The sequence below is a fragment of the Levilactobacillus muriae genome (assembly GCF_045862015.1).
Lineage (GTDB): Bacteria > Bacillota > Bacilli > Lactobacillales > Lactobacillaceae > Levilactobacillus > Levilactobacillus muriae.
Window position 1 is genome coordinate 1 of record NZ_BAAFRU010000009.1, and the last position, 57,671, is coordinate 57,671.

The following is a 57,671-nucleotide window of genomic DNA, read 5'->3' on the forward strand; positions in this document are numbered from 1 at the left end:
GGCATACACCTTATAAATTTAGTCTAGCAGTCTCACTTTAATTTTCAAATCTTTCTTAGTGAGGTACTGTTTAGTGTACACGAAATTTTGAAATATATTTATTTACAGAGCTTGACTAAACGTAGGATAGAGCCTGGGGCAAAACCTCAGACTCTTTTTGACTCTCCAAAGCTATATTGCTGAAACGTGCGACAGAAGGCAGCTGACTCCGCTTAAAACTGATAGCCGAACAATCCAAACACGGGATTATCCGGCTATCAGCCTTAATGCTCGTCAGCTAACCGCCTTTTCTCCCACTCTCTTAATTTAGTCCCAAATCATATCACTTGGCTAATCACCAATATCTAATCCCAGTGCCGCCGCAAAGGTCACCGCCTGGAGCGCATCAATCCTGCATCCCCGCACCAATCCAGGGGTGAAGACCAGCGCTTCAATATCACTGGTTCGTAGATCGACCAATTTCAGCTGACTTTCCGTAAAGTCAGCGCGAACCAGCTCGCAGCGATTGAAACTTAGCCGCCGCTTGACCGTCACCATCTGAAAGCTCGCCTCATTCAGCCGTGTCTCGCTGAAGTCACAACCAGTCAGGACGGCCTCCGCAAAATTAGCGTAATCTGCCTGAGTGTCATTGACCGCCACGTCCTTGAGTCGGGCCGCGGTAAAGTCACTTCCCAGCAGCTGACACCCGTTGAACTGACAGCGATACAGGTAACTCTCTTGGAATTGACAATTCAAAAATTGGCAGCCCTGAAACTGACAGTCCAGCCACTCACTATTTTTAAAATCCGTCTGCTGAAACGTACACTTCTCGAAGCCAATCTCTTCTAGTCGAATATCTTGATTGGAATAGGTCAGCTCGCAGTTCACGTACTGGTTACCGGCCGCCAGCACATCTAGCGAGAGGGTCTTACCCGTTACAGTTGCCATATGTTTGTCTCCCTTAGTCGTTTATTAACTCTAGAATACCACGAAAAAGTCCCGCCACGGCAATTGTCCGCAACGGGACAGAATTTGTTTCACATGAAACATTAGCGCAATTGATTTTGCCGCCGCATCCCCCAGACATTAGGAAGAATGACTGCCCCGATAATCACCAGAACCCCAGCAATCTGAAGCCAGTCGACCTTTTCCCCTAAAACGAAAAAGGCAATCGTGATTGACGCCGGTAATTCCAGCGAAGACAGGATCGGACCAATTCCCAATTCCAGGTACTGCATGAAGATCGAGTAAGCCACCAATGGGAAAACCATCGAGAAGATGGCGATCCAGAAGGCCCACTTCACCGTATCAAAGGTCACGGGCGCTGAAATAATCTGTGGCCCCCAGACGACCGAGATCAGGAGAAATGCCCCAATACACAGTAGCCACGTTTTACTCAAGGGATCCAAGTTGTTTCCCAGCATCGCGGTGAATTGAATCGTACAAGCGTAAGCGCACGCCGCCAAAAAGGCCAGGAATAAGCCCCACAACGACAACGGCTGGGTAATCGGAAAGAGTCCCGCGGCCAATACCGTCCCGATTAGAACCAGGACAATGCTGACGACCTGTAGCCGCGTTGGCCGGCGTTTATGCAGGATGCTTCCCAACAAGACCGATAGCCACACAGCTTGCATCAACATGACCGCCGCGGCCGCAACCGGAATTAATTTCAATGACTGAATATAGAAGGTATTGGTAAATCCAGAAGCCGTCCCGGCTGCCATAACCGCCAGCAATTGTTTCCAGTTGGTGTGCTGGTAACGTAGCCAGCGATGGCGCGCCACGTGAATAATCCCCAGGATGATCACAGCACTCAGAAATGACCAGAATAATAACGGTCCGTTGACCACACCCTCGCTACGCGCAATCTTCATCAGGGTTGCTGGAACCCCAAAGCTGATGGCTCCCAGCGCCACAAAGAATGGTGCTATTTTTCGCAAAAATTTCACTCCATTTCATAAATCTCACCATTCCATTATACGCTTTGCCTGTCGGACTTGCCCGTCTCAACCTGACCGCACATTAATTACGCCACAATGCTATCGTTTCGGTGATGGTAGAAGAATGCCAACGTTCCTCCACTAAAGACTACGGCAATGCCAGCTAGTATCCAGGAAATACCTGCAATCGAGCCGCCCAAAGAAATCGTGTGACGTAACCCGGCCATCGCAATCGTCATGGGTAAATACGGATGGACTGCACGGTAGAGTGGGTTGGTCAGTGCAATGGGATAGGTACCGCCCGAACAACCAATCTGAAAGATCATGAAGATCAGCATTAGCCAGGCGCCGGTAAGCCCCAACCACAGACGGAAGCACGTCACCAGACTGAAGAAGGCCAGGACGATCAGTAGCGAGAGTAGATAAGTCTTTCCCGGCTGGAGCGGCCGTAACCCGTTGATATTTCGAACTGCAAGCCACATTGCTGAGGCGGCTAGCATCACGAAGATCCAGAGCATCCCCATCTTATCTAACCAAGCCAACGCGAAGTTTCGGTATTTTCCATGGCGTTTGCCTGCATCGTAAATAATATTCAGTGTGATACAACCAACAAAGAGTGAAATTGCCATAAAGTAAGGCGCCATACCAGTCCCATTATTGGCGACCGACGTGACATTGTGCTGAACCAACTTGATTGGTGCCGCCAACGCCTGCAATTGGTGCGGCCGCTTCGTTTGCTGTGCCAACTGCTGGCCACTGCGCGTCAATCCCTGAATGATTGCTTCATTCGGGCCACTGGTCGCCGTTGCTGAAACACCGGCTGCGCTGGCCTGGGCTACCTGCTGTAACTGGCTAGCCGTAGTGACCAGACCTTTCCCCGACCGCACCGTTTGTCGCTGAATCACATCAAATTCAGTTTGAATCACCGACTGATTGAGTTGCGACTGCAGCTTTTCCATGGCGGTGCTTCCCATCTTGGCAGCCACAGTACTCTGTCCGGCATCCGTCTGGTAGATTACCCGCAACGTCTTCGGATGACTGGCCAAGTGGCTTAATTGTTGCGACGACTTTTTGGGAATCGTTAACGTTAAATACATTTTCCCCGCACGCAGTTCCCGCCGTGCCTGCTGGGCAGTCATCCGGTGAAATTGTAATGACTTACTGCGAGTGAGCTGCCGCGTAATCGTCCGGCCCCAATGCATCGTTGCCGTCGCCTGATCCTGATCGACCACCGCCATTGGTAATCGATGAATCTCCTGATACGGGTTCCAAACAGAAGCAAGTAAAATCGCCGCATACGCTAACGGAATCACCAGAATACCTAATAGAATACGCCAAACTGTTGGATGCTGCTTGACGTAAGACCATTCGTGAAAGTTCATGATCTCTCCCCCTTTTCTCAAATGAGTGAACGAATCATTCATTCGAATTGCCCCCAGTCTAATCACTCACGTGTAAAAGTCATTTTAAAGTGGTTCAAACGGTGGCGTTCACTTGTTGAGATAACGAAGGGCCTTACTGGTAACTCCGGCGTAACATTTCCCGTACAACTGTGATCATCCGGTCATCTTCGCCCTGTGCCGCCTCCATCTCGAAGCTATCATAGCGTTTGTGCGCGCACCACCAGAAGACCAGATCAACCACGATTACACCGTTACGCTGCGGATCCGGAATCTCTGGAAGTGCCCGTCCGATAAATGCCCCCACCTGTTGATACAACGACTGGCGTTGCTGGCGGTAGAGTGCCGTCAGCGCAGGATTAACCATGGGATTGTGCTCCAAGATCAAGAAATATTGACCATAGCGTTCAAATGCCTGAAATAACGCCGTCAATAGGTCATCAAAACTCGCTACCGTGTGGCCAGTCAGTTGTCGATTCCAATCAGCATAAGCCGCCTGCGTCCGATTGACCAGCTCGCGCGGATCAACTGGCGCTAGTGGATACGTCTTCATCATCACTGGCGCTGTCGGCAGGGTCGTTAAGAACACATAGTCCAAGAGTGCCGCCTTACTGGTAAACAGTCGGTAGAGTGTCCCCACTGCCAACTGCGAACGTTGCGCAATCATCTGCATCTGCGTCTCGTGATAGCCCGGTTGAATGAATAATTCACTCGCCGCCGCATAAATTCTTTGTAACTTTTCTTCATCGGTCATCCCATTACCCCCTTTTCCTCTATTAAACTCACAGTTCCTTGGAAGCGCCGCTTAAATCCCTCCGAAAACACCATCTGCGTTGGTGAGCTTACCAACCACTAATGTTTCATGTGAAACACCCTCAAACCGCTGCTAGTAATTTCGAGTGAGCTAGGGTATAACTGATGTAGCGCTTACATCGCGTTTTATAACCGTACGCTACAGAAAGGAGGCCGTCCACTTGGCCCTTGACCAGCTCTACCTAGAAGCTTTGGCTGTCCCTGCCGCCATCTTTAAAACCGTCCGGCATCGGCCGAAGACTATCTTCAAGCAAGGGAAGATTTTAACGTCGGCGTACACCACGCTATTCTACGAGATTCCCGACCATGCGGCTACACTCACCGTCTTTCGGCATAGCCAGAATCTCTTCTCAATCTGCCTGGTCCATGACGACTTCACCTACATTGTGGGGCCCATCCTAGTCACCGACATCACGGCCCACGACCCCGCCAACACCGAAGCTCGTACAATTTACCTTCCACAGGTTTTAAGTACATACGCCATCACGCGCGACCAGTGTTTGAAACAAATTCTCGCGTTAGCACAGATCATTCATTTGCCGGTAACCGCCGAAGCCGTAACGACCGCCTTCGAACAGGCCCTGCGTTCCGACCAGTTCAATGACAAACTGATTTTAGTCAACTTCGATGACGAGGGTGCTCACGTCAGCTATGCCTATGAGAAGGCGTTAAAGACCGCGGTCGAGCTGGGTAAACCCTCGATGGTCCACGACGCCTTCGTCGGTCTGGTTAATTCCGGTCGAATTGGGATTCTTGCGGACGGTAGTAACCTTCGAAACATTAAGAACTGGGGCATTATCAGCACTTCGGTCACACTTCGGGCAGCCATTCATGCCGGGATGGACTTCGACCAAGCCTACTCCCTCAACGACCACTACGTCCGCACCCTGGAGACACTGACGACCTACGACGATGTCATGAGCGGCATCGAAACAATGATCAAGGACATGGCCCAGCGTGTTCATCAGCTCAAGAGTGTCCACCTCTCTGCCCCGGTGCGCCGGGCCTACCAGATCATTATGAACAGCCCAGAATGTAACATCACCGTCACACAGCTGGCCAATCAATTGGGACTATCCCCACACTACCTGTCCACCCTTTTTACCGCGGAAATCGGGGTTCCCATCTCTCGCTTTAAGATTCTGGTCAAGCTCAATCGTGCTGTCGAAATCCTGCAAACGACTAACCTGCCACTCTCAGAGATCGCCGCAATTTTAAATTTTACCGATCAAGCTTATCTGACGCGCGAGTTCAAGAAATTCGTCGGTGTGTCACCTAATAAGGCCCGCAATAATCCCCATCTCACGGATGACTGGCATCTGTATAATTTCACAAATATCAACATTGGATAATTAATAACTATTAGAAGAGACAGCTTTCCTATTTGGAAAGTTGTCTCTTTGTCTTTTAGCCTTAGTGCCGACATTTCCAGCCATCATGTCTTTGATTGGTCGCAGTTTATCCGTAACCCATTCCCCTGTAATTAGTGGAACTGTAGAACTATTTGCGATTTATTATTAATAATTTAAAAAAGCAGTCGATCAAGAAGGTTTGATCGACCGCCCATTTTATTTTAGTTGACTCTTCATTAACTCGGTTGATACATCGCGGCGACTTCCTTTGCCGTTGGGTAGGACTTCTGTGTCCCCCGCCGTGTTACCGTAATCGCGGCGTATTCATTGGCGTGCTGCAAAGCCTTCGGCACAGTCTCACCCTGCGCATAGTAGTGCGCAAACGCCCCAATGAAGGAATCACCTGCACCGGTGGTGTCGACCGCAGCAACTTTAACCGCATCAATCAACCGACTCGTCGTAGCACTGACCCACAGCACGCCACGGGATCCGATCGTGACCAGCACATTCTTCACGCCCATATCGACCAGGCGCTGTGCTGCCCGCGAGATTTCATCCATGGATTCCGTTGGTAAGCCAGTCAACGTCGCCAATTCCGTTTCGTTTGGTGAGAAGAAGTCTACCCGCCGCACGTGTTCCATGTCCAGTTGTTTATTGGCTGGCGCCGGGTTCAAAAGGACCGGCACGCCATGACGATTGGCCAAATCAATCGCATGGTAGTTGGTTTCCAGCGGGATTTCCTGCTGCAACACAATCAGTTTGGTATTTTGAATCATTTCGAGATGCTCATCCAAAACGGCCGGTGTTAACTCGTTATTGGCTCCCTTGACGATGAGAATGCGGTTGTCAGCCGTTGGGTCCACGAAGATCGGTGCAGCGCCACTGCTCTTATGACCGATACCAACGCCAGACACATCAATGTTTGCGGCTTTGAAATTGGCTAGCTGTTGTTCTCCGAAGCTGTCGTTACCGACCATCGAGATAAAGCTCACCTGTGACCCCAACCGAGCGGCGGCCACGGCTTGGTTCGCACCCTTACCGCCAAATCCCATCGAGAAGTCATCGGCCTCAACGGTTTCGCCCGCTACTGGCATGCGCTTAATATACGTCATGAGGTCAATCATGTTTGACCCAATTACTAACACGTCACTTTTTTTCATACCTGGACACCTCTTTATTTCTAAACTAACACAAAACGCCTTTCGTGTAAACGCTTTCAAATGAATTCGCAAATGCGTAAAGGGTGTGAATAAGTAGTCGTGATGGTGATTATTATCCGCTCCTATTTTCTGAAAGGCCTGCCTACGAGACAAAACGTAAGAAACGAGTTGCCTAGACCAATTGACTAAGTCAGCGATTATCAGTATCATTGGAGGAGTTGTGCACTTTTAAAAGAATAGAAGGCCGTTTAATGTCAAAGCAAATTAAGCACGCGTTATTTATCATGGTATTTGGCACTTTCTTCGGCATCCTGTGTTCCACCCTGATGAACGTGGCACTGCCAACGTTCATGACCGTGTTTCACGTCAACTCATCCACCGTTCAATGGATCAGCAACGGTTATATGCTCGTGAGTGCGATGATGATTCCCGTCAGCGCCTACCTGATAAAAAAGTTTACATTTCGTAGACTGTTCATTCTATTTTCCGTTATCTTTCTGCTAGGAACGCTATTGGGCAGCCTGGCACAGAGTTTCTGGATGTTGATTCTCGGCCGAATGATTCAGGCGACCGGGTCTGGGGTCATGATGCCGCTAGTCAATATTCTGGCAATTCGCTACGCCGCTCCCACTAAGAAGGGGGCCGTAATGGGAATTGTCGGACTAGCCTTTAACTTTTCTCCCATTATAGGACCGACCTTGTCCGGGGTTATCTTGACCTACCTGTCGTGGCGATACCTGTTCATCCTAGTCCTCCCCTTCATCCTGCTGGACCTCATCTTGGCCTACTTCCTATTACCAAGTGTGCCCACAAATGAATCGCCAACTTTGGATCGCTGGGGCCTGTTTCTCGTTAGTTTCGGCGCATTAGGCCTATTATGGAGCTTCTCAAATGTGGGACAGTACTCGCTGATTTCCCCATTTGTCATCGTGCCTTTTATCTTAGGCGTCATCCTGACGACCATTTTCATCTGGCAACAACTACATAGTACGAATCCCTTGATTAATCCCAAAATTTTCACAAGTGTCCAGTTTACGACAGCCACCAGCCTCAACGCACTCATCGTGGCGACCATGTATGGCAACACGATTCTTCTGCCCCTTCTGATTCAGTCGATCATGCATCAAAGTCCGATTATATCCGGAATTGCGCTGTTACCTGGGGCCTGTCTAACAGGAATCATGTCGCCAATCAGCGGTCGCCTCTACGACCGTTACCCTGTGCGACGCATTGTTACCGCAGGCCTGCTAATCGACTGCTTCGGGACCATTATGCAGGCATTCATTGACGTCAATGCTTCGGTTGTCATGTTGACGATTGGCCAGACAATTCGGCAATTGGGGTTAGTTCTCATTCTGATCCCGATTCAAACCCACGCACTGACCCACCTTCCCAACCGTTTGGTGGCGGACGGAGTTGCCACGTTTAACACGCTCCGTCAGATTTCCGGATCGTTCGGCACTGCCATTATTATCGCCACGATCAACCTGGCCACCAAGTCCTTCACGTCCCATCCCAACGCCCCACAGATGGGGATTCAGGCTGGTTTCACCATGTGTCTTCTGTTCTTAATCATCGCCCTTGGTGTGTCGGTCAAACTCATGACGATTCGCGAACGCAATTAAGGTTGACTTCCAAGAGTCGCCGTGCGATACTATCCAATGGTGCCAAACCAAGGTGGGGGTACGCGATCGGTGCGCAAGCATTCAGAAGGTCGCCGCACCTCACCACTGCCATCCCGAGTAGAACGCGGGATGGCTTTTTTGTATAAGAGAGTGGAGCAAGCCGTTTAGATTCTGAGCATTAGGGAAATAAGGGCTTCTGTTCGGCTACGCCGGACAGGAGTCCTTATTTTGCTAAGCGGAAGAATCTGGTTTGCGGAACTCGTTTCAGCCAGAGTGTGAGCGAGGGCGGTTAGCCCCTGAGCATTAACGTCATTAAGTGCCAGCTTGGCGGAGCCGAGCCGGTGCTTATTGGGGTTAAGCGGAGGGGGCTGCCCGAGGGAACGCGTTTCAGAAGCCGCATATTTCCGGACATAAAGGCGAGAGACTGTTTAGCGCCCTAAACAAAAATAACCATTAACACCCTATGCCGGACAGGAGTTCCTTATTTTTCTAAGCGGAAGAGTCTGGCTTGCGGAACGCGTTTCAGCCAGAGTGTGAGCGAGGGCGGTTAGCCCCTGAGCATTAACGTCATTAAGTGCCCGCTCGGTGGAACCGAGCCGGTGCTTAATGGGGTTAAGCGGAGGGGGCTACCCGAAGGAACGCGTTTCCGAGGCCGCAAGTTTCCGAATATAAAGGCGAGAGACCGTTTAGCGACCTAAACAAGAGTAATTCCTAACACCCTACGCCTCATCCTCAGGCTTATAATCCGCCCAATCCGGTTGCGGTGTACCCGTAGCCTCGGCCTGCTTAATCGCTGAATAAAACGCCACCTTCTGCGTAATATGCCGATGATATTTCTCAAGCTTGGCTAACTGGCGGGCCACATCAACTTCATGTGCATTTAGAATATCTAGGATCTTATCCAAATCGGCGCCAGATTCTTGGTAGCTCAGAAGCGCCTGCAACTCACTCATACGCATCCCGGAATTCTTGAAACAGACAATACTATTTAATTTCTCAAGATTTTCTTCATTATAAACACGATGATTCCCCTTCTGTTGAACATTGGGAATCAGTCCCAAGCGCTCGTAGTAGCGGAGCGTCGATGGCGCTAAATCATACTGTTTAGCAACTTCTGAAATCGTTAATTCTGTCATCTCATATCAATCCTCATCTTTTACTGAAAATACTTTACTTGAAGCGCACTTCAAGTGCTATGCTTGAAACAATCAGAAGGGCAGGTTAACAATCATGGAATTTAGAACATTAGGCAAGACCGGTTTTAACATTAGCGAGGTTTCACTGGGTACCTGGCAACTCGGCGGTAAGTGGGGGCAACCTTTCAGCGATAAGGATGCTATGGATACTCTGGAAGCCGCTTATGACCACGGTGTTAACTTCTTCGATACCGCCGATGGTTATCAGGATGGCCTGAGTGAAAAGGTCATTGGCCAATTCATCAAACGTCATCCTGATGTGCACTACTCAACCAAGGTCGGCAGAAAAGAAATGCCCCTTTCTGAGGAACACTTCAGTCCAAAATTCATTAGAAGATATGTCGAAGAATCTCTCAAAAACATGCAAGTCGACTCTCTCGATCAAGTCCTGCTGCACTGTCCACCAATGAGCGTTTACTACCAGCCAGAAACGTTCAAGACCTTGGACGACCTCAAAAAAGAGGGTAAAATCGCCAACTATGGGGTCAGCGTTGAACGCGTTGAAGAAGCAATCAAGTCCCTGGACTACGACATCTCCAGCGTTGAAATCATCTTTAACATGTTCCGCTTACGCCCATCTAAGCTGTTCTTTGACTTAGCTAAAAAAGCCAACGTCGGCATCTTAGCCCGGGTACCTTTAGCCAGTGGTCTGTTAACGGGTAAGTTCTCCGCAGATACGCACTTTGATCCTAAAGATCATCGGATGGCTAACCGGAACGGTCAACTCTTCAGCAAGGGTGAGACCTTCTCCGGTGTTGATTACCTCACCGGGGTCAAGGCCGCTAATGAATTAAAGGAACGCTTGGGTACGGACAATTTGGCCGCCACCGCCTTACGTTTCATCCTGATGTTTGACGCCGTTTCGGCCGTTATTCCTGGTGCCAGCACCCCTAATCAAATCGAACGAAATACGAGTGCTGCTGAAGTAAAGCCACTGACGAATGATCAAATGGCCATCGTCACGGATGTTTACGACAAGTACATCAAGGATCCAATTGAATACATGTGGTAAATCCACATTTAATGAGCCTGGGATAAAACCCAGGCTCTTTTAGCATCTTCAAGTCCAGATTGCTGAAATGTGTGTCAACAACCAGCTGAATGTTTCATGTGAAACACCCTAAACAAGATAGTCCGCCGAGTGCCGCTCACGCTTCTGGGTCTTGCGAAACGCACTCGGTGTCATCCCCGACCATTGTTTGAACTGCTTGCTGAAACTGGCCTGACTGCTAAATTTCATCTGAAGGGCAATCGCTTCAATCGAGTTCTCGCCAATCTCCAAAAGGCCCTTTGCCCGGCTAAATTGGCGTTCTTTGGCATATTCAGTCGGCGTGACACCATAGATTTTTTTGAATATCCGATGGCCGTATGTGGTGCTAATGTTGCGGTGCGCACACACGGCTTGGAAGGTCCGCCGAGTAGTGTCTTCAGCAAACAACCCGCTAGCCAATTTTTGAGCCAAGATAACCTCACGTTCTGGATATTCCTGTTCGGTGGTCACTACCGGCTGAGATTTGGACAGGGCAATCATGAAGTCTAGAAAGAAAATCTCTAACCGGAATTTCCGCTCCGTTACCTGAACATTGGCCTCTTCCAGGACCACGATTGATTGAATCAGCTTGCGGGCAGCCTGACTGACGACCGCGCTTGCCGGAATCACCACGTTGCCTAGATTTTTAATGATTCGCGTCTTCAGATTCAAGTCACCCACATTAAAGTGAAAACAGAAAAACTGTAACCGATCACCACTAAAATTAAAGCTTTCATGCGGTGTTTCTGGCGTGATGATCACCGATTCACCGGCCGAAATCACCCGGCGACTAGCACCCATAAACATGGTAACGCTCCCCTGCATGACGGCAATCAACTCAAATAATTGATGTTGTTCGCGCGGATAATGCCAGCTAGGGAAATTCCGTTGGAAATGGCCCCCATACAGGTAGATATTCGATTCGATCGTTTGAAAAAGCTGTTGCTGCGCCATGCCCTCATCCTTTCTCGACTGAAATCGTTACACGTCAAGCCTACCAGCTAATTTACTTGGCGGCAATCCCTTTTAGTTTCCATTTGAGAAAATTGAGGGTGGTAATTGCCATAGACGAATTCGCTGTAAGCGGTTACCATGAGAGGGTAAGGGCGCTGAACGACTGGGGTTTTCTCCCTAGTTGCGATTAACTTCACAACAATCAAGTCTTATTGGAGGCAGTTTAGTTATGAGAAAATTTAAAAACGAATTTTGGACCACAACTTCCGGTGATCTGACCCAACGGCGCGATCCGTTAGCCACGCCAGATTATCAAACCGATATTGCGGATGCCAAGAAGATCGTGATCGATCCCACCGACAAGCATCAAGATTGGAAAGGTGCCGGAGCCGCTATTACCGATTCCGCTGCCCACCTGCTGTGGCAGGACATGGACGCCAAGCAACGTCACGATCTGTTGACTGAGCTCTTCGATCCCGCACAAGGTGGCTTCTCTAGTGTCCGAGTCCCCTTAGGTTCTTGTGACTTCCAAAGCCAGGACTACTACACCTATGACGATATGCCATACGGCGAACACGACAACAAGTTGGAACACTTCTCCATTGGCGAAGGTGAACCCGGCGCACCAGAGGCTACCAAGGACCTGAAGAACATCGTGCCCGTGCTCCAAGAAATCTTGACAATTAACCCTGCCCTGAAGATCATTGCGTCGCCTTGGTCCGGCCCGGCCTGGATGAAGAATACCGGTCATCTGACCCACGGCGGTCACTTACGCTTCGGCGAATTCACCGGCAACGGCTATACCGAAGAGAACCGCTTCGAGTACATCTACGCCCAATACTTCATTCGCTACATTGAAGAATATAAAAAATTAGGAATTCCCATTTACGGCCTGACGATTCAAAACGAACCGTCAAACGCCGCCCACTGGCCAGCCATGATCTGGACGGTACCTGAATTGGCTAGCTTCGGCTACAAGTATCTCCGGCCTGCACTGAACCGGGCCTTTCCTGATACCAAACTGTACCTGCTGGACGACAGTTTCCACGCTTTGACCAAACCAATCGAAGAAGAAGTGACACCTGCCGAGGCCGCTGCCTTTGACGGTCTGGCCGTCCACACCTACTCTGGGCCATTTGAAAACATGTACCACGCCAACCGGACCTACCCCAACTGGGATGTCGTCATGACCGAACGGCGTTGCATGATGACCGATGATCCCGAGGAAAGTGCCCACATCATGTTTGGAATCATTGGTAATTGGCTGGTTCACAACGGCTTGAACATGATCACGCTATGGAACCTCGCATTGGATGAACGAGGCTTACCAAATGCCGCTGACTCGACTGGTCGTGAAGGGGTCGTTACCATCGACCACACTACCGGGAAAGTCCAACGGAACCTCGAATACTTCATGCTCAGAAACTTCGGGCAAGATGTGCCAACCGGTTCTAAGGTCATCGGTTCGACCAACTACACCAAGGATGGTTATACTGGCAGTCTCGGCTCCGTCGCCTTCTTGGGAACCAACGGCGACATTGTTGCCCACCTCTACAACCCAACGGGCACACCAATTAAGGCAGCCGTGACGATTGATGGCGATGGCAACAACTGGCAAGTCGCAACTGTACCGGCTTATGGGACGGTTACGCTACACAAGTCGGACGACGCCATCAACACGACGACTATCCCTACCGACGATGAATTTGCCCTGAATCCGAGCCCGGCTAACCACGATGACGTGGCACCTGGCCAAAGTGAAGGCAGCCAACTCGTTTAGTGAATCAACAACTTAACACCTAATTTTGGAAGAGCTTGAGTGTCAACTTGAGCTCTTTTGTGATGGCAAAATTTATATTACCTGTCTCACCAGCTTAAGTAGTTGCGATGACGCACCGCCGTTTTCACATCCAGCGACATCATTCATCCCCAACGGTGGCCCACCTATGCTATGCTTAGAGCCTAATCCCACCGAAAGAAGACGACGTTGCCATGAAAATCATCATCGCTCCCGCTAAAAAGATGGTCATCGATACCGACACCTTCACTTACGACGGCCGCCCGCAATATCTGGCCGCCACACGACAGATACTAGCCCAATTGCGTCAACTCACCTATCCACAAGCCAAGGTCCTCTGGCATTGTAGCGATAAGCTGGCACATACCAACTACGATTGGCTACAGCAGCTTGACCTGAACCGTCAGCTCACGCCGGCACTACTAGCCTTTAGTGGGATTCAATATCAATACATGGCCCCCGACCTTTTCACTGCGCCGGCTCTGGATTACGTGCGCGATAACCTGCGGATTCTCTCCGGCTTTTACGGGATTCTTCGACCGTTCGACGGCATCGTTCCCTATCGTCTGGAAATGCAATCCAGACTGGCTGTGGCGGGAACGCCCAATCTTTACACCTTCTGGGGCGACCGCCTCTACCACGCACTGACGCCGACACCAGAACCTATCATTAATCTCGCCTCACAGGAATATGCCAAAACAATTACGCCATATCTCGCACCACAACAGGCCATGGTCACCGTCACTTTTGGCAGTCTCGTCGACGATCAGGTGAAGACCAAGGCGACTCTCGCCAAGATGGCCCGCGGCGCCATGGTGCGGTACCTAGCGGAACACCAAGCGACCACGGTTCGCGACGTGACACAGTTTGACCACCCCGACTGGACCTATTCAGCGGTGCGGTCGACTTCAACAAACATTGTCTTCATTTACCAGAAATAGACTAGACACGACATGGACGCCAGACTGGCGTTCTTTTTTTACCCGCAAAAGTCGCCCAAGAAGCCCTGTAGTCCGCGCATGTTCAACGCCAGGAGCCGCTGCTTGAACGCCGGTAACGAAATATCCAACTGTCCGGTAATGTACAGTCGAAATAGCGTCAGGGTGCTGTCAATCAAGAAGTTGACCCCAATCTGTGCGTCCATGGCACTCAACTGATAATCCTGCTGGAAGCTCGCCGTCAAACCGGCCGCCACGCGTCGTTTGACACGCCGTGACAGAAAACTGTAATCGTCCGACGTCAAGATAAACGTGTAAAATTTCGGGGCCTTTTCAAAGAAATCATCTAGCCGCTCGAACCATACGCCTGAGTTATGCAAAGGGTCGTGATCCGCTGGCGCCTGAAGTAGCAAGCCCAGGAGCTGATCGGCAATCTCAGCGGTAAAACTGTCCGCCAAGTCATCGATCGACTCAAAGTGTAGGTAAAACGTCTTGCGATTAATGTTAGCCTCCGCCGTTAGTTGTTGCACCGTAATCTCACGAAAACGATACTGTTGGGCCAGCTTACGAAAAGCCTTCCGTAGCGCTTGGTTGGTTCGTACAACTCGTCGATCCGTCATCAAATCCCTCCAGTTAGACCCCAGATGTGGCAAAAGTGCGGTTTAATCCTCAAACTAAGCCGTTCTGTTGTGGACGGTCTATCATGAGACGTTTATGCTTTGGCCACACATGAGGTTTATTTTGACCCTAGCGTACCACATCAAAGGGGGAGTCACCGATGATTCGAGCCGAATGGCGTTATTTAATCAAACACAAGTTACTATTGATCGTATTGGCAGTAATCATGTTGATCCCATCAATTTATGCCGTCACATTTCTTAAGTCCATGTGGGACCCGTATGGCAAGCTGAATGACTTGCCGATTGCTGTCGTCAATCAGGATCACGCCGTGCATTATCAGGGAAAGACACTCGCAGCTGGACAAAATTTAACGACTAACCTCAGGCACTCGACGGCCATGAAATTCATCCCCGTCAGTCACGAGGCAACTGCCAAGCACGGGCTTAAAAACGGCACCTATTACATGGTCATCACGATTCCCAAAAACTTTTCGCACGACGCGACGACTCTGATGCAGGCAACACCTCACCAGATGATCCTGCATGATGAAACGAGTGCCGGTCACAGTTTTATTGCGGCGAAGTTGACTGCCACAGCCGCAAAATCCGCCGCACAGTCGGTTAGCGATACCGTTACTCAAAGTTACGCCAAGACTATGTTTGCGACAATCAAACAACTTGGTACTGGGTTAACAACCGCTGGCAAGGGTAGTCATCAGCTAGCAACGGGCGGACAGCAACTTACCAAGGCCGATCAGAAGATTGCGACGGGACTAAACACTCTCGCCGCCAGCACGGTGAGCTTAAGAAATGGCGAAAACACGATCACCACTAAGCTCAATCAATACGTCAGCGGCGTACAACAAGCGCACAGCGGCAGCCAACAACTCACTACCGGCCTGGATCACCTGCTCAGCAAGTCCAACACCCTGATAACCGCCGTCCAGCAACTGGCAAGTGGGAGTCGGCGGGTCGCCAGCGGTGTAAATGCCTACACCCAAGGCACCACCCAACTGGCGACTGCAGCCGGAAAACTCGATGACGGGAGCCAAACTGTCAACAGCGGGACGCAGCGATATGTCGCCGGTGTTGCTACAACCAATACCGGTGCGCAAACACTCAGCCGAAAGATCACGAGTTTAGCGACCTCAACTCGACAATTAAGCAGTCACACCTCTCAGTTGGCCGTGGGTAGCCAGCAATTAACTAGCAACTTTACAAAGCTAGTAACCGGCAGTACCGCTCTCACCAGCGGCCTCAAGCAACTGCAAGCCGGGCTGAAATCTTCTCAGAGTCAACAACAGCAGCTTAAGCAAGCTGTCACACAACTCGCAGTTAACCAGCAAACTAACAGCGCGGTGACGCAAGACGCCGCTAAACTCCAGACAGCCCTCGATACCCTGAATAGCGATAACCGTCGTCAGAACACCGCGCTACAGAGCAAGCTTGCGGCAACTGCGGACGCTCAGGGATTGACTGGCGCTCAAAAAGCGGCAATGCTTAAAGCCGCCAGCGACAGCACCACTACCACCAGCGACACCAGCACAGCCCAATCAGCCGCCAAGCAACTGAGTCACGACTTAGCTGACCTCAAGGCATCCAACGCGACCGTTTCCGGCCTCCAGAACACCCTCACCAAGGCCGTGAGCGCCCAAACTAACCTAACCACCGGTTTAACCGCTCTAACGACTAACGCCGCAACCTTAACCAGCAGTATCCAACAAGCCAACCGGGCCCTAATACAACTCAACACGGGGATCGGTACACTGGCTACCTCGACACCTACACTGACCAGTGGCACAACCCAACTGGCCAAAGGCGCCGCACAACTCGCGTCGGGAACGCATGAGCTCACGACTAAGGGGCAGCAGCTCACTCAGGGAACTGGCCAGCTCGTCACTGGTAGTCGACAGCTCGCATCAGGTGGCCAACGGCTCGTTGCCAAGACCCCTAGTTTGACGACGGGCGTGACCGCCCTCACAACCGGCCTCACTAGCTTGAATCGGCAGACTCCGCAACTCCAAGTGGGCGTTAGTCAACTTGCGAGCGGCGCTGACACACTGAACACCGGACTGGCCACACTGGTCGCTAACGGTCCGAAGCTGACAGCCGCGATGATCAGCGCTACAGCTGGTTCAGATGCTCTTCATTCTGGCACTAATCAGCTCGCAACCGGTGCTGCACAGACCGTATCCGGTGCAGCCAAGGTTCAGTCTGGAAATGCCAAATTAGCAACAACGCTCCATCGTGCTGGTCGCCGTGCCGCCGTTCATCCCTCTCAGCTGACCTACAAGCAGTTTGCTCACCCCGCGACCACAGCACACAGCGATCCCGACAGCGCCCCGAATAATGGGACGGGAATGGCGCCGTACATGATGTCCGTCTCCCTATTTGTGGGCGCATTGGCCTTCAATCTGATGTTTGACATGTACACGCCCCGAAAGTATCCTCGGAGCGGCTGGGGCTGGTGGCTCGGTAAGGCTTCAATCATGACCGCTTTTGTGTTCGGTGAAGCCCTCTTTATGACAGGTCTACTGGCAACAATCGATGGTCTAGCGCCAATTCATCCGTGGGCAACGTTTACGATGTTGCTAGCCACCGGTGGCGCCTTCATGAGTATCGTCTATTGGCTCAACCTAGTACTAGGCAAGCCCGGTGCCTTCTTCAGCATGGTTCTGCTAGTCCTCCAACTGGGCGGTTCGGCGGGAACTTACCCTTTGCAACTGACCAACAATTTCTTCCGTGCGATCCATCCATGGCTACCGATGAGTTACTCGGTCGACGGTCTACGCGAAACGTTGATGATTGGTAATTCCGCAATCCCGGAAATGTTGGTCCTGTGCGCCGTCGTCCTAGTCTTCTCCGGAATGGGTATCCTGTTCTATGCGCGCCGACACAGTCGTATCAATGAAATGGATATTCCGGAACTTTGATTGCAAACGTAAAGCCTACTGGGGCCCATCCTGGTAGGCTTTTATGCGATAAAGTTCGTTAGTCACTGTGCGGTTCTGTCGTGATCTCCTCGACACGCTTCAGGGTACTTGTCCCGAAGTCTTCCGCTTGAAGTTAAATTTGCCTTACACTATTACTAATGTAAAAATCCCAGAATTTGTCGCAGCTTTTTCCCCGATTTAAGAAACTCTTTAACATTTTTGGGGATACCCCCGATGTTTCACATGAAACATTGTACAAAAAAGGCAGCCTCCCACTCACTGGAAAACTGCCTGGTTGTTGCTAAATTAGTTAAGAAACAACCGCAACTCCGGTGCGTTTAACAGGCACCGTATTGGTCAGATTATCCATCACAGGACAGGTATTCTCCGCAAAGTCCATGAACTCATGACACTTCTGCTTGGACTCATCGGTATTCAAGTGAACGGCAACGCCAATTCGATCCATGCCTGGTCGTTTGGCATCCCCAGACTTAGTCCCCTCCACCGTGTAGTAAAAGTCGCGGTAAGTAAAGTCTTGTTGCTTGTTGAAAGAGGCCATCACGATGGCTTCACACGCGCCTAACGCCTGTAGAATTGCCTCGTGAGAACTTACAGCTGCAGTTGAATCTGGCGCTAGCTTGACCTTAAAGTCCCGCACAGCGGCTTGATATTCATTCGGTTGATCCATACTGGTTACTTGGACTTTGAACGTTTCCATTGCCATGTTGAAGGCCTCCTTTAGACGATTTCGACTTGGTCTAGCACTACTGTGACCCCATGGCTGAGCATGTCTTCAATGGGGCAATTGGCTGCCACGAGGTCAGCAAAGGCCCCACACGCGGCCTGGGATTCGGTCGTCTTGAACTGTAAATTATAGCGAATTTCTTGGAACCCATTTCGGATATCTGGATCGCCCATAAATCCGGCTGCATCCAAATCGCCTTCTAAGTTGACCGTCATTTGCTCATAAGTGAACTTGTTTTTAGATGCTAATTTTGCTGCGGTCTCCTGTAAGGAAGTCCCCAGCGAACTCAGAACCAGCTCAACCGGGTTCATCCCTGTGTTGGTTCCACCCAAGCTCTCAGGCTCGTCGATGGTAGTGTGTACGCCACGGGAATGGACGTCAACTTGTAGACTGGATAAAGTCTTTCTGGCTGTTGCGTTATATCTTTCCATTGGTGTAGCCCCCTATTCCATGATCTGTAAAGCGCTTACATCCTCAGTATAACGAATCGTTGAGCAAAGTCAATAGTTAGCTAACTATCTATTTTGAAAGGAATAATGGTATAATAAAATCATAATTTCCCGAGGGTGGTGACTGACAATGACAACATCTCAATTCGATTTAGACAGCTGCATCATGTGCATTACATCCCGTAGCAGCAAGCTATTCGCCAGCAAATTTAACGACGCATTGGCCCCCATGGGTATCAATCGTAGCGCCTGGATGGCCCTCTACTACATCGACCAACACCAGCAAATTCGACAGCGAGACCTCGCCGAACTCGTCGGAATCACCGGTCCTAGCATGGTCAAGGTTGTCAATCAGCTGAGCACGGCTGATTTGATTACGGTTGCTGTCAGCGCACAGGATCACCGCGCCCGCTTGCTGGCACTAACGCCAGCTGGCACAGCACTTTTGACCAAGAGTATTCCCCTAGCCGAGGCGTTTCGCACTCAAGTCACAGCCGGAATTCCCCAAGCCGACCTCGATACCCTCGACCGGGTCATGGAACAGATGATGGCTAATGCCAATGACCTTTAATCGCGCAAATAACCCGCGTCAACTGACCACAATGGCCAGTTGACGCGGGTTTTCTTTAATCCTTTTTAGAAAGCCATCCGGTCAAACGATCCAGATAGGCCGGGGTCTCTTCGATGAAAGCCATGTGCCGGCTGTGGGCGAAGAGCGTCCACTCGGCGTGTGGCAGGTGATCCACCATGGTCTTAGCCACCAATGGGGTGCAGAGATCGTTGACACCACTAGTCACCAGCGTTGGTAGGTCCAGTTGTGCCAATTTATCGGTATACTCGTAGCTCTTGAGAGTGCCCGTTGGAAAATATTCATTCGGCCCCCAAGCGGTCGTATACGCAGCCGTCCCACTACGTTTGGGTCGGCGTAAAAATTCAGGTGATGCCGTCGTGATAGGGCCCGCGGCGTGGCGTGTCATGAAGTGCTGATTCGCCGTCAGGTAGGCTGGGGTCGTAAAGTCCCCACTTGCCTCGGCCTCAGCGATTGCTGCTTGGTCGTCCGGCACCATGAAGCCGATCATGCGATGTTGTTCCTGTTCCCACAACTTTGCGGAGGATAACGTACTGGCCAGAATCAAGCTTTGGACGCCCTGAGTCTGGTAGTCACACAGGTAAATGATAGCTAGCATACCCCCCCAAGACTGTCCCAGCAGGTGCACCCGATCTAACCCCAGGTACTCACGCAACGCCTGTAATTCGGCAATCCAAGTAGCCGCCTGCCAGAGACCGGGCTCATCCGGCATATCAGATTGGCCACAACCGAGCTGATCGTACATCACAACTGGACGCCCGGTACGTTCCGTTAGTGCATCGAATGCTTCAAAGTAATTGTGCGTTGACCCAGGACCACCGTGAAGGAGCAATAATGGTGTTAGCCCCGAGCTGAGGTCACCGACGACACGATAATACGTGCGATACTTTTGAAATGGCATATAACCTTCTGTAATTTGCATGAAAACACCTCACTTAGTCGTTAAGTCCCTATTGTGCGACGGACGGTATCCAGAATGGATCGGTCCGTTGCACGACAGTCATAAAAAAATCCTTGTTCCGCAAATGATCTGCAAAAACCTCACGGATAATCACGGCACCCATTTCTAGTCTCATCAAGAGCGCCGAAGCCATAGCCATCTGTTTGAACTTCTGCGTAATCTGACGTCCTTCGGCTACAAAAATCTCCCGAAGCAATGCACTCATCGTATCACTGTTATCTGGCGGCATAAAGTCACTTCAATAAATTCACTACATAAACTCCCACAACTATTAGATTTGCTTGTCTAATAATTGTGGGAGCTTTCATGACGTTTAACCTCTTTATGTGGACACCTTATAACCCGATTATTCTTTAGCATTTCACTAATTTCAAACCGACTTCAAAATTTTAATCAAGTATATAACCCAGCCAACGGTTACACCAATAAAGAGTGCATTTATATTGAGAAACAAGCATACGATAGCGGCTATTAACCAAATTGTTGATGAAATTATAATTTTTTTAGTTTTCATTCTAGTTCTTCTTTGTGCATCTCCTCAGTGCCGTCCTGCTTCCGTTCCGGAAAGAAACGGAACATGATGCGATTAAAGATGTCGGACGCATACCCAATCACAAAAATTCCTAACAGCATTGACCCGTAGAGCTGGATCACGAAGAGCGACCAGTTATGCACGGCCACATTCGTGATAATCAGCATTGTGGTTCCCCAAGCAATCAGCCATGCGGGAACAATCGTGAATTTTAGAATCGTCCCTTGTAGGAACAGAGCTAGAAAGGTCAGCAGGCCAAACATGATGGCACTAGGCCAGAGTGGCGCAATACTTGGCACCTGCAACAGTCGAAAGGCAACGAGACCCCAGATGATGCCGAGGGCAAAACTAGCTAGAATGTTCCAAAGCTTATCCTTGGGAAACCCAGCGCCGAAGAAATAGGAAACGGCGATAAAGGCCGCAGCCCCCATCCACAGCGACAGACCACCCATGATCAGGCTGTAGACCAGCGTGAAGAGTCCCACCCCGATGGCGTCAAACCAGACTTTTTTACTTATTTTCATGAAGTTACTCCTTAATCGTTAAAGCGTTTGCATAATTTGTGTAATTGTCAGTTTACAGGATTGCTGACGGAAGGGCAAGCGTTTTGGGTAAAACGTTATAACTCATGCCGCTGCACGCCTTATTGGCACCACCCTTTTGTTATTAATAATAATTAGTAACAAAGAGACCAGGTAACTCGCTGTCCGCGAATTACCTGGTCTCTTGGCCTTTTAGCCGGTTATATAATCCAGAATCCGATACATGGCTTGCTGATTTTCAGACGGTACAGCTGTGGTCAGAATATCCGCTGCGGGCTCCAAGTGAAACTGAAGCCCCACCACTCGGTGATTTAAGACATAACCTTGATTGATGACCCGATCGCTTGAAAATAGCAGCTGCGCCGTGGTAGGGATGGCAAACATTTCTTCATGCCAATGCAACACATTGAGCTGTTTAGGGAGTCCTGGAATCACGGTCGTCTGCCGATACACCGGTACCCAGCCAACCTCCTTAGCTGGGGCCTTAGTCACCGGATATCCCAACGTTTTGGTAATTTGCTGCGCACCAAAACAGACTCCTAGTATTGGCACATTCTGGCTCAGTAACTCGTGAATCAACTGTCGTTCCTGTTTGATCCACGGTAAGTCGTCATTGGGACTCATCGGTCCACCTAGAATTACCAGAAAGTCCGTTTCATCGGCCGTTGGCAGCTGACCGAACTGGTAGGGATGATAAACGTAAAGATCATGTCCTTGACGCTGTGCCCAGGCTGCAATGACCCCTGGTCCCTCATTGGGGGTGTGCTGTAAGACATTTATTCGCATAAAAATTCTCCTTCATCGACGGCAATGTTGGTAAAGGGATCGCCTGCAAGTCCCCAAGATACGGTTAAGTATAGCACTTCATGGTGACCATCGTTGTTTCACATGAAACATTCACGCACATAGAAAAGCCACCGTAGCAAGCTTGCCCACGGTGGCGATAACTTTATTTATTCTGGTTGGTCTGCGGAAATTGATAGATCGCGTTCTGCCTTGAATTCAGCTAATGACTTTTCGTATTTAGCGATAGCCATATCGGATGCAAACTTGCCCAGTGGTAAGTGCAGTGGCAAGTCAGCTGCATGATTGGTAACTTGGTCGTAAATGATGGCTGCGGCCTTGTCAGGGTCACCTGGTTCGTGGTGTGCACCAGTGGCACTCCCTTCGATATTGTCCGCAAATTTCTTGTAAGCGGCAATCTTAGGTTCAGCCTTTTGAGAAGAACGACCTGCCCAGTCAGTCCGGAAGCCACTTGGTTCAATTAACATGAACTTGATCCCTTGGTCAGCAACTTCTTGTGCTAGGGAATCCGTGATCCCTTCAACAGCATGCTTAGTCCCGTGGTAGAAGGACAGTGTTGGGAATGAGGCCAGACCGGCGATCGAAGAGAAGTTCACGATGATACCGGACTTTTGCGCCCGCATCGTTGGCAATACAGCACGCGTCATGTCGACCAAGCCCCAGACATTAACGTCAAACATGTAACGAACGGCGTCCCGATCGCTTTCCTCGAAAGTCCCAAAGTAACCTAACCCGGCGTTATTAATGAGCACGTCGAGACTGCCAAATTTATCCGTAGTGGCTTTGACGGCCGTCGCAATACCATCGCGGTTCGTCACATCCAAGGTCTGCTTTAAGATTTGGCCATGATCGTATTGATCCAAATAACCTAGTTGATCGGTGTGACGGGCGGTGGCCACCAAGTTCACGTCATCCTTTTGTGCCAAATAAATCGCTAGAGACTTTCCAAAACCCGTTGAAGTTCCCGTAATCAGCCATGTCTTTGTCAAAATCACTCACGCTCCTAAATTTTTAATGACCCTAGCCTACACCTTAGGGCCGGTGTAAGGTCAAGTCATTACCTCCGATTCAAGAAAAAACAGGACGTCTCTTCAAAATTTACGCAGGTCGACAGGTCGTGATTGCATCCACCAAGCAGGCGTCCCACATACGGTGTCGTTCGCAACAAAAAGGAGCTTGGGACAAAACCCCAAACTCCGTCTTTTGTTCCACTCTCGTCAAAATTTTCCTTTAGCACAGCATTAATAAAGACTGCCACTCTCCTGACCAACGACTTGAGCAGATAGCTTATTGGCTTGGCCAATCGCGTCTCTTAACGATTGACCAGCCATTAGACTCGCAATCAAGCCACCGCAATGCGTATCACCAGCACCAATCGTATTGACGACCGACACCTGCTCAGCTGCCAGTGTTTCTTCCGTCTGGCCATCGTAGTAGTACGTGCCTTTACCACCTAGAGTAATGATAACTGGACTGTGCGTTAAGTTAAAGATTTTTCGCGCCTTTGCCGTCAGGGTATCCCCGGCAGGCATCACTTGCGCGATTTCGTCTTCATTGCAATGGACCATGACATGATCCCTTAAAATCCCCTTCAGAACATCTGGCGTTATCTGGCCAATTCGAGGAGACGTATCAAAGAGGACATAGGCATTTAACGCCTTGTACTTCAATGCATCTAAAATAATCTTCGCTGACTGAGCATTCTCCAACTCATAGCCACTAATATAAATGTAGGCGTAATCCGTCATATTGATGCGATCAAACCAAGTGCTTTCCCATTGCTGTTCGATGCCATCAATCGTTAAGAAACTGCGCTCACCGTCCGGCTCGACTAACGATAAATCCCAGCCATTATCAGCACCGTTTACCGGTAGACTTAAAGGAATATGCTTACTGGTCAGATGATTTCTGACACGGTCAGCGTACTGCCCGACCCCGACTGGTACAAATAGATTCGCAGCCTGACTCGAATGCCGAATAGCGCCGTACACATTAAATGCCGAACCCCCAACGTGGTACGATTGGAGCTCTCCCGTAACATCCCCACCCGAAAATGGCAGGCGAGGAACGTTGACAACGACATCAACAAACGCTGCACCGAGGACTAAAGCTTTACTCATGAGTGAACCTCCTCAGTAACTTTGGGCCGACCGATAGCTTTAACCACAAACATACAGACGATCGCAACGATTGCCGAGATAAAAACACCCAAGCTATTGTTTCTAAAGATGCCATGGGCAAGTGGCCCATTCCAAATGGCATTATTCGTAAACATGAAACCTGTTGCCGTCGCAATTACCCAAGAGATAATGCCACCCCAATTATAATGCGTGTTTGAATCCGGTTTCATTAAATTCAATTCATAACCATCATTTCTAAACATCGCACTGTCACACAGGAAGATAGCTACCCAACTTGCCAAGCAAATCCCCAAGAAGTTCAAGAAGAGTTCGAAGTTTGAAAGAAAGTTACCGGAAATAAACAGAACGTAAACTGGAATCAAAATCACGATTGCCCCGTGAATCCCCAAGGATGTCTTCTGAGAGACTTGAATCCCCATAGTAGCTAGATTAATTCGCGCTGATCGTAGTGAAACGATACATTGGGGAATTAATCCGCCGGCGGCAACCAGGAAGTAAATCACCCCAATCCAGCTGGGCAGTGCCGAATACATCACGCCAAAGGGATTCCCAGTCGTTGCCAAGGATGGCTCAATCGTGCTGAGTAAGATGCCCCCCGCCATCAAGATGAACAGCGGTGCAGCGCCACCCATTGCCGTTCCCCAGAAAGTCGCGGATGGCCGCGTCGACGGCTTAACGTAGGCCCCCCAGTCGGCGGCTGCCATTGACCAGGAAATTCCGGAACCAGCAGCAACGATACTAACTGCCGGTAAGAAACCGCTGACCCAGCTCCCACTAGGTAAATTAAATGCAGCGTGCCAATCGGCCTTCATCAAGAAGAGACTTAAGATAACGACAGTCAAGGCCCCAAATATGTAGCTCAACCAAGTTTGAATCTTAGCAAGTGTGGCTTCCTTCAACAGTCCCGACAGAATTACCAGTCCGCCAAAGATAACTAACGCGACAGCTCGCGTAAAAGTGTTCGTTGGGATATTGAGAACCCCATACATAGAGATTAAGAGCATCGTCCCCGTGATCACGTTGACGGATAGCCAACCAACCATATTGACCCACGCAATGGTATTGGGAATTTTATTGCCATGAGTCCCATACGCAGCGCGACTTAATTTAAACGTCGTAATCCCTTCGCGCTGGCCAATCATGGCCACCCAACCTGGGACTAAGAACGACAAGGCCCCGAGCAAGGCGGCAAAGATCGCTTGAACAAAGGATAGGTGATAGGAAACAATCATTGCGCCGTAAACAAATCCCATAATACCAATGTTAGCGGCGAACCAATTATAGAATATTTTCCCCGGTGTCAACGTTTTATCGGCATCAGAAATTTTTACGATTTCATCGTTCATGATGACAGCCCTCCAAAGACTAGTGCGTCTTAAAATTCAGAATTTGATCAGCGTATGCCGTAATATTATGTTGTGGATTCTCTTCATCAATCGTCTGAATCCAAGTTGGATCAATCGACTTCAACCCATTCTTTGCCCCACAAATTGCCGTTGCCATGGCACCGATGGTATCCGTGTCGCCACCAAGATTGGCGCACATCAACGCACACTTTTTAACATCCCGCGCGTAGTAGGCGATTGCTAACGCAGCTGGAATACTTTCAGAAATCATGGTTCCCGTTCCGACTACTTCATAGATTGCCCGGCTAAACTTAGTCTCATCATCCTTAAACTCGTGAGCCAGCCGAACCCCTAATACTAACCGTTCATGAGTCTTGGCAGCCCAAGTTGCGCTCCCCAACTGATAACCTAAATCATTTGCATTGAGGGCGTATGTCACAACATCGTCCCAAGAATAATCTGCCATTGCGGCCGTAACAGCGCCAGCAATCATGCTAGCCCCACTGACAGCCACGTCGCTAGAATGCGTAATTCGACTAACCTCGTAGACCATTTGAACCAATTCATTGATTTGGTCCGGCGTAAACAATGTTCCTACGGGCGCAATTCGCATACCCGCACCGTTAGTCAAGGCCGTTGCCGTGATAGGTGCCGGGTCTTGACCTTCTTTGATGGCCTTCAGAGCTGCCTTACTGCTGGGGCCTAAAATGTTATTCTCCCAAGCCCCCACAGCGTCGGCCCAAGCCATAACGTGCTTCACCAAGTTTTTTTGATCGGGTTGCCAATTCGTTTCAATTAGGGAATCTAAAATAGCGAGTGCTTGATTGGTATCGTCCGTGTATTGTCCTTTAGTAAAGTTCAACGCAATATCGTTATTCTTTGGACCATCTAAAAACTTCGTAATCAAACCACCAAACTGCTGGCGAATTTTTTCAATTGGCCACAACTCGGAAGGCATACCCATTGCATCGCCGATCGCTTGACCATAAATGGTTCCTAAGACTTTATCTTTGCTTCTCTTCATCGAATGACGTCCCTTTCTCCTAAACCCCAACAACAAATTTAAAATTAGATTGATTACTGTAAATAACTTTGATCGTTTCTACCAACTCATTTTCACTCGTTCTTACCTGCCCGGTAACCTGTAACAATGGCTGGTTAGCCGCCACTTCCAGTAACTTAGCTTGTTCAGCCGTCGGTATGATTGGCGACACGAGGAGGTTAGCCGTTGCCGGATAAACTTTAAAGTCAGTTCTTAACGTTTGATACAAGGATTGTGTGGCAAAATCGTAGTGATCCAACCCTGGAAACGATTCAAGGTTGAGATGTGATTCATCCAAAGTCAGTTGAATTGTATGGTCACCCGACTTGATTCCCCGCAACCGTTGTAAAACGAGTTCTTGATCATCTAGAATCTCTTTCTTGAGCACCTTTGTGATGGGCTCTGCCCCAATTTGTAGCGCGTAATCTGAAAACCCTTTAAAATTAAACATATCAATTTTAGGATTTTTCAGTTTAACAAAGCTTCCTTTTCCCTGGACACGATCGATCATCTGTAAATCTTCCAAATCCTTCAAAGCCTTTTGAATCGTGGATCGCGTGACATCATAGTGCTCTGCATATTCAGATTCAGAAGGCAATTTATCTCCGGTTGCTCTGTTTTTTAAAATATCACTTTGAATATCCGCAACAATCTGTGCCCGGACACTCTGATTGCGTTTACGTTTATCAATGGCCATTTTTATCATTTCCTTTATTCGACTACTTGAGTACTCAAGTACATAATATGCTATCTTTTTAAAATGTCAAGCGCTTACAACACCCTTAATTCTGGCTCTACCGTTCTGACGGCAACTAAAAAGCAGGTTACCATCACCATATTTACTGGCAAATCAGTAGCCTGCTAACACTAATACATTCAAACCCTAACGGCAAAATTTATTTTAATTTCGCCAAAGCCTCTGCCGTATACACATAATCCACGTGTGCCATCCCCGGCACATCATCCCAGTGGACCGGATAGCCTGCGCCATGCGCACAGAAGACGGACCCCGGCGTATTCTCCAGGTCCCCCACAGGATCATAGGCTTGTGCAGTCACGACTTCTGCAGCATTGTGGCAAGGCCGGTAGCCATCGATTAAACACTCCAGCTGCCCCTGACCATGCGTGTAGGCGTTAACCTCCTGAATGTAACCCTGCATTTCAGCCACCGGCGCCGTTCCCATCAGGATACTCATCCCATCCCCCGTTGCCGTGGGTGCCGTCGCGTCAGGCGTTTCAAAGCTCCCATGCATGCGTTGAATATCCGTCATGGCACGGCCGACTTGGTCTTGACCAATTTCCAATCGGAAACGATACCACGGTTCTAATAACACCGTCTGGTTCTGCGCCTTTGCCATCATCAAGCCTTGACGGACGGCGCGCCAGGTTGCTTCACGGAAATCACCACCAACTGAATGAACGATGCTTGCACGGCCACTGATCAATGTCATTTTCACATCCGTTAATGGTGATCCCGTTAACACACCCAAGTGTTCCTTAGCCTGTAGACTGGTTAGCACCTGATGTTGCCAGTTCTTACCCAAGACTTCCAGGTCGCAGTTCGCCGCAAATGTCACACCACTGCCCCGCGGGGCGGGTTCCATCAACAAGTGAACCTCGGCATAGTGCCGTAACGGTTCAAAATGCCCCACACCTTCTACCGCTTGTGTTAGCGTCTCCTTATAAAGGATACTACCCTCGCCAAATCCAACATCAAGGTTAAAGCGTTCGTGCAAAATTTGCTGGAGAACCTCTAATTGTACGGCCCCCATAATTTGGACGCGTATTTCTTGAAGGTGACTGGACCACGCCACGTGAAGCTGAGGGTCCTCGTCTTCCAGTTGCTGTAAAATCGTCAAGCACTCGTGAATGTCGTGGTCCTGGGGATCGAGCGTATAGTTCAGTACCGGTTGAATTTCCGGCGACCGCCCCGCGGCCTGTTCTCCTAGTCCTTGACCTGGATGCGTTCCGGTCAGATTAGGAATTGCGCATACCTCGCCTGCCGTGACCGTTTGCTTGATGGTAAACTTTGCGCCGTTATACACCCGGAGTTGGTTGACCTTCTGTGCGTCTAAGATAACCGCCTTATTGGCCAAAACGCCACCAGTAACACGGACCCACGTTAACCGTTCACCTTTGTCATCATGCGAAATTTTGAAAACCTTCGCACCAAATTCAACTTGGGATTCGGGCTCACGTGTCCACTGTTCCATCCCCGCCAGTAGGTCGTCAATGCCCGCTAATTTTAAGGCCGCACCAAAGTAACAGGGAAACACCTCACGCCGCTGAATCATTTGCCGCACGGTATCATCCGCCACGGTACCTGTATCCAAGAAGGCCTCGAGACTGTCATCATTTTGCATGGCAATATCTTCATACGCATCGGCCGGAATCGTCCCGTCCGTCGTACCGGAATCGTTAAAGGCAATACAGCCGGCAGAGAACACCTGCTGAAGTTGCGCCAACACACGATCCCGGTCAGCGGTATCGGCATCCATTTTATTCACAAATATAAAGGTTGGCACTTGGTAGTGGTCCAGTAATCGCCACAAGGTTCGTGTATAGCCCTGAATGCCATCGGTAGCTGAAACCACCAGAATGGCATAGTCTAAGACGCTGAGAACCTGTTCCGTCTGTGAGGCAAAGTCCACGTGTCCTGGGGTGTCCAATAGTGTTAGGTCAAGATCGCCGTATCGCAGACTGGCCTGATGGGAAAAGATGGTAATCCCTCGTTGTTTCTCAAGGTCATCGGGGTCGAGAAAAGCGTCGCCATTATCGACGCGACCTAACTGCCGTAATGCCCCAGAACGGTATAGCATCCCCTCAGAAAGGGTGGTCTTTCCGGCATCAACGTGGGCAACGATACCCGTTACGATGTGCTTCATGGTTGCATGGCTCCTTTTTAGTTTCTGATTAAGATCTCTGTCTAAATAGCTCAGTAACAGCACTGCATCACTAAAGCTCGTCATTCTTAATCATTATACTATCCGACCGCTGATTCACGAAATTTCGCGAACCAGGCGATGCTAAGGGTCAGCAACTTTGCGACGCATAGCCTGTCGTTGTTTCACATGAAACATCATCCGTTACGGTGCCGTCACAAAGGTCCAATCTAATTGCGAGGTGTACTTCCCCGGTAGAAAATTCGCGGTCGCCACCTTAACCTTCAAATCTTCCCCGTGACGCACACCAAGCGATGGAACGGACACACCATTGGCAACCGATACCACCGTCTGATCTACACTAGTCAACAATAAGGGGGCCTGCCCCAAACCTGCATCATAACTCAGGCCAGCCGCTAAATTCGTCTGACCATTGCTAAATGGTGCTTCCTGTCGCAAGTCGATTGTTGTCGCTGCTTTATCACGTCGATTGTCGGTCACGTCCAGAAGGTTCCCATCCCCGGCAGCAATCCCGGAAATCTCCTGTCCCAGATTAGTTGTGGTAATTGCACCAAAATTCACGTCATTCGCTACCACATGAAGCTTACCATCGGTGAATTGCAGTGTCAGTGGCAATCCCGAGTAGGTACTGATTTTATTGTGCTGAGCATCTTCACCACTTAAATCTCCCCACGTCGTCATTGTCCGATTGGCTGTCTGATTCGACGTAAACGTCACCCGAAACGTATGCGTTTTAGTTTTTGAAAAATCAACACCGGTGACCAAGACCTTCATGCTGTCACCACTGGTGTATTTCCCATACTGTACCTCTCGACCATCGACATCAACGGTCGGTTGAACACCAGCTGGCAGTGTAATTAAGAACTCGCCATCCGTCAATTGGGAATAGGGATTATCGTCCTTAAAACTACCAGACACCTGACAAATATCGCCACTAAGGACGTTGGTGAGCGCACTCGCCGTATTGCCTGTGTTATCAGTCAGGTCTTTCACTTGGTTAGTCACCGTCACTTTAGGCGTTGCATCAGGAATTACCGTCAATTGGGATTGATTCGTCGTCACATTCTGCATACTACCATCCGGTGACTTGACCGTAACGATCGCATAATATTTTGTTTGGTTATCAGCCATACTGGTTGCGGCCGTCGTGTAGCTCAGTTCATTCCCGCGAGCCACGACTGTATCTTTCCCGTCAATGATGCGATGCCAAGCCACTCCCGATGGTGCTTCGGCAAAACTGCCTTGGACGCTGAAAGTTGCCGTCTGACCTTCGGCTATGCGCTGTTTGGCCACCAGACCACCACCAATCTCAATCGGGACTTGATCCGTCTCGGTAGATTCATCATCATTCGTCAGTGTTCCCGTGATAGTTACCGTTCCTGATTGACCAGTCGTATTTGCCTTCACTTCTCCAGTGACTTCGTTCACCGTCGCTAACTGATCATCAGAGCTCGTCCAACTCAGCTCCCCAGTCGCGCTGGTCGGTGTCGGTGTGCCGTGAACGTACGTCACCATGGCTGTCCCCTGGTTGTTGTAGAGATAGTTCTGATCACTAGTCACCTTCAGTCCGGTCGCCGGAATTGGCTGTGGAAATGTGGTTAATGCCGCGACCCGTGAAAAATAAGTCGGCGTCACAAACATAATTGGCATCCCAACATAGTACTGAAAGGACTGCTGATAATAAACAGTGCCTACCTGAGTCGGTGTAACTGTAAGATCGGCCTTTTGCCCCGCGTCCGCCTTACTCCACGTTTTACCATCATTAATGGACTGATACCACTGAAAGTGGTCCCCCGCAAAGGGAATCAGAATGTCCACCATTGAATGGGCCGTCGCTGTCGTCAACATGACACTCCGATTCACCGACGTGTAGCGGTCATCTGGCTGGAGGTTAAATCCCGTGTTGAGATAAAGGCCAAACCCACCCAATGGTGCCCCACTGGGCGAACCCTTGCCTGGAATGCCAGTCGCCGCCTGCGCAATATTCACATGTCGTTGGAAACTCCCTTGCGCCATCAATCCAGTGATGAATCCCAGTGTCAAGACCACCAACACGTGTAACCACCATTTCCCCGCCATGATGCAGTCCTTCTTCCATAATCCTTTCCGTAATCATTACATATTCGTTGTCTCACTTTTTACCGGATTAGAAGTTAATAAAGTTCACTAACAAACTGTTGTGAAATCAGTCCATTCTAGCCGAAAGTGACCGGTTCTTATTTCAAAAGGTACTTACACTTTGATAGTAAGCCAATTACTTTTCATGTGATTACACCTTACGTCAATTTTCCTAGCCGCATTATCTGCCATCAGTATACAGGTAATGCCACCTGAATACCATCGAATACATAAATTATTTCTACTATATTCAATTATAAATATTTTTATACCCATTCATCGTCTAAAAAAGCTAGAGAACACTGCTATAGCAGCATTTCTCTAGCTTCAAATTGACACTTTTGTTAAGCCGGACAAGTATCCTGTGGTAACTTCAATAACTGTGGCTTGCTGAAGTAATACCCCTGCTTCAACTTAATCCCTAGTTGCTTACTCAGTCGATTGTCAGCATGATCTTCGATGCCCTCCAACACCATTCGCAAACCGTACTCTGCACTAATAGCGCGCCAGAAGCGAATCTTTTGCTGAATGTGAGGATCTTTGAACTCACGGTTGAAGTTTTGCAGCGCGAATTTGATCTCGGAAACGAGTGGCAACAACTCCTGAATATCTCTAAAGTAATTGTCCCCCGTCCCGACATCATCCAACGAAATCTGCATACCCATATTGATAAAAGTCTTCAACTGTGGCAATAGATCAGCGATCGTATACTGTTGGGGGCCGTCATCCTCGGTCAGTTCAACGACAAGTTTCGTCGGGTAAAGTTGTTCCTGGCTTTTGATGATTGCCTTGGCAATGGTCGTAGTCATCAGCTGTTCGCGATTGACATTGACCGATAAATAGCGCACTTTTAGCGAGAGTACTTTTGTCGTTGCAACCAACAGATCGGCCGTGATTTGCGGATCAATCGCCGAAAATGATTCCGGTAAGCGCCAACCCTCTGGTGTCATCTGTTTCATTAAAAGTTCATAGCCAAAGATCGTCTTCGTATCGGTGTCAATCTGTGGCTGAACAAAGTAACGGTAGACTGGTTCCAAAAAAGCACCCCCCTAAATAAAATATTTACGTGAACTATATCCTAAGTATACTATAATAAAGTTAAAGTGGTGTTACAAAAAGAAAGGATTGATGACATTGAAAGCTGTCGTCATTGGGTGTACCCACGCGGGTATTGCCGCTGTTAAACAAATTTTAAAAAATTATCCGAACGCCGAGATCACCGTTTACGAGCGTCAGTCAACCATTTCCTATCTCTCTTGTGCAACCTATCTACATATCGAGGGCACAGTAAAATCGCTAGATGACGCCCGTTATGTTGAGCCTGACGACTTTGCCGACGAGGGCGTGACCATGCAGATTAACCACGATGTCATCCGGATCAACGCTTCCGAACATACATTACTCGTCCAGAACATGGCAACCAAGGCCATGGCAACCGATACCTATGACAAACTAATCATGGCGACCGGCTCACTGACCGCAATTCCAGCGATTCCGGGCGTTGAAAATCCCAAGGTTCTTCTCTGCAAAACTTACAATCAGGCGCATAGTTTATGTGATTATAGCACCAATCAGAAGCGTGTGGCAATTATTGGTGGCGGCTATGTCGGTATCGAGCTAGCCGAGGGTTATGCCAATACTGGCCACGAGGTCCTGCTCATCCAGCAACCCACGCATTTACTCGACCAGTACGTCGAACCAGAAATATCCCAAGTAGTCGCCAGACTTTTGAAGGCGCATGGCGTCCATGTGCTACGACATACCCGGGTGACGGCCTTTGAGGATACCGATGAAGGCAAACTGTCTCTCGCTACTGAAGCGGGTAAATTTGAAGTCGATATGGCGGCCATCAGTGCTGGCATTATTCCGCAAACGGATCTGTTGCATGGCCAGGTCAAAATGGCGCCCAATGGCGCAATTCTGACCGACGACTACATGCACACCTCCAACCCCGATATCCTAGCGGCGGGCGACGCGTCTGTCAGTCACGATAATCAGACAAAGGCGCCGGGCTATGCACCATTGGTTTCCCACGCTATTCGGCAAGGAACTTTAGCGGGAATCAATACCTTTGAACGTCGGTTACGGACGATAGGCACACAGAATACCACAGGGGTCCTGATCTTTGACCACACGCTGGCCCGCGCTGGCTTGACAATGACACAGACGAAGGCAGCTCATTTGAACGCGGCCCACGTCCTTTACGCTGGGCCCTATCGGCCAAAATTCATGCCAGAACACTACCCCGTGATGGTCGATTTAGTTTACGACAAGAATACCCGAAAAATTCTCGGCATTCAGCTTCTCTGTCAACACGATATCTCCCAGGCAGCCAACGTGGTCTCGGCCCTTATGCAAAATGGCGGAACGATCGACCAAATGGCCATGCTAGATATGCTGTTCTCGCCAAACTTCAGTGAACCCTTCAACTACCTGAACAAGGCGGCACAAATGGCTGTGGATCAAGAGAATGGGTACATGCGCACTTAGTTTAACAAGGAGGGCTTCTCCATGATTACCTATCACACTTTAACGACCGCCAGTCCCCTTTGGTCCCAGGCGACGACTCAAGTTGCGGCCATCGACTGGCCCGCGGGACCCCATCTGGCAAAACGCATGCGGACGCCGGCAGTCTGGCAGTCCTTCGAACGTGTCATCTACGCAACGGCGGGCGACCAACTAGCAGGATTCTGTGCACTATTGGCGGAAGACATCGTACCCAATACGACCTACTCCCCATTTGTCAGCTCAGTCTACGTCGCTCCAGACTACCGTCATCAAGGTCTCAGTCTCAGACTGGTCCAGCAGGCGGAAAAGGCCGCTGAGGAATCTGATATCGACGGTCTCTACATCGTGACCCGTCATGTGGGGCTGTACGAGCATCTGAACTACGCTTTAGTGGATCGGCGTGAAGATCAGTTTGGCCGGCTGAATCACGTGTTGTATAAAGCCTTTACGTAAGTTAAAAGGTGTCTGGAAAAATTTCCAGGCACCTTTTTGATCTTCAGATTGGAATTGTTGCGCTGTGCGCCAAATTGCTGCTGGTTCCACGCGTTTAGGTTAGCCTGGTTAGAAGGATCTAGTCAGCGTTACACAGTCTGCGTCAGAATGTACTGCTTGCCGTAGGGGCCGAACCGACGACGACCAGTGTCCGTATAGCCCGATTTTTCGTAAAGTTTTTGGGCGGGAAAATTTCCGTGATCAACAGCCAAGACTAAGGTAGTGGCTGCTGGGAAACGTTGGCGCACAAATTCAGGTAATCGCTGAAGAACCTCGGTAGCGACTCCTCGACCACGCTGCGTTTCTGAAATGGAGAGCGAACGAATCAGGATGGCAGTCGCCGGATCGGCGCCCACTTCCCGAACATCCTCGTTTTTGATAAGGACCAAAAACCCAACTAGTTCGGTATCCTCTAGAATCATGAGCGGTAGTCGGTCAGGATTACCAATAGCGATGGTTAACGCCATTTGTGGCGTGGCCGTAAAGGTCGGATCACTCAGGGGATAGGTGGCGATGCGGTCACGATCCTGCTGCGTGTCCTGATAAACTGTGAGGGTTAACATAGCAACACTCCCTTAAAATTAATTCGTTAATATCTCTAAGGTACTACGATATCTTTAACACGACACAATATAAAACGCGTAATCTGAAAAAAATCGAAGTCCTCCTCGGATTGCGCGTTGCTGGTAATGGCTATTCGATTGGTGAAACCGTTAGCTATTCAAATTCTTCGTAAACATTCGGATCTTGACCAGCGACTACCCGACCCTCTACTTTAGTTAAGGCCGCAATTTGGGTCATTTCATCGGCCGTTAATTGAAAATCAAAAATATCTAGATTGGTCCGTTGATGGGCGATATTATGCGTCCGTGGTAACGGAACCACGCCACGTTGATGGTGCCAACGTAAAATAATCTGCACGACATTCTTCTGGTATTTGGTAGCCAGTTTCTGAATCAAAGGTTCCTTGATAACCGAACTTCCCCGGCCAAGTGGGCTCCAAGCCTCCGTCAAAATTCCCCGTTCGCGATTAGCGGTGACCATGCGCTCCTGATTCCAGTAAGGATGAACCTCAATCTGGTTAACCGAAGGCGTCACGCCAGTCTCTTGAATAATCCGGTCTAGATGTTCTGGCTCGAAATTAGAAACACCGATCGACCGAATGAGTCCCCGTTTTTGGGCATCGATCATCGCCTGCCAAGCCTCCACGTATAAGTCCTGTTTAGGCAATGGCCAGTGAATCAAAAAGAGATCAAAGTAATCCAAGCCCATCCGATATAACGATTCCTGAATTGCCGTCGTTGCATCGGCATACCGATGATATTTACCCGGCAATTTAGACGTCACGACTAGCTCAGCACGGGGGACTCCTGAACGGCGAATTGCCTCGCCAACGGCACCTTCATTATCATAGCTCGTCGAACTGTCGATGCTGCGATAGCCATCATTGATGGCAATTTGAAACTGATTAACTGCGGCCCCGCCACGAACGCGGGCGGTCCCCAAGGTAATTGCTGGTAGCTCCCAGCCATCATTCAATGTGAAACTTGGAATTGTCATGATTGGCCTCCTATATTCTCAGAAAGTTAACGTTGCGTTACTAAATATGGCAATGTGAAGCGCTTACATAGTTTACCACTTTCATTACACAAACACTCTAAATTTGCATCAAATATTTGTTTTTCCATACAACAGTCTGGATTAACGATTAATTTTACCGCACGTATTAGGCTGGTTACGTCTCGGAAGCGAAAATCGTTGTTTTCCTAGACATTGTGCGGCCCTGAATGATCACTTACAGCAAGACACAGCGTAACCTCTTAGTCCGTAATTCTAGCCCATATGCGCATAAAAAAACCAGCAGGAAATGTTTCACATGAAACATTTCCTGCTGGCATCCTTATTATTCAAATTTTTCATCCAGTTGGACAAAGGCCGTGTGCCCCAAGCCACCACCGACCTGCATGACGCTGCCACCATGACGTAGTTTTCCCAGGTCGACCGGACGGAAATTTAGTGGCCTAACCAGTGATGCAAAGGCCTTCTTGGCATCTTGGTCATCGCCCGCATAAAATAGTACGCGCCGACCGGGGCCGTCAACCTTACCCGTCATTAATTCATGTGGCAAGGTGTTAAAGGACTTGATGACACGAGCATTCTTAGCGGCCGCCGCAATCACTTCGCTCCCAGTCAATGGCCGGGTATCGATCTTTTTAAAGTCGGCGGTAAATTGATTAGTTACATCGACAATGATTCGCTGCTGGTAATCAGCGACCTGCTGGAGAACATCGGGAGCAACGCCAAATGGCACCGCAATAATCACGAGTGGCTGTCGGAGCGCATCGGCCACTTCACCAAAGACAACGTTCGCAGCGAACTCATCACGGCGCGTAGCCAGACTAGTGGCACCACGCGAATGGCTGAGAATGATCTCATTGTCGTCCCCGCGACTAACCGTCTGTGTCAGAATAGTACCAACCGTCCCAGACCCCACAACACCAATTTTCATATGATTCACCCTTTCGAAAGACTTCTAGCATAAGTGTACGCGGACCGTGACAGAATGCGAAGTTATTTGATCGACAGTCCACGATCGGCTAGTTACAAGGTAGACTACCCGGCAATCCACACTTGAGTCGCCAGTCAGCTTTCGTATACTAAAGCTATTAAGGAGGGGAACATCTATGAATCACAGACAAATCAAAGCTTTCATCACACTCTTAGCTGCTTCTGCTGGCTTATTAGGACTTGCAAATACATCCGCTAGTGCCAAGACAGTTTGGTTGTCCGTAAACCATGATGCAACCATTCGGACAGCACCAAAATCCATACGTGGCACCTGGTATGGCTATCAATCAATTTACGACAAGCACCCAAGTAAGCTCGTCGTTAACAAGAAGTCCTTCACAGTTACCACGTCCAACCACCAGAAGCATACCCTGAAATTTGCAAAATCTTGGAAAACGGCCTATGAGGTGAAGAACTTACCCAACGTTGATTTGCGAAAATCCAGCCATGGCTGGACTTATTTTGCAGTCATTCTTAAACCCAGCTGGGACCTGAGTAATTCTCAGTTTTACTACAGTCAAGTCTTGCCCGTTAAGTACGGTAAGCAACGTACTTTGGCCTACGTACAAGGCGTTAGCGAGAGTAAAACTAAAGTACCATTATTGACGAAGAAAAAGATCAATCACCCTGTTTTCAAGTCAACGAAACATATGACCGTTATTAATTATTATGGTGACACGTAACGCAGTGACTGATCTTATACTTTAGATACCTTGAAATTTTCTGAAAAGCTATGGACTTATCCGTCAATTCTGACAGAACAAATCTATTGCTTTTTGACCCGCGTAGTTTACTACTGATGCAGAGCTTTGCCTATCATAATTTCAAAAAATATCTTAAAATGGGCATTATAAGGAGATGTTCATCTTGCAGGGTAGTCCAGAGCTCATCGTTTCTGAAGTCATTCAAAATACGCAAAAAATTTATATTCCAATTTATCAACGTCGCTATAGTTGGGGAAGAGAACAGGCTCAGCGCTTAATCGATGACATGCAAACGGCACATAACCGTGGCCTGAAACAATACTTCATCGGAAGCCTAATCTTAGATACCACACAAACTGGAATTTCCGAAGTCGCCGTTATTGATGGCCAACAACGCCTAACAACCATTTCATTATTCCTAATTGCTATACGGGATGTCCTGGTTGACAGCGATCCTGAAACAAGCAAAATGATTACAGATAGATATTTAATTGATATTTATGACCATTCTTCCTTACACCACAATCGTCTAAAACCCGTACCTGGCGATGAAGACCAATACATAGATGTTCTAATACACGGAGAGGCTGCCAAGACATCATTATTTAAATCCAATTATGACTTCTTTAAAGACCTCATTAATGGTAGTCGTCTATCCGTTAATGAGTGGTTCACCTTACTACGGACACAGCTTCAGACAATGGTCATTACAGTTCAGCCTGGTGATGATGCCCAATTGATTTTTGAAAGCTTAAATTCTACCGGTCTGAGTTTAACCGAATCTGATAAAATTCGAAATTATTTACTGATGAGTCTATCCAATGAGAAACAATTAGAAGCTTTCGAAGTCTGGCAAGAAATTGAAAAGATCGTTCATCCTGAAAATGTTTCTAACTTTTATCGTCACTATCTGACCTCATTGGCTCGATCGTCTAAGCCTGTCAAAAAGGGCAGAATTTACACTGAGTATCGACTATATATTGGCTTAAGGTCAGGATTTGATCGCTATACCGAACTAAAAAAAGAAAAAGATATTGCCCTAATCTATGCCCAGATTCAGTTTCCAAATGATTACGACTTCGATGACCTTCATACCAAGCAACTATTGAATCGCTTGTCTCAATTAAGACTGGACGTTATGATGCCTTACCTCCTCCAGGTATTTACTAAGTACCATGAACAAGTGATAACTCTAAATTCTCTAAATAAAGTCTTAGCTGTTCTGCTATCATATCTCGCACGTCGCTTATTTGTTGGCATGCCCAGTACAGGTCTCAACAACTTCTTTTCATCCTTAGATCGACAGGTCACTCGTCTAAGTCAAAATCGACAGGTTGATTACGATACTGCCTTAAAGGTTTTCCTCACCCACACTGCCAAGGAAAACAAAATTTTCCCCAATAATGAGGACGTTTATCAGGCTTTAGTCACTAAAGATTATTACCATATCCGTACCGAGTCCTTTTGGTTTATCATGAACGAACTTAATAACCTTCATGGTGAACCACAGGACCTTTTCACACAGTCCGAAAATGGAAGTTATTCCATCGAACATATTATGCCACAAACGCTCAGTACTGCCTGGCAAAAAAGTCTGGGTCCTAATTGGCATGATATTCAGCTAACTTGGCTCAACCGACTGGCTAATCTAACCTTAACGGGGTTCAATTCACAAATGAGTAATCATCCCTTTCTAGAAAAAAGAGACGCGCCCGACGGTTATCGCATGTCTGGTATTAAGCTTAATCAAGACCTGGCTAATGTCTCAACTTGGAACACAACTACATTAGCACAACGTCAAAAGAATCTATATGACCGGATTCTAGCAGTCTGGCCGATTCCTCAAGTTCCAGATTTGGCGATTAAAAATACCGATTGGGTCAGCCTAGAAGACACCGACCCTACTGGAAAAAAGCCGATCGCTTTTAAATTCCATCAGCAATCCAGTCAACCACTTAAAAGCTGGAAAGAGCTATATCTCGCAGTTGCTAATCTCCTCTGGTTAAACAATCCAGCCGCTTTCTTCCAAATGGCTAACGACGATCATGACTGGTTAATCAAATACACTTCGGAGGTTGGTACAGAAGATTATCGAGAATTGTCTGGTGCTGACGAAAGCCAATCCATTAGTATCTTTAACGGTAACACATCAGCTTCCGAGCGTAAGAAATATATGCAACGCATCCTCAATTCTAGTGATGATTCGCTAGATAATATTGAAATCAGACTAGCCCAACCACGTGAGTAACATTCCGCACTTCTGCCAAACATAAAATCCCATTCATCCTATCCTCAAAAAAAGCATCCGCTCAATGACAGCAGTCATTGGACGGATGCTTTTCAACTATCAGTGATTCTGTCGCTTCATTTCGGGTTAATCTTTCTTCCGATTTCTGACCTGTTTGACGCCGAGTAACGTTCCCACCATCACAAGTAAAGCCGTTCCCCACCAAGCAGATGTTTGATGCTCATTGGTCTGTGATAACTGAGTTGTCTGTGCTGGCGTTATGTTGGGATCACCCCCACACCTGTGGGGAATACCGCGGCCGATGTGCCAGTGATCTACTTCGGTGAGGATCACCCCCACACCTGTGGGGAATACCTGACATGAATGTGGATTACGGCACGCTACATAGGATCACCCCCACACCTGTGGGGAATACGTGCGGATGATCAACGGGATGCACCGTGAGACGGGATCACCCCCACACCTGTGGGGAATACAGCTTACCAAGCGAAATAAGGCCAGTGCCAAGGGGATCACCCCCACACCTGTGGGGAATACTGGATAAACGTCCAGCCTCTCATGAAGCATTGAGGATCACCCCCACACCTGTGGGGAATACGCTCCCATCACTACTGATGTTATAGCGACCATAGGATCACCCCCACACCTGTGGGGAATACACTAAGAAAACCCCGTCAGACCGGCCTTTAAAAATCGCCAAAGTCCTGTTTTCAATCGGTTTGCTTCTTAAGCATACATCAGTGCCACCTCAGCCACAATCAAATAATTCCGCAATGTCACGGGTAGCTATCCAGTCAATTCCCCCATCATAATTTCAAGAATAGCCAGCACCCCACCGGTAAACTGCTATAATAACAATAGCTTTTTCCGCGGACAGCAACTGCTTCACCCACGCGGAATCAATTAATGCATAAGGAGTTCCAGAATGAATAAAATTCTAAAAGCACAATTCTTCGTCGATGACCTTTCAGACGATCAAAAGACTGTAATCACAAATATTAACAACTATATTAAACAAGGATTGACCGGCGATACGTCCTCTGTTGCCATCATTCAAGGCGCTGCCGGAACCGGTAAGTCAGTGGTTCTGATGGAGCTCGTGCGTCAGTACATGACCGACAGCCGCTACAAGACCTCTCTGGTGGTTAATCATCCCGAATTGTATAAAGCTTATCAGGACCTCGCGGAATCGATTCCCAACATGAAGGTCAATTCGATCCGCCGACCAACCTCACTAATCAACTACGCGCAAAAGAATCATAAAAAATACGATATCATTTTCGTCGATGAAGCTCATCTTCTCTATTCCAAGTCAGAGCCGTATGCGCACTATCGCGGGCAAAACCAACTCACCGACTTGATGAATCTAGCCAAGGTCGTCGTAGTCGTCTATGACTTTGACCAAGTCTTCCAGTCCAAGATGTACTGGGACAAGAACCTCCTCTTCAAGACGATTGGCTCTCATCCCTATAAGATGTTTGATATGAACTTCCAATATCGGATGGTCGCCAGCGACGAACAGGTTGCCTGGATGGACGACTTAACCGCCGAAAAGCCACTGAAAGCCTTCCCGGAAAACAGTGACTTCAAGTTTAAGATGTTTGATACCGCCGGCGAGTTGTTCGAAAATATTAAAAAGCGAAATAAGGAAGTCGGCATGAGTCGGGTCGTTGCGACCTCTGGTTTCCCTCGGATTGACGGTCGCCACAACGTTGAGATGGATACGTTCAATCTGCCTTGGGATGAGTGGGATCCCCAACGAACGCACTGGGCCAAACGTGAAGGCTCTATCACCCAGGTGGGGACAATCTACACTCTTCAAGGCTTTGACTTGAACTATGTCGGCATGATCATCGGCCCCTCCTTCGGCTACGACAAGGCTACCGACACGATGACCATCATCCCCGAGAAGTATTCGCACAAGGAAATCTTCAAGAAGCGTAAGGATATGAAATTCACTCAGGATGAATACAAGACATTCATCGCCAACGTCTTGAATGTTCTGATGAAACGCGGGAAATACGGGCTGTACCTGACCGCCTACGATGACGCCTTACGGCAACGGTTGATGGAACTCGCAACCGAAAAAGAATAGTCCCAATATGTATGTTGCTTGTAATCAACGAAACTTGATTACAAGCAACATTTTTTTAAAGACCGCCTAGCCATCTGGACGACTAAAGTTTGGAGAATAACACCGGTTTTAACTGATATACCAGTTAAAAAGAGATTATCCCCTTCATTGCCTATTTATCTTGAATATATGTATGCTTTTTCACTTTATTGTGGATTTTCGTTTTAAATGGTAAGATGTATGCGCTTACTAATATATCTGTTTTGTCTTTTTTTCTTAGGAGGGATTTACTTGGCAGCTGATTTACTCGCACTTTTTTGGGTGCTTCTCGGAATTTTACTTTTAGTTTTCCTCATCGTCAAAACAAAAGTACATAATATTATTGCCCTACTTGTCTCAGGATTATTCATTGCCTTCGCTGAAGGGTTACCCATGGTCAAGATCGCTACGACCATTGAAAATGGGATTGGTAGTGTCATGTCATCCTTGCTACTGATCGTTATTTTCGGGGCAATCATTGGAAAAATGATGACGGAGTCAGGTGCTTCTCAACAAATTGCGGATACGATTGTAAACGCAATGGGGCCCAAGCTCCTGCCCTACGCCCTCTTACTTATTGGGACGATCTTTGGGATGTCCATGTTCTACGAAGTGGCCTTTCTCATTACCATGCCCTTAGTGATTAACATTGCCAAAGAGGCTAAGGTTCCTTATATGAAGTTGGTCATTCCAACCATTACCGGAGCCACCATGGGACATAGTATCTTTCCACCGCAACCCGGCCCAATGGCCCTAGTGACTGCATTTCATGCCGATATTGCTCAGGTCTACATGCTGGGATTTATCGTCATTGTCCCCACGATTATTTGCTCTGGGGTCCTCATCCAACACTTTATCCCAGGACTAGCTGACATGCCGCTGGGCAATGTGATGAAACCGGCGCCTAAAAAGGCTGCCGCGGACATTCCCAGCTTTAGAACCAGCATCATTATCCCCTTGTTACCTGCCATTATCATTATTTGTGCCTCTCTAGCCAAAACATTGTCAACCGCCAACAGTTGGACCTTTAGGTTTGCCAGTTTCATCGGTAGTGCTGAGATTAGTATGCTCATCACGGTTATTGTCGCCATGCTCCTGTTTGGTTACCGCCGTGGGATGTCTGGTAAACAGATCTCAGATCATATGACCAGTGCCATTGCTGGGATTTCCAACGTCCTCATGGTCATCGCTGCTGGTGGTGTGATGAAGGAAGTTATTATCGACAGTGGTATCGGAAATAAAATTGTTGATCTGGTGGGTCACACCAATATTTCACCTCTAATTCTCGCTTGGATTATCACAGTCCTCATTCGCCTCATGACAGGCCAAGGTGCCGTTTCTGCTATCACCGCTGCAGGGATCGTGGCCCCAATGGTCGTAGCTTTCCACGTGAACCCTGCCCTGATGATGTTGGCGTGTGCCTGTGGGAGTAATACCACTACCCTGATGTATGACGGTGGTTTCTTACTCTACCAACAATCATTTGGTATTTCTTTAAAAGACACGTTTAAAACCTGGGGGCTACTGGAATTTGTGAACTCGTTCGTTGGTCTACTGATGGTCCTGTTAATTAGCGTATTTGTGCATTAGGCATTCGCCACAAAGTCAGATTTAACGAAGTTCACGTTAACCCGTCTAACTGGCCTGCTCATTTCCATATCTCTCAAAATAACGGCAGCGGCTATTCACTAAGAATAGTCACTGTCGTTATTTTCGGAAATCACCCAATGATCAATGAAGAACTGTCATCTTCTCCACTCAAGGACTGGAACACCGATGTTTCACATGAAACAATTACTAGGCTACCCTTGCAGGAATCCCATAACCACTAGAATGAGGCCGGTCGAATCAAAGTTTACGATTCAAACCCGTCCATTCTGGCACTTCTATATATGCGTGATCAGCCTTAGCTTACCAACGCTTCAAAGATTACTTTTCAATCACCCTTGTTTTATTACTCATCACGAAGCTACCATGTGTAACATACTCTATACCGGAAAAGGAGGGGAATCTTGACTCAAAGAACACCCTCATTAATATCTTCTCCGCAATATCTTCTCCGCAATATCGCAAGTCCTTGTATGCACAGTCACTTCAAGCCCAACACCAAAAAATACGGCGATACCCTCACTGGGGCACCGCCGTATGCTTTATCCACTTCTTTGTTCGGTAACTGATGGTCTCGGGTTAGTCTTCTAGCTTACGCTTGCACAGGTGACACCGATTGAAGTTTTCCCTGCACCACTAACCGCTTCGGTTCACCCCGTTTAGCTGAAGCACAGGTCACCAAGGTCACTAGCTTTTTGCCGGGAACATCCTCGATAACGTCGACTCGATGTCGATCGACCACTTGGACTTGCGTCACCTTATACCGATACATGTGCTGCTTATCCGTCAGGTAAATGCTGTTCCCCTGGCGAACGCCTTTGAGGGGAGAAAACAAGAGACGTTTAGCTGACATATAGTGCCCAGCCAGCGCGTAATTGCCTTGGCCCATCCGCTGGTCTGCCTTGAGCGTTCCCGCCCCGCGGACCAGCACGGCATTATTGACACCGATGCCAATCGGTAAGTCCAATCCCACGGCGGGAACCCGCAGTTGACCAACTGCGCCGTAGTCACTGTTACCCACCAATTCGCGTAAGCCATAGCCCCCAACCGTGACCGGATTCAACTGAGCAGTCTTCGCATAGTTGAACTGATCCGACTTATCCTGTGCTGACCGCGTCGCCTGCTGCACACTCTCGACTGTCATTTCTCGTTTAGCTGTATCGCCCAGCCAAGTCACTGAGTGGTTTTGCGTCAGTCCCAGCAGAACCAGTCCACTACCGATGAGAAACATCACCAGCACCCAGAGGAAGCTTGTTTTTAAACGTCGCTTACGTGCTGTCATTTTGCTTCCTCCTTTGCCCGGCGATAGCGGCGGTAGCCACCCCAGATTCCACCAGCTATGAGTAGTCCCACTAGCACCAACAGTCCAATCTTGTACCAATCCCATACAAACTTCCCTTGAGGGATCGTCTGCGTTTCATTGGGAATCAGCTGGCCCGTGACCAACAGTCGGTGCGTATTGATCATATACGGCGTGCAAGTCATCAGTGTTACCTGATTCTTCGCTGCCGAGCGTGTAACGGGTTGGCGGGTCGCCGCCTTCACCGTCCGAATCGCAGTCACCTTGTAGGTCATCAATCCATAAGCATTCTTCAGGTAGAACCGGTCATTGTGCTGGAGTCGTGGCAGGTCTGTGAAGAGTTGCGCGCCAGGTAAGCCTCGATGAGCTGTTATGAGACTGTGCTGGTTGCTTTTACCCTGGGGGATGTCCGTCCCGCGAACCACCCCCGCGTACTTCTGTAGGACCTGTTCACTAGTTCCGGCAAATATTGGCAGTTCCACGTTGATCTTTGGAATCGCCACCAGCGCTACCGGTGTCGTCTCAACAAAGCCTTTGGTCTCTTCCTTGAATGGATCCTGAATCGCTGCCTCATTACTTACTTCCTGCCGCTGTAAGGCCTTTTGAAGTGCCTGGCGTTGTCTGGTACTCGCTGTCCGCAACTGCTGCTTATACGCCTTCAGGACCCCCTGCTGGCGCCAACCAGTAACCGCGTTGCTCGCAGCCGGGTAGCCTATCAGTCCCAGCCCTAAACAAAACAGTAGGATGATGAGCCATTTACGCATGTCGGGGTCCTCCCTTCTCTAAGTGTCTGGACAGCCTGTCAGGTTCTTCTTAATTCTCTTGCTGGCGTTGCCGGTAGTACAGGTAGCCTGCGCCACCCATCAGGAGACTCCCGATGAGGAGGAACAACCAGATACCCATCCCTCCGGTAATTGGCAACGCATAGCGTTCGTTTTCGATCGTCACGATGCCTGTTTTCTCGTTGATTTCGAATTCAGTCGCTTCCTTTAGCAGAGCATAACCTGCTGGCGCTTGCGTTTCGATCAGGTTGTAGGTCGCCTTGCCATCACGTTGGTCATACACGTAAGGCACACCCGTGAAATTAAAGGTCCCATCTTTTCCAGATGTGAGTTCCGTAGCATCGGCTTTATCGGTAACCCATTTCACAAAATTGTTATCTTGGAAAACTGCCCAGAAAATTTTGCCTGTATGGTCAACCTTTTGAACCTTAAACTTAGCACCAGCCAAGACCTTTTCCTTATTCTGCGCATCCACCTTCTTGAATTCAGCACCACCTAGGATCAGATAGTTCAAGATGCCAATTCGCGTGCCGTCAATCTTGAAGTAATCGGCACTTGGCTTCATGATTTTCGGATCGACATTTCCGTTCTTATCGACGGTAAACGTTAAGGAAATCTTGCCATCGTTAACATTGTCTTGGTTATACCACGGATACGCCGCAATTGAAGTTTCCGTTAACACGTATTCCTTTCCAGCCACCAGGTTACCAAACGTGATATCCCCATTTTTATCGGTCTCCAGTGGTATCGTTTTGCCCTCGCCATCTGCACGTTTCAGCTCGAACTTAATGCCTTCTAACGCGACGTGCTGCTCACTAGTCGGGGCTTCAGGATTGATCCCGACCTTGTGAATCTCAGGGTCAACGTCCCGTGCAACAACGTTCTTGGGGTACAGGTGAATGGTGTCCTTGTCACCCAGAGGTAGGCCGATGATCATCGGTGCCGACAAGCCTGTCAGATACTCAGTCTTTGCTTCGGTTTCCATGATAAGGTAAAACCCTTTGTTCTTCAGCTTCGAAAATGTTAAGAGCCCACTGTTGTCCGTTAATTTTTCCTCTGAAACGGGTACTAGGTTGTGTGCCGCCACGAAGGCCGCTTGTGCCTTGAGGATCTCTTCCGGATCAGTCTTTTCACCCGTGATCTTTGCAATCAACTGGTCTCGTTTCTTTTCGAATGTCGCGCTATCCGTCTGACCGCTGATCACACCTTCTTCTTCAAGCAGATCCGTCAGATCATAGACGCTATAGGCAATGTCACCAAAGGTGCTGGCATTATAGGGGGTCATCCCCTCCAGGAGTGGTACTTCATCCCCGGTGTTTTGAATCGTCTGCGTTGTTTGGTTATCTAGCTTATGCAATTTCATCGTGACCTTGTCTGGCGCTGAGTCGCTAGCATGGGCGGTCAGTTGCCCCCCTAATGCTAAGCCACAAACGGCGAAGGCGGCGAGTGCGAGTTGTCGTAATTTTGTGAATTTCATGGGTTATCCTCCTCTAGGGTGAGTGCGCCAAATGGCGAGAGACGATAGGGTCAGTATGAGCCCTAATACAATGAACCAGACGATCCCCTGTCCCCCAGTTACAGGTAGACTATACGGGACATTCTCAATCTGATCTGGCTTGTTCGGTTCTTGGTCCGAGATGGTAAAGTCGTGGGGATCACCAATGGTATATCCATCTGGTGCTTTGGTCTCGATCAGTTGGTACTGGCCGTGGGGAAGGCCTGTTACCGCAAAGGCACCAGCCGCGTTCCCCGTCAGTTGCGTTGCCCGATCACGCTGATCCACCACGCCCGTTAACTGGCCGCTAGCATCAAACGTCAGGTACTGGCCATCTGCATTTTTGATGATAAACTCAGCACCGGCAAGGGACTTTTGGGTGGTCCCATCAATCTTTTCGAACAGGTAGTTTCCCCGCTCAACTTCATTGGTCACGGTGATGACTTGCTTCTGAGCATCATCTGAAATGCTGACCTGCGCCGCATCCCCCGTCACTTCCCAGCGTTTATTCGCTGCGTTATACGCTAGCGTAAAGGGGTCACGTGCTGTGTATCCTGCGGGAACTTCTTCACTGATCGTGTAGGTCTGACTCCGGTCCAAATCACTCAGAACGAATTCACCATCCTGATTCGTCGTCTTTTCGATGCGAATGCCGCCGGTACTATCGACAATCGTGAAGGTGACCTTTCCCAGCGGTACATTGGCGTTAGGGTCCCAAGGGAGGTCCCCCATCTTCTTCAAGGTCAGGTCAATCGGCGTCCGTTCGAAGTGCGTTACCACTTCATTCGTGTCGTTTTCCCAAGTGTAGTTCGTTCCAGAGTCGAACTTGACCGTGGCCTGATTCTTGAAGGTTCCCACGAAGTCGGAATCAAACGTCACTTTCATCTGGAAGGCAAAGGGTCGGCCGTCAAACGTTAGGGTCTCAATTTCCTTGTCGGATAGTTCGTAGGTGACGAGACCATCTGCCGTCACGGTAACCTTTCCCTTATATTTATCTTTATCTTCACCATCTTCAAATTGAATCGGCTTACCATCCGTATTACGAAGGACAATATCCTCGGCATCCACCGTCATCCCTGCTGGCAACTGGTCGGTCAGCGTGATCCTATCTGGCTTAGCAATGGATTCGTCCGGAATACTGTAAGTTGGTTGATAGATTGTGTAGTAGAAGCTATCCATGTCATCACTATCACGGTCAATTACTGCCTTATGCAGCTCGTTATTCTCGACACCGAATGCGTCGGTGCGATGAACCGTCTTCTCCGGCGCTAGGGGTTCTAAGGGAACCACATAGCCACTAGAGAACGACTGCCAAGTAAAACCAGATTCACTCTTCAGCTTGAACTCTTGCGTCGTGCCAATCATCGGGAAGGAAACGGCCCCACGTTCATAGTTGGTCGAGCCTAGAAAGTCTCCCCATTCATTGTCGCCATTGTAAGGCTGGCCTTGTTCCCAAACGCCAATACCAATCCCTTCGTACCAGCCATTATCGTGGTCTTTAACCAAGGAATCCACGGCTAGTTTGCCTTTCAACGTCTTTGACCGGGTCCCAGCCCATTCGTGTTCACCGGTAGTATTTCCATTTAGCGAACCGAACGTAAAGTATGAGCTGTGGTCTTTGTCTTCATCCGGCGCGAGAAAGTTCAGGGCACTGGTCCCGTCCGCGTTCGTAAAGGTCACGTCAAGGTCGAAGCTCTCAATACCGTTGTAGACGATGCCGGAGTAGAAATTGTTGGAAAAATCAATGTAGCGATCCTTACCATTCGTTCCGGCCGGGACGTTCTGATTGTATTTAATATTGGAGATCGTGAGGATTGCCCCCATCGTCTGGTCAGGCTTGTCTATTGCTGCCGAGGTAGTATAGGCCCCAACGTTTTTGTAATACACAACGATGGTATCTTCTTCGGCGGGCGTTTGATCAAAGACCACTGCATAGGCCTTAGCCTGATCTGCTTGTTGGTAGGAGTAGTAGTACTGGTCACCGTAACTGTTGTTCCAGTAAGTGTTATCGTTAGCGTTCGTTTGCTTGGGTCCGGTAACCTTGGCTTTCTTGTCACTGAGGAGTGGCCCGCCAACTTCAAGTTCCGAGGACCAACTGCCAATCTGAATCTGACCCCGGTGAATATCGATTGGCGTTTCCGTAAGACCATCACGAGGATCCGTGACCGCCGCCGTACGACTAATCTTCGTTGTAGGGGCGGCCTTAGCATCTGCTTCATCATCAGTAGTCCCTGACTGACTGGAAGATGCGACTGACGCCTGGGAGCGTGTTGACCGAGAACGTTGCTTGGTCGACTGGGAGCGTTGGTTTACGGTTGTTTGCGAGGAGGACTGGGCATTTGAGTTAGACTGACTGTTGCTGTTATTACTGTTATTGTTACTATTACTGTCATTCGTCGTTGCGGACTCTTCCGTTGACTCATTAGTGTCATCGGCCGTCACCGCAACCTTGGGAAGCTTAAATGTTTCCGTTGTGTCTACAACTTGTAGTTCCAGTTCTAGCTTGGCGGTCAGGAGTGGATCGGCCACCTTGACTGGAACGACCAGCTCCACCGTCTGCGACTGGTCTTGATCATTCGTGAGAACTAATTGTTGCTGTTGGTCAACCGCCGCCGTGATCCCTTGGGCCGGTTTTATGTCAGTGATTTTGCCTGGAGAAAAGCTGGCATTATCCTGATCTACCAGTGTCATCACCGTCTCACCAGCGGGAAGAACAACGGTCAAGGCCAGTTGCAAGGCCCCTGGTTGGTGACTGGTGATGCTGTGGACGGCCTGACCATTTTGATCATGGAGTGCCGCCGTTTGAATAACACTTGCTCGATTCTGAGCATTAATGTGCAGTAATGATGTTAAACCGATGAAGCAACCTAGTATTAAAAAAATTCGTAGCCAGTTTTTCATGGGGGATACCTCCATATCGAAGCGGGTTGCGAGCTGCTTTTTTATCGTAGATTCAGAATATCAGTCAAATTTGAAAAAATTATGAACACCATATGCATTTTGTAATAATATTAATATGGTTGTTGTGTTACATGATAAAAGGATTGTAACGAGATCTAAACTAGTTGTACTGTTACAGGTGTCCTTTTCTACTATTAACTAGGTGTTGACGTTGTGCTTCTGAAACAATTCGCAAAATTTCTCACGGAAATCATAGAATACCAGTGGGAGTCTAAAGTGATAGCCTCTCGCCACGGACACGGTTAGACTATTTATTACCCGCCATTATCTATAGTAAGCCGGGGTAATTCGTGCTAACCTGTAAGGGGATGGGAGGATTTACCTATGAAAAAAGCAAGATTGGTTCAAGGTCTCATGGTCCTGAGCATCGGTGTCGGGATACTTAGTATCGGGAACGTTTCCGCAATGGCTAGCAGTCAGTACTCAGCGGCTCGATCCCGCTCGGTTCGCTTAGTCTGGCGCAAGGGCATGAAACAGAACGCGTACACGGCCAGCACTGGTGCGCGCTTCTCCAAGCATTTAGCCGTTCGCTACGGCAATAATCGTGCGACGTCAAAAGTGACGTGGTATACGGATGCTCATGAAAAATTGTATAAAAAGAACGTGGGCCACGCGACCATTTACTATCACGTCAAGAGTGCCGATGGGACGCTTCAGGGCTGGATCTGGCGTGGTTATTTGAAACCAGTCATGACTAAGCAATCAAACGCGGCTGTTACGGCAAAGCTCAATCCCACCGATCCCAGCACGAACTTACCCATTGCTAACGAGCAACTACTTGATCAAGAAATCTTAAGTTTATTCCCGGGAACGATTGAAGACAAAGCGCTAGATGCACAGGCTGGAAGTGTTGTTTATACGACCGATGGTGAGGAAGCGCCTACCGTCAAGACACATCAGGTCTATATTCACTTATTCAATTCCTCTACCGTGATGAACACCCAGAATTACGCTAACCTATTGGCCAAAGCGGGCTACACTGCCACCAAACGTAGTCAGTACCGTGGCTGGCATATCGGCGTGCGCGTACAGACCGATGACGGCTACGGCGAGGGTGTGTCTCAGGGAGATGCAGCTATTTTCCTAGCCCCTGGAAATTAGGGTGCAGACATTGTACTTCCCCTATGATCCCTAGTCTCAACTGATTAATTACGCAAAAATTAGGACCCTTGATTGTGCTTCTGCACAAATCAAGGGTCCTAAAGTCATGACTTCAATTAACTATCTTCGCTTACGCGTTCTCGCGCCGGGGGTAAGGTGTCAGCTCAGCTTCTGAATAGTAATCCTGCTGCACGCCACTAAAGCGAATCAAGTAGCGACTGTGCTTATCATCCTTGTAAACGACTACGCCAACTAGGGGCGTGGTCCCCAACTTGGCCCAAACTAGATCACCGATTTTATATTGTGTTAACATTAATCATGCTCCTTCTTATTCATTACGTTACCAACCATAACCTAAGTTTACGAAACTAGCCGTTAACAAACAATCATCAGTCTCTAGCAATCGATGAATAATGAACGATTCACCCTAACTGTCGTTTATCTCGAAAGGAATTTGACGATGCCCAAAACTGACCTACGCGTCACCAAAACCAAACGTGCTATCCAGCAAGCCGGTCTAACCCTGTTACTTAAAAAGCCCATCAACAAAATAACAATTACCGAGCTTGCGCAAACTGCCCTGATTAACAAGGGAACCTTCTATCTACATTACGCTGACATCTATGCTTTGTATGACGAGTTGCTGGCAACCGCGGCTGAAGAAGCCGTTCAAGGATCCACGGCATATCCGCTACTATTTCAAGATAGTCAGGCCTTCGTTCGCGAGTTTCTATTTGCTGAAAGCCCCGCACTCCAGCCGGCGCAACTCGCACTGCTAAAACCAGAGAATCTGCATTTCGCGCCTAGTTTTCCCAAGATCCTGTTGCACATTTTTATGCAGGCCATTTACGCCGTGGGCAAACTGACTCCCAACCGTCAAAATGATCTCAAATTAACCTTCTTACTGAACGGTATGATTTCATTGCTGGTTAATCCTACATTGATTGATCGCCAAGATCCGGCTTGTATTGACGCCACCGTCCAGTTTATCAGTCGCAATGTTGAAGCGACCTTCCCGGAGTTTTACGTGTAGCCCTAGCAACTTCAATCATGCGTCAAAATAAAACTGGATGGCCAGCTCCCGGTAAAATACCGGGGACTGGCCATCCAGCAAACCATATAAATCTTATTGTCACTTCTAAAAGTTCACTTGCTTATGAAGGCGCGTTCTCCAGCCCCCACTCAATGACGCCATCGTAGGTGCCAGCAGCTGCCCCACCGCTAACATCTAGTAGTAACCCAGTGTCAGTATTCCATTGACTGGCTGCGTTGAACGTGTCATCATCGCTCGTACTCGTTCGCTGCGCCACAACTTGCGGCGTCGAATCCACGACTTGTGGGACTGCGTCGGCCGTTGCCTTGTAAACTAAATTCAAGGTCGTCACAGGAATGTTGGTCGCCTGTAGAGGCTTCAACATCTTTGCCGTTAACACCCAGCTAGACCCCGTGCCACGTTGGTCGTCTACACCAATCTGCCACGTTTTATCTCGTGGTACCAGCATGTGTGATCCCGTCAAGTCGGCCGTATACGATACCGTGGGATCAACGGTCCCATATTGAAGGGGGCCACTCACGGTGATGTTTGAGCTTATGTCATCCGTTGTATACCCGTCATGACTCGTCATATAGAGGCTTAATACATTGGCCCCTCGGTGCAAGCTGGCCGCTGGTACGGTGTACGAGAACGTCCCCTTATAGCCTGTTGTTGGACTACCCGAGACATTACTGGTACTGATGGTTTGTGGTGTAATACTCGTGTTGTTTAGCTGTCCTTGTAACTTGAAGGTATTATTGTCAGAAATCGGTGAGCCCATCAATGAAAATTGACCGGTAACCGTGACATCCTTGGTTCCATCTGTCGTCACATTAGCGGAGTTCCCACTCCAACCCATTCGGAAGGTCGTTACAGATCGAGAAACACTGTACGGCGTGCTCGTTGTCGTTGCAATGCCGTACTTATCGGAAAAATTACTCGTCGTTGACGCAATTGAAGTCGAAGAATCGCTCGGATTACTTTGGCGACCATAGATAGAAATATCCGCCGTTGGATTGTCCTTGTTTAAAGCCTTTTCCAACGTAAAACTAAGCTGGTTCTCGGATCCTATTTGCGAAAGATCAACTGTACTCGTGGAGCCATCCGCATAGGTGATCACGCCTGACTTGGGAACAAAGCCAGCTGGCATATTAATCTTGGCATTTGGTGTCCAGTCCATTCGGCCATCGTTATACGTCAACTTGTAGTCTAAGCGCAAGCGACTGCCCCCAATGACCGGGGTCGCACTCGTCACTTCGCTCTCGGCATCACTAGTATCAGTGGCAGTCTCATTATAAATATGCGTGGTCGCATCAGCGTCAACTAAGCCAGGAATTTGTTCAAAGACGACTAGGTTATTTTCACTATATTTCCCAGTGGACCCTGTGAATCCCCAATAAGCCTTTCCCGTCTGACCAGGATCGACCTGCGTGGTATCTAGTTCATAGTGACTTTCTTGTCCCTCACTTACTGCTCCACTGACGGGATCCTTATCGTTAATCGTATAGGACACATCACCCTTGGTACTTCCAGTGGCTGGTGGCGTGTATTCTACGGTCAAGTGATGCCACGATCCGTTAGTCAACCAATTGCCGGCATTCGCAATAATCCCATTGTGATTCAATTTAGTGTTCCAAAGTGTCGTACTGTCAGGTGAAGATCTCGCATAATAGGTTGCGCCTTGGGCCGTCTTGGCAGGATAAGCTGACGCCACATGTTGGGTCTGGTTCACAGCCGTATCGTTACCCCCTTTTCCAACCTTAGTCCCTTGATCAAAGGTTGAAAACGAGAGAATATCATTGCTGTTTATCACCGAACCACCGTTGGGAAACGTGTCGAATTCCAATGCCCAGCTCTTCTGAATTGCTTGGGCCCCAACTTTGGGGATAATGTCGCCAGAGCCAGCACTGTCGGATGTTGGAAAATAGTCCGGTAGTCCCCAAACACCCAGGGTTTCTTGTCCCTGAGGCACCCCATTCTTATCAACTGAGGTTGCTTGTACCCCGGCGTTTTGAATGACGAAGGCCATACCATCCCCCATCTTACCCACGGCACCATTCCCAAAGTACATCCACATGGAGGCCTTTTGCTTTTTGGCCAAGTCAAAATAAAAATTATTTTTATCAGCCCAAATCGTTCCTAACTGATTCGTATCCCCAGTCAGTTGAACGGCCTGCGTTCCCTGTGCGTTGGGATCCGTAACTTTGGAAGAATTAAGGACTGTCTGATTTTGAAATGTTGGGACAATAAAATAGTTATTAATCGGCAACCCCAGTGGCATGCTAGCCTTCGCACTTGCTAAGTCAGCATCCGAGCTGGCATCCGCATGACTAACCACCGGTTGTCCTAGTCCTACAACCATGAGTACACTGACGACTGCTAATATAATTTTTTTGTATCTCATGGGCGCTTCTCCTCCTTTACCTTTGTTCGTCGTAATCGCCCGACAACAACCCACAATATGGTTATTGTTTTATGGGGCAAAATAATTGTCCACACTGGTCACAACCGACCCGCTAAACCCGGCCTTAAGTTGACAAACAATTAGCCCCTATTTATAAACACCAGTTATAATTTCACGCGTTACATTTACCCGCTTATACAGGAATCTTTATTTAATAATTAGCAAACTGTCTTTACATAGCAGGTGGCCCTTGCCACTCACCTATCTAGCGCCATTATACGATATAACAACTCATTATCAAAGCCATACATACCCTAAGTTCATGATTAATCCCATAAATACTTTTGCCATAAAAGCGTGTTGGTTAGTTATCTCACTTTTCTAAGTGATCGCGTCACTTGCTAGGCTTTAATAGGCTGTCTCTTAGGGGCCGATTTTAATGGTTCGTAAAAGTTGCCAACTCGTAACTCCACCGTAATAGTGGACTGCTCAAGATCCCTGTTCATTTAGAAACGAAAGAGAGGCTGGGATCGTTGTCCCAACCTCTCAACGCGTACGTAAGATTTTAAACCCGTTATTTATGATATTGGACTCCCGTGTTATGTCAACTTGTGGTCACTTCATGAGAAACCGCACACTGCTTCTTGATTAGGCGTGATATTTATCCGCAAATGCCCTAAAGGTTTTATTCAAAAGATCAGAATTCAAAGTCTGTTCCCACCAAACCGGGTTGACAGCTGTAGCTGGTCGGCCAGCTACAGCCAAAGAGGCCGCAATAGTCGCAACCGTATCCGTGTCTCCCCCCAAGTTAACAGCAGTTAAAACAACTGCTTGAGGTGTCACTTCCTTCAAAGCTATCCAAACCGCCGCAATTAAAGTATCCACAACATAACCTGAGGCTTTAATGGTCTCCGCTGGATATTGACTGAATTTAGGCGCAAATAACGGGTCGTAGTACATCAGCTCATCAGCATATTCTGAGCCATTTAATAATTCGTCTACCGACTGCTTTGTCGTATGAAGAGACTTCTCCAACGATTCACCATTAAGCAGGTTATGTAATAGTTCAAGGTAAATGAAACTCCCGACGACTGAACGTGCATGCCGATGCGTTAACACCGTATAGTCATGTGCCACCTTAAATCGCCGAGATAAATCGGCTTCAGACTGTAGCATAATGGCTACTGGTGCAATTCTCATTAAGGCCCCGTTGCCATTGGCCTCAGGTGAGGCGTCACCACACTTTAATGGCGTTATATGGTTAACAGAAAAATTGCGGATGGCATGGGCACAGGTTCGGCCAACATCAAATATTTCTCCACGCGGTGTATTTGTTCCATATCGCATATAACTTTCAAATCGACGCATTAAATCGGCATAATCCCCACCAGTGGTCAGATTTTCTAGTAAACACACCGTCATCGAGGTGTCATCAGACCAGCTCCCTGCTGGCTGCTCCCAAAAGGAGCTTGGTTGCATCTCTGTTATTTTTGGATAAGTACCGCGCTGTTGCATCTCAGCAGGTACCCCCAATGCATCAGCAACGGCGGCCCACCGTAGCATATTCATAATTTCTTGAGTGGTCATATTTGTTCCCCTCCGTGGTATAGTTGAAAATCAAGAAGTGGTTACCTTTAAAAAAACCTCGGTAAAAACCGCAATAGCTCTCATCATAGTGCCCCTTATCAATCTGCTTTATACCCTATCGAGCCTTACATAACAAGCAATCTCGATTTGTTGGGATAGATACTCATTGCTTATGATCCGGACTACCTTTGATATGAAATTCTAAAAAATAGCGTTTGCGATGTAAACACCAAGGTCATGCCACAGAGGCCCAATAGCCCCTAATCACTCCCGATGATTTTTAGCATGCTTATTTGAATGGGTTAATACCCACCTAATTAAGCTTAGGTAGCAATCCCAAATCATCTGCCCGAATCATTTGTTCACCTGCATGGGACCACAAAGCAAACTGGTCATTCAAACTTTGACGATCAAACGGCAGCGCATACGCCGCATCCTGCCCATCCTCAGCAAGGTTTGCGCCTCGACTCCAAGTACAACTTGGAACTTGCACCCCTTGGATCTCATCAAATGCTAGAACACGTTTTAAAGTAATGACGTGTTCCCAGCTCTCACCGAAGTCATACGTATTCAAGACTTCATCCTTCTGTAAGTCTGGATAAACATAGGCCTGATCCGCTAAAATTTGATTTTCAAAACTCATATCGTCCATATAGGGCACGTACTCCAGGTCTTTCTGGTGATTGACCTGGAAATTATATAGATGCGAATTGGTCCAGCCAAAGGCCAGTTGCAATAACACATGCAATTGGTCATAACGAATCGTAACGGGAACAATTAGCTTCCGTGAGACAGCGGGCTTAACGTCCTTGAGTTTGATTAAAATTTCTATCGCAGCGGTGACTTCTGACATGTAT

At 48.5% G+C, this 57,671-nt stretch carries 48 protein-coding genes and 1 CRISPR repeat array; of the genes, 15 read left to right on the plus strand and 33 right to left on the minus strand.

Going from position 1 to position 57,671, the window contains the following annotated elements:
• Positions 1-330: 330 nt before the first annotated feature.
• The 4 genes from ACKTSF_RS07670 to ACKTSF_RS07685 form a co-directional block, all read right to left on the minus strand.
• Positions 331-927 (minus strand): pentapeptide repeat-containing protein, encoded by a 597-nt coding sequence (locus ACKTSF_RS07670; protein WP_407888176.1) that lies wholly within the window; start codon positions 925-927, stop codon positions 331-333.
• 101 nt (positions 928-1,028) lie between these two features.
• The gene (locus ACKTSF_RS07675) at positions 1,029-1,919 is read right to left on the minus strand and encodes an EamA family transporter (RefSeq protein WP_407888178.1); all 891 of its coding nucleotides are present in this window, start codon (positions 1,917-1,919) and stop codon (positions 1,029-1,031) included.
• A gap of 86 nt (positions 1,920-2,005) precedes the next feature.
• On the minus strand, positions 2,006-3,301 hold the full coding sequence (locus ACKTSF_RS07680; protein WP_407888180.1) for a YhgE/Pip domain-containing protein: 1,296 nt from the start codon (positions 3,299-3,301) through the stop codon (positions 2,006-2,008).
• 133 nt (positions 3,302-3,434) lie between these two features.
• Positions 3,435-4,073: a TetR/AcrR family transcriptional regulator gene (locus ACKTSF_RS07685; protein ID WP_407888182.1), complete on the minus strand. Its 639-nt coding sequence runs from the start codon at positions 4,071-4,073 to the stop codon at positions 3,435-3,437.
• 220 nt (positions 4,074-4,293) lie between these two features.
• Between ACKTSF_RS07685 and ACKTSF_RS07690 the strand changes: the two genes are divergently transcribed.
• Positions 4,294-5,484: a helix-turn-helix transcriptional regulator gene (locus ACKTSF_RS07690; RefSeq protein ID WP_407888184.1), complete on the plus strand. Its 1,191-nt coding sequence runs from the start codon at positions 4,294-4,296 to the stop codon at positions 5,482-5,484.
• A 236-nt stretch (positions 5,485-5,720) separates the two neighbouring features.
• On the opposite strand, the gene rbsK is transcribed toward ACKTSF_RS07690, so the two are convergent.
• Positions 5,721-6,644 carry a ribokinase gene (gene rbsK, locus ACKTSF_RS07695; RefSeq protein WP_407888186.1) on the minus strand — a complete coding sequence of 308 codons (924 nt, stop codon included), beginning with the start codon at positions 6,642-6,644 and terminating at the stop codon, positions 5,721-5,723.
• Positions 6,645-6,895: 251 nt separating this feature from the next.
• On the opposite strand from rbsK, the gene ACKTSF_RS07700 reads away from it, so the two are divergent.
• Positions 6,896-8,269 carry a DHA2 family efflux MFS transporter permease subunit gene (locus ACKTSF_RS07700; RefSeq protein WP_407888188.1) on the plus strand — a complete coding sequence of 458 codons (1,374 nt, stop codon included), beginning with the start codon at positions 6,896-6,898 and terminating at the stop codon, positions 8,267-8,269.
• Positions 8,270-8,988: 719 nt separating this feature from the next.
• Here ACKTSF_RS07700 and ACKTSF_RS07705 read toward each other — a convergent pair.
• Complete coding sequence (locus ACKTSF_RS07705) at positions 8,989-9,405, minus strand: MerR family transcriptional regulator (RefSeq protein ID WP_407888190.1); 417 nt, start codon at positions 9,403-9,405, stop codon at positions 8,989-8,991.
• Positions 9,406-9,499: 94 nt separating this feature from the next.
• On the opposite strand from ACKTSF_RS07705, the gene ACKTSF_RS07710 reads away from it, so the two are divergent.
• Complete coding sequence (locus ACKTSF_RS07710) at positions 9,500-10,477, plus strand: aldo/keto reductase (RefSeq protein WP_407888192.1); 978 nt, start codon at positions 9,500-9,502, stop codon at positions 10,475-10,477.
• Positions 10,478-10,585: 108 nt separating this feature from the next.
• Here ACKTSF_RS07710 and ACKTSF_RS07715 read toward each other — a convergent pair whose 3' ends face one another.
• Complete coding sequence (locus ACKTSF_RS07715; RefSeq protein ID WP_407888194.1) at positions 10,586-11,449, minus strand: helix-turn-helix domain-containing protein; 864 nt, start codon at positions 11,447-11,449, stop codon at positions 10,586-10,588.
• Positions 11,450-11,678: 229 nt separating this feature from the next.
• On the opposite strand from ACKTSF_RS07715, the gene ACKTSF_RS07720 reads away from it, so the two are divergent.
• Together ACKTSF_RS07720 and yaaA are read left to right on the plus strand one after the other, a co-directional pair.
• Positions 11,679-13,229, plus strand: coding sequence for a glycoside hydrolase family 30 protein (locus tag ACKTSF_RS07720; RefSeq protein WP_407888196.1), 1,551 nt, complete (start codon positions 11,679-11,681; stop codon positions 13,227-13,229).
• A gap of 212 nt (positions 13,230-13,441) precedes the next feature.
• The gene (gene yaaA, locus ACKTSF_RS07725) at positions 13,442-14,188 is read left to right on the plus strand and encodes a peroxide stress protein YaaA (RefSeq protein ID WP_407888198.1); all 747 of its coding nucleotides are present in this window, start codon (positions 13,442-13,444) and stop codon (positions 14,186-14,188) included.
• Between the two features lie 38 nt (positions 14,189-14,226).
• Here the strand turns inward: yaaA and ACKTSF_RS07730 are convergent, their stop codons facing one another.
• The gene (locus ACKTSF_RS07730; protein ID WP_407888199.1) at positions 14,227-14,805 is read right to left on the minus strand and encodes a TetR/AcrR family transcriptional regulator; all 579 of its coding nucleotides are present in this window, start codon (positions 14,803-14,805) and stop codon (positions 14,227-14,229) included.
• Positions 14,806-14,963: 158 nt separating this feature from the next.
• Here ACKTSF_RS07730 and ACKTSF_RS07735 point away from each other — a divergent pair, with 158 nt between their 5' ends.
• Positions 14,964-17,738: a YhgE/Pip family protein gene (locus ACKTSF_RS07735; RefSeq protein WP_407888201.1), complete on the plus strand. Its 2,775-nt coding sequence runs from the start codon at positions 14,964-14,966 to the stop codon at positions 17,736-17,738.
• Between the two features lie 310 nt (positions 17,739-18,048).
• Here the strand turns inward: ACKTSF_RS07735 and ACKTSF_RS07740 are convergent, their stop codons facing one another.
• Both ACKTSF_RS07740 and ACKTSF_RS07745 read right to left on the minus strand, forming a co-directional pair.
• Positions 18,049-18,462 carry an OsmC family protein gene (locus ACKTSF_RS07740; protein WP_407888203.1) on the minus strand — a complete coding sequence of 138 codons (414 nt, stop codon included), beginning with the start codon at positions 18,460-18,462 and terminating at the stop codon, positions 18,049-18,051.
• Positions 18,463-18,476: 14 nt separating this feature from the next.
• A complete protein-coding gene (locus tag ACKTSF_RS07745; protein WP_407888205.1) occupies positions 18,477-18,914 on the minus strand; it encodes an OsmC family protein in 438 nt (145 codons plus the stop codon).
• A gap of 184 nt (positions 18,915-19,098) precedes the next feature.
• On the opposite strand from ACKTSF_RS07745, the gene ACKTSF_RS07750 reads away from it, so the two are divergent.
• Positions 19,099-19,503, plus strand: coding sequence for a MarR family winged helix-turn-helix transcriptional regulator (locus tag ACKTSF_RS07750; RefSeq protein WP_407888207.1), 405 nt, complete (start codon positions 19,099-19,101; stop codon positions 19,501-19,503).
• 55 nt (positions 19,504-19,558) lie between these two features.
• On the opposite strand, the gene pepI is transcribed toward ACKTSF_RS07750, so the two are convergent.
• The 12 genes from pepI to ACKTSF_RS07810 form a co-directional block, all read right to left on the minus strand.
• Entirely contained in the window at positions 19,559-20,443 is an 885-nt protein-coding gene (gene pepI / locus ACKTSF_RS07755) for a proline iminopeptidase (RefSeq protein WP_407888209.1), read from the minus strand.
• A gap of 28 nt (positions 20,444-20,471) precedes the next feature.
• Positions 20,472-20,687 (minus strand): hypothetical protein, encoded by a 216-nt coding sequence (locus ACKTSF_RS07760; RefSeq protein ID WP_407888211.1) that lies wholly within the window; start codon positions 20,685-20,687, stop codon positions 20,472-20,474.
• A 305-nt stretch (positions 20,688-20,992) separates the two neighbouring features.
• Complete coding sequence (locus ACKTSF_RS07765; RefSeq protein WP_407888213.1) at positions 20,993-21,538, minus strand: DUF1097 domain-containing protein; 546 nt, start codon at positions 21,536-21,538, stop codon at positions 20,993-20,995.
• A gap of 210 nt (positions 21,539-21,748) precedes the next feature.
• Positions 21,749-22,342, minus strand: a complete 594-nt coding sequence (locus ACKTSF_RS07770; protein WP_407888215.1) for a type 1 glutamine amidotransferase — start codon at positions 22,340-22,342, stop codon at positions 21,749-21,751.
• 167 nt (positions 22,343-22,509) lie between these two features.
• On the minus strand, positions 22,510-23,352 hold the full coding sequence (locus ACKTSF_RS07775; protein ID WP_407888426.1) for an SDR family NAD(P)-dependent oxidoreductase: 843 nt from the start codon (positions 23,350-23,352) through the stop codon (positions 22,510-22,512).
• Between the two features lie 249 nt (positions 23,353-23,601).
• Positions 23,602-24,480 (minus strand): PfkB family carbohydrate kinase, encoded by an 879-nt coding sequence (locus tag ACKTSF_RS07780; protein ID WP_407888217.1) that lies wholly within the window; start codon positions 24,478-24,480, stop codon positions 23,602-23,604.
• Complete coding sequence (locus ACKTSF_RS07785) at positions 24,477-25,847, minus strand: purine-cytosine permease family protein (protein ID WP_407888219.1); 1,371 nt, start codon at positions 25,845-25,847, stop codon at positions 24,477-24,479. The genes ACKTSF_RS07780 and ACKTSF_RS07785 overlap by 4 nt, the downstream gene beginning before the upstream one ends.
• Before the next feature lie 19 nt (positions 25,848-25,866).
• Positions 25,867-26,871, minus strand: a complete 1,005-nt coding sequence (locus tag ACKTSF_RS07790) for an ADP-ribosylglycohydrolase family protein (RefSeq protein ID WP_407888221.1) — start codon at positions 26,869-26,871, stop codon at positions 25,867-25,869.
• Between the two features lie 19 nt (positions 26,872-26,890).
• Complete coding sequence (locus ACKTSF_RS07795; RefSeq protein WP_407888223.1) at positions 26,891-27,586, minus strand: GntR family transcriptional regulator; 696 nt, start codon at positions 27,584-27,586, stop codon at positions 26,891-26,893.
• Between the two features lie 199 nt (positions 27,587-27,785).
• On the minus strand, positions 27,786-29,774 hold the full coding sequence (locus ACKTSF_RS07800; protein WP_407888225.1) for a GTP-binding protein: 1,989 nt from the start codon (positions 29,772-29,774) through the stop codon (positions 27,786-27,788).
• Positions 29,775-29,975: 201 nt separating this feature from the next.
• Positions 29,976-31,871 (minus strand): hypothetical protein, encoded by a 1,896-nt coding sequence (locus ACKTSF_RS07805; protein ID WP_407888227.1) that lies wholly within the window; start codon positions 31,869-31,871, stop codon positions 29,976-29,978.
• A 383-nt stretch (positions 31,872-32,254) separates the two neighbouring features.
• On the minus strand, positions 32,255-32,947 hold the full coding sequence (locus tag ACKTSF_RS07810) for an EAL domain-containing protein (RefSeq protein ID WP_407888229.1): 693 nt from the start codon (positions 32,945-32,947) through the stop codon (positions 32,255-32,257).
• 91 nt (positions 32,948-33,038) lie between these two features.
• Between ACKTSF_RS07810 and ACKTSF_RS07815 the strand changes: the two genes are divergently transcribed.
• Both ACKTSF_RS07815 and ACKTSF_RS07820 read left to right on the plus strand, forming a co-directional pair.
• Complete coding sequence (locus ACKTSF_RS07815; protein WP_407888231.1) at positions 33,039-34,400, plus strand: FAD-dependent oxidoreductase; 1,362 nt, start codon at positions 33,039-33,041, stop codon at positions 34,398-34,400.
• A 21-nt stretch (positions 34,401-34,421) separates the two neighbouring features.
• Positions 34,422-34,871 (plus strand): GNAT family N-acetyltransferase, encoded by a 450-nt coding sequence (locus ACKTSF_RS07820; RefSeq protein WP_407888233.1) that lies wholly within the window; start codon positions 34,422-34,424, stop codon positions 34,869-34,871.
• Positions 34,872-34,999: 128 nt separating this feature from the next.
• On the opposite strand, the gene ACKTSF_RS07825 is transcribed toward ACKTSF_RS07820, so the two are convergent.
• The 3 genes from ACKTSF_RS07825 to ACKTSF_RS07835 all read right to left on the minus strand — a co-directional run bounded on the left by ACKTSF_RS07825 (position 35,000) and on the right by ACKTSF_RS07835 (position 37,419).
• Positions 35,000-35,473 (minus strand): GNAT family N-acetyltransferase, encoded by a 474-nt coding sequence (locus ACKTSF_RS07825; protein WP_407888235.1) that lies wholly within the window; start codon positions 35,471-35,473, stop codon positions 35,000-35,002.
• A 154-nt stretch (positions 35,474-35,627) separates the two neighbouring features.
• On the minus strand, positions 35,628-36,470 hold the full coding sequence (locus ACKTSF_RS07830) for an aldo/keto reductase (RefSeq protein ID WP_407888237.1): 843 nt from the start codon (positions 36,468-36,470) through the stop codon (positions 35,628-35,630).
• A gap of 343 nt (positions 36,471-36,813) precedes the next feature.
• Complete coding sequence (locus ACKTSF_RS07835) at positions 36,814-37,419, minus strand: NADPH-dependent F420 reductase (protein WP_407888239.1); 606 nt, start codon at positions 37,417-37,419, stop codon at positions 36,814-36,816.
• A 175-nt stretch (positions 37,420-37,594) separates the two neighbouring features.
• On the opposite strand from ACKTSF_RS07835, the gene ACKTSF_RS07840 reads away from it, so the two are divergent.
• The 4 genes from ACKTSF_RS07840 (at position 37,595) to ACKTSF_RS07855 (ending at position 44,133) form a co-directional block, all read left to right on the plus strand.
• Positions 37,595-38,161 (plus strand): hypothetical protein, encoded by a 567-nt coding sequence (locus tag ACKTSF_RS07840; protein ID WP_407888241.1) that lies wholly within the window; start codon positions 37,595-37,597, stop codon positions 38,159-38,161.
• 175 nt (positions 38,162-38,336) lie between these two features.
• A complete protein-coding gene (locus tag ACKTSF_RS07845; protein ID WP_407888243.1) occupies positions 38,337-40,430 on the plus strand; it encodes a DUF262 domain-containing protein in 2,094 nt (697 codons plus the stop codon).
• A 265-nt stretch (positions 40,431-40,695) separates the two neighbouring features.
• Positions 40,696-41,089: direct repeats of the CRISPR family, unit length 28 nt; unit sequence GGATCACCCCCACACCTGTGGGGAATAC.
• Positions 41,090-41,355: 266 nt separating this feature from the next.
• A complete protein-coding gene (locus ACKTSF_RS07850; RefSeq protein WP_407888245.1) occupies positions 41,356-42,525 on the plus strand; it encodes a DUF2075 domain-containing protein in 1,170 nt (389 codons plus the stop codon).
• A 270-nt stretch (positions 42,526-42,795) separates the two neighbouring features.
• On the plus strand, positions 42,796-44,133 hold the full coding sequence (locus ACKTSF_RS07855) for a gluconate:H+ symporter (protein ID WP_407888247.1): 1,338 nt from the start codon (positions 42,796-42,798) through the stop codon (positions 44,131-44,133).
• A gap of 610 nt (positions 44,134-44,743) precedes the next feature.
• Here ACKTSF_RS07855 and ACKTSF_RS07860 read toward each other — a convergent pair.
• The 4 genes from ACKTSF_RS07860 to ACKTSF_RS07875 are packed head-to-tail and all read right to left on the minus strand — an operon-like array spanning position 44,744 to position 50,629.
• Positions 44,744-45,433 (minus strand): class A sortase, encoded by a 690-nt coding sequence (locus tag ACKTSF_RS07860; RefSeq protein WP_407888248.1) that lies wholly within the window; start codon positions 45,431-45,433, stop codon positions 44,744-44,746.
• Entirely contained in the window at positions 45,430-46,215 is a 786-nt protein-coding gene (locus ACKTSF_RS07865; RefSeq protein WP_407888250.1) for a class C sortase, read from the minus strand. The genes ACKTSF_RS07860 and ACKTSF_RS07865 overlap by 4 nt, the downstream gene beginning before the upstream one ends.
• A 49-nt stretch (positions 46,216-46,264) precedes the next feature.
• Positions 46,265-47,710 carry a SpaA isopeptide-forming pilin-related protein gene (locus ACKTSF_RS07870; RefSeq protein ID WP_407888252.1) on the minus strand — a complete coding sequence of 482 codons (1,446 nt, stop codon included), beginning with the start codon at positions 47,708-47,710 and terminating at the stop codon, positions 46,265-46,267.
• A gap of 3 nt (positions 47,711-47,713) precedes the next feature.
• Positions 47,714-50,629: a SpaA isopeptide-forming pilin-related protein gene (locus ACKTSF_RS07875; RefSeq protein ID WP_407888254.1), complete on the minus strand. Its 2,916-nt coding sequence runs from the start codon at positions 50,627-50,629 to the stop codon at positions 47,714-47,716.
• 384 nt (positions 50,630-51,013) lie between these two features.
• Between ACKTSF_RS07875 and ACKTSF_RS07880 the strand changes: the two genes are divergently transcribed.
• A complete protein-coding gene (locus ACKTSF_RS07880; protein WP_407888256.1) occupies positions 51,014-51,790 on the plus strand; it encodes a hypothetical protein in 777 nt (258 codons plus the stop codon).
• A gap of 130 nt (positions 51,791-51,920) precedes the next feature.
• Here ACKTSF_RS07880 and ACKTSF_RS07885 read toward each other — a convergent pair whose 3' ends face one another.
• The gene (locus tag ACKTSF_RS07885) at positions 51,921-52,103 is read right to left on the minus strand and encodes a hypothetical protein (protein WP_407888257.1); all 183 of its coding nucleotides are present in this window, start codon (positions 52,101-52,103) and stop codon (positions 51,921-51,923) included.
• A gap of 93 nt (positions 52,104-52,196) precedes the next feature.
• Between ACKTSF_RS07885 and ACKTSF_RS07890 the strand changes: the two genes are divergently transcribed.
• Positions 52,197-52,823, plus strand: coding sequence for a TetR/AcrR family transcriptional regulator (locus ACKTSF_RS07890; protein WP_407888259.1), 627 nt, complete (start codon positions 52,197-52,199; stop codon positions 52,821-52,823).
• A 121-nt stretch (positions 52,824-52,944) separates the two neighbouring features.
• Here ACKTSF_RS07890 and ACKTSF_RS07895 read toward each other — a convergent pair whose 3' ends face one another.
• From ACKTSF_RS07895 to ACKTSF_RS07905, 3 genes are all read right to left on the minus strand, one after another.
• A complete protein-coding gene (locus ACKTSF_RS07895) occupies positions 52,945-55,227 on the minus strand; it encodes an L-type lectin family protein (RefSeq protein ID WP_407888261.1) in 2,283 nt (760 codons plus the stop codon).
• 648 nt (positions 55,228-55,875) lie between these two features.
• Positions 55,876-56,814 (minus strand): ADP-ribosylglycohydrolase family protein, encoded by a 939-nt coding sequence (locus ACKTSF_RS07900; RefSeq protein ID WP_407888263.1) that lies wholly within the window; start codon positions 56,812-56,814, stop codon positions 55,876-55,878.
• 313 nt (positions 56,815-57,127) lie between these two features.
• Entirely contained in the window at positions 57,128-57,667 is a 540-nt protein-coding gene (locus ACKTSF_RS07905) for a plasmid pRiA4b ORF-3 family protein (protein WP_407888265.1), read from the minus strand.
• Positions 57,668-57,671: the final 4 nt, after the last annotated feature.

Coding starts and splice junctions, on each gene's coding strand:
- ACKTSF_RS07740 (WP_407888203.1), bottom strand. CDS start 18,462: ATGGCAATGGAAACGTTCAAAGTCCAAGTAACCAGTATGGATCAACCG.
- ACKTSF_RS07830 (WP_407888237.1), bottom strand. CDS start 36,470: ATGACAATTCCAAGTTTCACATTGAATGATGGCTGGGAGCTACCAGCA.
- ACKTSF_RS07875 (WP_407888254.1), bottom strand. CDS start 50,629: ATGAAAAACTGGCTACGAATTTTTTTAATACTAGGTTGCTTCATCGGT.
- ACKTSF_RS07845 (WP_407888243.1), top strand. CDS start 38,337: ATGTTCATCTTGCAGGGTAGTCCAGAGCTCATCGTTTCTGAAGTCATT.
- ACKTSF_RS07890 (WP_407888259.1), top strand. CDS start 52,197: ATGAATAATGAACGATTCACCCTAACTGTCGTTTATCTCGAAAGGAAT.
- ACKTSF_RS07885 (WP_407888257.1), bottom strand. CDS start 52,103: ATGTTAACACAATATAAAATCGGTGATCTAGTTTGGGCCAAGTTGGGG.
- ACKTSF_RS07720 (WP_407888196.1), top strand. CDS start 11,679: ATGAGAAAATTTAAAAACGAATTTTGGACCACAACTTCCGGTGATCTG.
- ACKTSF_RS07795 (WP_407888223.1), bottom strand. CDS start 27,586: ATGGCCATTGATAAACGTAAACGCAATCAGAGTGTCCGGGCACAGATT.
- ACKTSF_RS07765 (WP_407888213.1), bottom strand. CDS start 21,538: ATGAAAATAAGTAAAAAAGTCTGGTTTGACGCCATCGGGGTGGGACTC.
- rbsK (WP_407888186.1), bottom strand. CDS start 6,644: ATGAAAAAAAGTGACGTGTTAGTAATTGGGTCAAACATGATTGACCTC.
- ACKTSF_RS07750 (WP_407888207.1), top strand. CDS start 19,099: ATGTGCATTACATCCCGTAGCAGCAAGCTATTCGCCAGCAAATTTAAC.
- yaaA (WP_407888198.1), top strand. CDS start 13,442: ATGAAAATCATCATCGCTCCCGCTAAAAAGATGGTCATCGATACCGAC.
- pepI (WP_407888209.1), bottom strand. CDS start 20,443: ATGCAAATTACAGAAGGTTATATGCCATTTCAAAAGTATCGCACGTAT.
- ACKTSF_RS07880 (WP_407888256.1), top strand. CDS start 51,014: ATGAAAAAAGCAAGATTGGTTCAAGGTCTCATGGTCCTGAGCATCGGT.
- ACKTSF_RS07680 (WP_407888180.1), bottom strand. CDS start 3,301: ATGAACTTTCACGAATGGTCTTACGTCAAGCAGCATCCAACAGTTTGG.
- ACKTSF_RS07905 (WP_407888265.1), bottom strand. CDS start 57,667: ATGTCAGAAGTCACCGCTGCGATAGAAATTTTAATCAAACTCAAGGAC.
- ACKTSF_RS07700 (WP_407888188.1), top strand. CDS start 6,896: ATGTCAAAGCAAATTAAGCACGCGTTATTTATCATGGTATTTGGCACT.
- ACKTSF_RS07835 (WP_407888239.1), bottom strand. CDS start 37,419: ATGAAAATTGGTGTTGTGGGGTCTGGGACGGTTGGTACTATTCTGACA.
- ACKTSF_RS07865 (WP_407888250.1), bottom strand. CDS start 46,215: ATGCGTAAATGGCTCATCATCCTACTGTTTTGTTTAGGGCTGGGACTG.
- ACKTSF_RS07780 (WP_407888217.1), bottom strand. CDS start 24,480: ATGAGTAAAGCTTTAGTCCTCGGTGCAGCGTTTGTTGATGTCGTTGTC.
- ACKTSF_RS07770 (WP_407888215.1), bottom strand. CDS start 22,342: ATGCGAATAAATGTCTTACAGCACACCCCCAATGAGGGACCAGGGGTC.
- ACKTSF_RS07870 (WP_407888252.1), bottom strand. CDS start 47,710: ATGAAATTCACAAAATTACGACAACTCGCACTCGCCGCCTTCGCCGTT.
- ACKTSF_RS07760 (WP_407888211.1), bottom strand. CDS start 20,687: ATGAGTGCATTGCTTCGGGAGATTTTTGTAGCCGAAGGACGTCAGATT.
- ACKTSF_RS07685 (WP_407888182.1), bottom strand. CDS start 4,073: ATGACCGATGAAGAAAAGTTACAAAGAATTTATGCGGCGGCGAGTGAA.
- ACKTSF_RS07860 (WP_407888248.1), bottom strand. CDS start 45,433: ATGACAGCACGTAAGCGACGTTTAAAAACAAGCTTCCTCTGGGTGCTG.
- ACKTSF_RS07715 (WP_407888194.1), bottom strand. CDS start 11,449: ATGGCGCAGCAACAGCTTTTTCAAACGATCGAATCGAATATCTACCTG.
- ACKTSF_RS07710 (WP_407888192.1), top strand. CDS start 9,500: ATGGAATTTAGAACATTAGGCAAGACCGGTTTTAACATTAGCGAGGTT.
- ACKTSF_RS07790 (WP_407888221.1), bottom strand. CDS start 26,871: ATGAAGAGAAGCAAAGATAAAGTCTTAGGAACCATTTATGGTCAAGCG.
- ACKTSF_RS07825 (WP_407888235.1), bottom strand. CDS start 35,473: ATGTTAACCCTCACAGTTTATCAGGACACGCAGCAGGATCGTGACCGC.
- ACKTSF_RS07850 (WP_407888245.1), top strand. CDS start 41,356: ATGAATAAAATTCTAAAAGCACAATTCTTCGTCGATGACCTTTCAGAC.
- ACKTSF_RS07785 (WP_407888219.1), bottom strand. CDS start 25,847: ATGAACGATGAAATCGTAAAAATTTCTGATGCCGATAAAACGTTGACA.
- ACKTSF_RS07705 (WP_407888190.1), bottom strand. CDS start 9,405: ATGACAGAATTAACGATTTCAGAAGTTGCTAAACAGTATGATTTAGCG.
- ACKTSF_RS07815 (WP_407888231.1), top strand. CDS start 33,039: ATGACATTGAAAGCTGTCGTCATTGGGTGTACCCACGCGGGTATTGCC.
- ACKTSF_RS07840 (WP_407888241.1), top strand. CDS start 37,595: ATGAATCACAGACAAATCAAAGCTTTCATCACACTCTTAGCTGCTTCT.
- ACKTSF_RS07670 (WP_407888176.1), bottom strand. CDS start 927: ATGGCAACTGTAACGGGTAAGACCCTCTCGCTAGATGTGCTGGCGGCC.
- ACKTSF_RS07735 (WP_407888201.1), top strand. CDS start 14,964: ATGATTCGAGCCGAATGGCGTTATTTAATCAAACACAAGTTACTATTG.
- ACKTSF_RS07895 (WP_407888261.1), bottom strand. CDS start 55,227: ATGAGATACAAAAAAATTATATTAGCAGTCGTCAGTGTACTCATGGTT.
- ACKTSF_RS07730 (WP_407888199.1), bottom strand. CDS start 14,805: ATGACGGATCGACGAGTTGTACGAACCAACCAAGCGCTACGGAAGGCT.
- ACKTSF_RS07820 (WP_407888233.1), top strand. CDS start 34,422: ATGATTACCTATCACACTTTAACGACCGCCAGTCCCCTTTGGTCCCAG.
- ACKTSF_RS07745 (WP_407888205.1), bottom strand. CDS start 18,914: ATGGAAAGATATAACGCAACAGCCAGAAAGACTTTATCCAGTCTACAA.
- ACKTSF_RS07800 (WP_407888225.1), bottom strand. CDS start 29,774: ATGAAGCACATCGTAACGGGTATCGTTGCCCACGTTGATGCCGGAAAG.
- ACKTSF_RS07805 (WP_407888227.1), bottom strand. CDS start 31,871: ATGGCGGGGAAATGGTGGTTACACGTGTTGGTGGTCTTGACACTGGGA.
- ACKTSF_RS07900 (WP_407888263.1), bottom strand. CDS start 56,814: ATGACCACTCAAGAAATTATGAATATGCTACGGTGGGCCGCCGTTGCT.